57 protein-coding genes (1 of these 57 cut by a window edge) are annotated in these 55,951 nt (G+C 71.6%); 23 read left to right on the top strand and 34 right to left on the bottom strand.

All coding sequences use genetic code 11. The features are described from left to right. Positions 1 to 108, bottom strand: partial view of a phosphoenolpyruvate carboxykinase (GTP) gene (locus ACIPYW_RS12305; RefSeq protein ID WP_400414797.1) — the 5' portion only. 1,890 nt of this gene lie to the left of the window's left edge; 108 of the gene's 1,998 nt are visible here — the first part of the coding sequence; it begins with the start codon at positions 106 to 108; the stop codon falls past the left edge of the window. A gap of 129 nt (positions 109 to 237) precedes the next feature. Between ACIPYW_RS12305 and ACIPYW_RS12300 the strand changes: the two genes are divergently transcribed. The 6 genes from ACIPYW_RS12300 to ACIPYW_RS12275 all read left to right on the top strand — a co-directional run bounded on the left by ACIPYW_RS12300 (position 238) and on the right by ACIPYW_RS12275 (position 4,160). After that, positions 238 to 1,674 (top strand): helix-turn-helix domain-containing protein, encoded by a 1,437-nt coding sequence (locus ACIPYW_RS12300; RefSeq protein ID WP_400413916.1) that lies wholly within the window; start codon positions 238 to 240, stop codon positions 1,672 to 1,674. 66 nt (positions 1,675 to 1,740) lie between these two features. After that, positions 1,741 to 2,202 (top strand): HIT family protein, encoded by a 462-nt coding sequence (locus ACIPYW_RS12295; RefSeq protein WP_400413913.1) that lies wholly within the window; start codon positions 1,741 to 1,743, stop codon positions 2,200 to 2,202. Further along, a complete protein-coding gene (locus tag ACIPYW_RS12290; RefSeq protein ID WP_400413911.1) occupies positions 2,199 to 2,816 on the top strand; it encodes a GrpB family protein in 618 nt (205 codons plus the stop codon). Before ACIPYW_RS12295 ends, ACIPYW_RS12290 begins: the two co-directional genes overlap by 4 nt. Before the next feature lie 28 nt (positions 2,817 to 2,844). After that, the gene (locus ACIPYW_RS12285; protein WP_400413909.1) at positions 2,845 to 3,342 is read left to right on the top strand and encodes a hypothetical protein; all 498 of its coding nucleotides are present in this window, start codon (positions 2,845 to 2,847) and stop codon (positions 3,340 to 3,342) included. A gap of 39 nt (positions 3,343 to 3,381) precedes the next feature. After that, entirely contained in the window at positions 3,382 to 3,621 is a 240-nt protein-coding gene (locus tag ACIPYW_RS12280) for a hypothetical protein (RefSeq protein ID WP_400413907.1), read from the top strand. A gap of 110 nt (positions 3,622 to 3,731) precedes the next feature. Then, complete coding sequence (locus ACIPYW_RS12275; RefSeq protein ID WP_400413905.1) at positions 3,732 to 4,160, top strand: hypothetical protein; 429 nt, start codon at positions 3,732 to 3,734, stop codon at positions 4,158 to 4,160. 78 nt (positions 4,161 to 4,238) lie between these two features. Here the strand turns inward: ACIPYW_RS12275 and ACIPYW_RS12270 are convergent, their stop codons facing one another. From ACIPYW_RS12270 to ACIPYW_RS12190, 17 genes are all read right to left on the bottom strand, one after another. Further along, entirely contained in the window at positions 4,239 to 5,414 is a 1,176-nt protein-coding gene (locus ACIPYW_RS12270) for a flagellar hook protein FlgE (protein WP_400413902.1), read from the bottom strand. Positions 5,415 to 5,469: 55 nt separating this feature from the next. After that, a complete protein-coding gene (locus ACIPYW_RS12265) occupies positions 5,470 to 5,904 on the bottom strand; it encodes a flagellar hook assembly protein FlgD (RefSeq protein WP_400413899.1) in 435 nt (144 codons plus the stop codon). 24 nt (positions 5,905 to 5,928) lie between these two features. Beyond that, positions 5,929 to 7,464, bottom strand: a complete 1,536-nt coding sequence (locus ACIPYW_RS12260) for a flagellar hook-length control protein FliK (protein ID WP_400413896.1) — start codon at positions 7,462 to 7,464, stop codon at positions 5,929 to 5,931. Beyond that, entirely contained in the window at positions 7,461 to 8,228 is a 768-nt protein-coding gene (locus ACIPYW_RS12255) for a C40 family peptidase (protein WP_400413894.1), read from the bottom strand. The genes ACIPYW_RS12260 and ACIPYW_RS12255 overlap by 4 nt, the downstream gene beginning before the upstream one ends. After that, the gene (locus ACIPYW_RS12250) at positions 8,225 to 8,656 is read right to left on the bottom strand and encodes a flagellar FliJ family protein (RefSeq protein ID WP_400413892.1); all 432 of its coding nucleotides are present in this window, start codon (positions 8,654 to 8,656) and stop codon (positions 8,225 to 8,227) included. The genes ACIPYW_RS12255 and ACIPYW_RS12250 overlap by 4 nt, the downstream gene beginning before the upstream one ends. Further along, entirely contained in the window at positions 8,656 to 9,993 is a 1,338-nt protein-coding gene (locus ACIPYW_RS12245) for a FliI/YscN family ATPase (protein ID WP_400413890.1), read from the bottom strand. Before ACIPYW_RS12245 ends, ACIPYW_RS12250 begins: the two co-directional genes overlap by 1 nt. After that, entirely contained in the window at positions 9,990 to 10,625 is a 636-nt protein-coding gene (locus ACIPYW_RS12240; protein WP_400413888.1) for a hypothetical protein, read from the bottom strand. Before ACIPYW_RS12240 ends, ACIPYW_RS12245 begins: the two co-directional genes overlap by 4 nt. After that, complete coding sequence (gene fliG / locus ACIPYW_RS12235) at positions 10,618 to 11,685, bottom strand: flagellar motor switch protein FliG (RefSeq protein WP_400413886.1); 1,068 nt, start codon at positions 11,683 to 11,685, stop codon at positions 10,618 to 10,620. Before fliG ends, ACIPYW_RS12240 begins: the two co-directional genes overlap by 8 nt. Next, the gene (fliF, locus tag ACIPYW_RS12230; RefSeq protein ID WP_400413883.1) at positions 11,682 to 13,343 is read right to left on the bottom strand and encodes a flagellar basal-body MS-ring/collar protein FliF; all 1,662 of its coding nucleotides are present in this window, start codon (positions 13,341 to 13,343) and stop codon (positions 11,682 to 11,684) included. The genes fliG and fliF overlap by 4 nt, the downstream gene beginning before the upstream one ends. Next, positions 13,343 to 13,699, bottom strand: a complete 357-nt coding sequence (fliE, locus tag ACIPYW_RS12225) for a flagellar hook-basal body complex protein FliE (RefSeq protein ID WP_290131857.1) — start codon at positions 13,697 to 13,699, stop codon at positions 13,343 to 13,345. Before fliE ends, fliF begins: the two co-directional genes overlap by 1 nt. After that, entirely contained in the window at positions 13,699 to 14,094 is a 396-nt protein-coding gene (locus tag ACIPYW_RS12220; protein WP_096899330.1) for a flagellar basal body rod protein FlgC, read from the bottom strand. Before ACIPYW_RS12220 ends, fliE begins: the two co-directional genes overlap by 1 nt. Then, entirely contained in the window at positions 14,091 to 14,435 is a 345-nt protein-coding gene (locus ACIPYW_RS12215; RefSeq protein WP_400413880.1) for a flagellar basal body rod protein FlgB, read from the bottom strand. The genes ACIPYW_RS12220 and ACIPYW_RS12215 overlap by 4 nt, the downstream gene beginning before the upstream one ends. A 261-nt stretch (positions 14,436 to 14,696) precedes the next feature. Further along, positions 14,697 to 15,020 (bottom strand): hypothetical protein, encoded by a 324-nt coding sequence (locus ACIPYW_RS12210; RefSeq protein WP_400413878.1) that lies wholly within the window; start codon positions 15,018 to 15,020, stop codon positions 14,697 to 14,699. Further along, complete coding sequence (fliS, locus tag ACIPYW_RS12205; protein ID WP_400413876.1) at positions 15,010 to 15,492, bottom strand: flagellar export chaperone FliS; 483 nt, start codon at positions 15,490 to 15,492, stop codon at positions 15,010 to 15,012. The genes ACIPYW_RS12210 and fliS overlap by 11 nt, the downstream gene beginning before the upstream one ends. Before the next feature lie 11 nt (positions 15,493 to 15,503). Next, on the bottom strand, positions 15,504 to 16,910 hold the full coding sequence (gene fliD, locus ACIPYW_RS12200) for a flagellar filament capping protein FliD (RefSeq protein ID WP_400413873.1): 1,407 nt from the start codon (positions 16,908 to 16,910) through the stop codon (positions 15,504 to 15,506). An 81-nt stretch (positions 16,911 to 16,991) separates the two neighbouring features. Next, positions 16,992 to 18,119 (bottom strand): flagellin, encoded by a 1,128-nt coding sequence (locus tag ACIPYW_RS12195; RefSeq protein WP_400413871.1) that lies wholly within the window; start codon positions 18,117 to 18,119, stop codon positions 16,992 to 16,994. Between the two features lie 123 nt (positions 18,120 to 18,242). Beyond that, the gene (locus ACIPYW_RS12190) at positions 18,243 to 19,061 is read right to left on the bottom strand and encodes a sigma-70 family RNA polymerase sigma factor (protein WP_400413869.1); all 819 of its coding nucleotides are present in this window, start codon (positions 19,059 to 19,061) and stop codon (positions 18,243 to 18,245) included. A 436-nt stretch (positions 19,062 to 19,497) separates the two neighbouring features. Here ACIPYW_RS12190 and ACIPYW_RS12185 point away from each other — a divergent pair, with 436 nt between their 5' ends. The 5 genes from ACIPYW_RS12185 to ACIPYW_RS12165 all read left to right on the top strand — a co-directional run bounded on the left by ACIPYW_RS12185 (position 19,498) and on the right by ACIPYW_RS12165 (position 23,715). Then, entirely contained in the window at positions 19,498 to 20,016 is a 519-nt protein-coding gene (locus ACIPYW_RS12185) for a flagellar protein FlgN (RefSeq protein WP_400413866.1), read from the top strand. A 2-nt stretch (positions 20,017 to 20,018) separates the two neighbouring features. Beyond that, positions 20,019 to 21,440: a flagellar hook-associated protein FlgK gene (flgK, locus tag ACIPYW_RS12180; protein ID WP_400413864.1), complete on the top strand. Its 1,422-nt coding sequence runs from the start codon at positions 20,019 to 20,021 to the stop codon at positions 21,438 to 21,440. Between the two features lie 2 nt (positions 21,441 to 21,442). Next, the gene (gene flgL / locus ACIPYW_RS12175) at positions 21,443 to 22,324 is read left to right on the top strand and encodes a flagellar hook-associated protein FlgL (protein WP_400413862.1); all 882 of its coding nucleotides are present in this window, start codon (positions 21,443 to 21,445) and stop codon (positions 22,322 to 22,324) included. Next, on the top strand, positions 22,321 to 22,686 hold the full coding sequence (gene fliW, locus ACIPYW_RS12170) for a flagellar assembly protein FliW (protein WP_400413859.1): 366 nt from the start codon (positions 22,321 to 22,323) through the stop codon (positions 22,684 to 22,686). Before flgL ends, fliW begins: the two co-directional genes overlap by 4 nt. Before the next feature lie 129 nt (positions 22,687 to 22,815). Further along, positions 22,816 to 23,715 carry a hypothetical protein gene (locus ACIPYW_RS12165; protein WP_400413857.1) on the top strand — a complete coding sequence of 300 codons (900 nt, stop codon included), beginning with the start codon at positions 22,816 to 22,818 and terminating at the stop codon, positions 23,713 to 23,715. Between the two features lie 108 nt (positions 23,716 to 23,823). Here the strand turns inward: ACIPYW_RS12165 and ACIPYW_RS12160 are convergent, their stop codons facing one another. Beyond that, positions 23,824 to 24,792, bottom strand: coding sequence for a beta-ketoacyl-ACP synthase III (locus ACIPYW_RS12160; RefSeq protein WP_400413854.1), 969 nt, complete (start codon positions 24,790 to 24,792; stop codon positions 23,824 to 23,826). A gap of 141 nt (positions 24,793 to 24,933) precedes the next feature. Here ACIPYW_RS12160 and ACIPYW_RS12155 point away from each other — a divergent pair, with 141 nt between their 5' ends. Further along, the gene (locus tag ACIPYW_RS12155; RefSeq protein WP_290131870.1) at positions 24,934 to 25,905 is read left to right on the top strand and encodes an aldo/keto reductase; all 972 of its coding nucleotides are present in this window, start codon (positions 24,934 to 24,936) and stop codon (positions 25,903 to 25,905) included. A 241-nt stretch (positions 25,906 to 26,146) separates the two neighbouring features. On the opposite strand, the gene ACIPYW_RS12150 is transcribed toward ACIPYW_RS12155, so the two are convergent. The 3 genes from ACIPYW_RS12150 to zapE form a co-directional block, all read right to left on the bottom strand. Next, positions 26,147 to 26,797 carry a tyrosine-protein phosphatase gene (locus tag ACIPYW_RS12150; protein ID WP_400413851.1) on the bottom strand — a complete coding sequence of 217 codons (651 nt, stop codon included), beginning with the start codon at positions 26,795 to 26,797 and terminating at the stop codon, positions 26,147 to 26,149. Between the two features lie 119 nt (positions 26,798 to 26,916). After that, positions 26,917 to 28,191: an ammonium transporter gene (locus tag ACIPYW_RS12145; protein ID WP_400413849.1), complete on the bottom strand. Its 1,275-nt coding sequence runs from the start codon at positions 28,189 to 28,191 to the stop codon at positions 26,917 to 26,919. A 254-nt stretch (positions 28,192 to 28,445) separates the two neighbouring features. After that, positions 28,446 to 29,471 carry a cell division protein ZapE gene (gene zapE / locus ACIPYW_RS12140; RefSeq protein ID WP_400413846.1) on the bottom strand — a complete coding sequence of 342 codons (1,026 nt, stop codon included), beginning with the start codon at positions 29,469 to 29,471 and terminating at the stop codon, positions 28,446 to 28,448. 135 nt (positions 29,472 to 29,606) lie between these two features. On the opposite strand from zapE, the gene ACIPYW_RS12135 reads away from it, so the two are divergent. Together ACIPYW_RS12135 and ACIPYW_RS12130 are read left to right on the top strand one after the other, a co-directional pair. Continuing rightward, a complete protein-coding gene (locus tag ACIPYW_RS12135) occupies positions 29,607 to 30,518 on the top strand; it encodes a sulfurtransferase (RefSeq protein ID WP_400413844.1) in 912 nt (303 codons plus the stop codon). Beyond that, entirely contained in the window at positions 30,515 to 30,973 is a 459-nt protein-coding gene (locus tag ACIPYW_RS12130; protein WP_400413841.1) for a SufE family protein, read from the top strand. The genes ACIPYW_RS12135 and ACIPYW_RS12130 overlap by 4 nt, the downstream gene beginning before the upstream one ends. 129 nt (positions 30,974 to 31,102) lie before the next feature. On the opposite strand, the gene ACIPYW_RS12125 is transcribed toward ACIPYW_RS12130, so the two are convergent. Further along, positions 31,103 to 32,326 carry an alpha/beta hydrolase family protein gene (locus tag ACIPYW_RS12125; protein ID WP_400413840.1) on the bottom strand — a complete coding sequence of 408 codons (1,224 nt, stop codon included), beginning with the start codon at positions 32,324 to 32,326 and terminating at the stop codon, positions 31,103 to 31,105. A 23-nt stretch (positions 32,327 to 32,349) separates the two neighbouring features. On the opposite strand from ACIPYW_RS12125, the gene ACIPYW_RS12120 reads away from it, so the two are divergent. From ACIPYW_RS12120 to ACIPYW_RS12100, 5 genes are all read left to right on the top strand, one after another. Next, positions 32,350 to 32,934 carry a DUF3000 domain-containing protein gene (locus ACIPYW_RS12120; protein ID WP_290131877.1) on the top strand — a complete coding sequence of 195 codons (585 nt, stop codon included), beginning with the start codon at positions 32,350 to 32,352 and terminating at the stop codon, positions 32,932 to 32,934. After that, entirely contained in the window at positions 32,927 to 34,189 is a 1,263-nt protein-coding gene (locus ACIPYW_RS12115; RefSeq protein WP_400413838.1) for an HRDC domain-containing protein, read from the top strand. Before ACIPYW_RS12120 ends, ACIPYW_RS12115 begins: the two co-directional genes overlap by 8 nt. A 105-nt stretch (positions 34,190 to 34,294) precedes the next feature. After that, positions 34,295 to 35,536: a thiolase family protein gene (locus tag ACIPYW_RS12110; protein ID WP_400413835.1), complete on the top strand. Its 1,242-nt coding sequence runs from the start codon at positions 34,295 to 34,297 to the stop codon at positions 35,534 to 35,536. 2 nt (positions 35,537 to 35,538) lie between these two features. Further along, positions 35,539 to 37,677 carry a 3-hydroxyacyl-CoA dehydrogenase NAD-binding domain-containing protein gene (locus ACIPYW_RS12105; protein ID WP_400413832.1) on the top strand — a complete coding sequence of 713 codons (2,139 nt, stop codon included), beginning with the start codon at positions 35,539 to 35,541 and terminating at the stop codon, positions 37,675 to 37,677. 160 nt (positions 37,678 to 37,837) lie between these two features. Continuing rightward, positions 37,838 to 38,194: a hypothetical protein gene (locus ACIPYW_RS12100; RefSeq protein WP_400413829.1), complete on the top strand. Its 357-nt coding sequence runs from the start codon at positions 37,838 to 37,840 to the stop codon at positions 38,192 to 38,194. Between the two features lie 44 nt (positions 38,195 to 38,238). Here the strand turns inward: ACIPYW_RS12100 and ACIPYW_RS12095 are convergent, their stop codons facing one another. The 8 genes from ACIPYW_RS12095 to dut form a co-directional block, all read right to left on the bottom strand. Next, positions 38,239 to 39,306 (bottom strand): hypothetical protein, encoded by a 1,068-nt coding sequence (locus tag ACIPYW_RS12095; protein ID WP_400413828.1) that lies wholly within the window; start codon positions 39,304 to 39,306, stop codon positions 38,239 to 38,241. Beyond that, on the bottom strand, positions 39,303 to 39,563 hold the full coding sequence (locus ACIPYW_RS12090; RefSeq protein WP_400413825.1) for a type II toxin-antitoxin system RelE/ParE family toxin: 261 nt from the start codon (positions 39,561 to 39,563) through the stop codon (positions 39,303 to 39,305). The genes ACIPYW_RS12095 and ACIPYW_RS12090 overlap by 4 nt, the downstream gene beginning before the upstream one ends. Beyond that, complete coding sequence (locus ACIPYW_RS12085) at positions 39,560 to 39,817, bottom strand: type II toxin-antitoxin system prevent-host-death family antitoxin (protein WP_290131883.1); 258 nt, start codon at positions 39,815 to 39,817, stop codon at positions 39,560 to 39,562. The genes ACIPYW_RS12090 and ACIPYW_RS12085 overlap by 4 nt, the downstream gene beginning before the upstream one ends. 31 nt (positions 39,818 to 39,848) lie before the next feature. After that, on the bottom strand, positions 39,849 to 41,822 hold the full coding sequence (gene dxs / locus ACIPYW_RS12080; RefSeq protein ID WP_400413822.1) for a 1-deoxy-D-xylulose-5-phosphate synthase: 1,974 nt from the start codon (positions 41,820 to 41,822) through the stop codon (positions 39,849 to 39,851). A gap of 174 nt (positions 41,823 to 41,996) precedes the next feature. Beyond that, on the bottom strand, positions 41,997 to 44,828 hold the full coding sequence (locus ACIPYW_RS12075) for an aconitate hydratase (protein ID WP_400413819.1): 2,832 nt from the start codon (positions 44,826 to 44,828) through the stop codon (positions 41,997 to 41,999). A 129-nt stretch (positions 44,829 to 44,957) separates the two neighbouring features. After that, entirely contained in the window at positions 44,958 to 45,773 is an 816-nt protein-coding gene (locus tag ACIPYW_RS12070; RefSeq protein WP_400413816.1) for a DUF3159 domain-containing protein, read from the bottom strand. Positions 45,774 to 45,790: 17 nt separating this feature from the next. After that, a complete protein-coding gene (locus ACIPYW_RS12065; protein ID WP_290131887.1) occupies positions 45,791 to 46,510 on the bottom strand; it encodes a DUF3710 domain-containing protein in 720 nt (239 codons plus the stop codon). Beyond that, positions 46,507 to 46,998, bottom strand: coding sequence for a dUTP diphosphatase (dut, locus tag ACIPYW_RS12060; RefSeq protein ID WP_290131888.1), 492 nt, complete (start codon positions 46,996 to 46,998; stop codon positions 46,507 to 46,509). The genes ACIPYW_RS12065 and dut overlap by 4 nt, the downstream gene beginning before the upstream one ends. 78 nt (positions 46,999 to 47,076) lie before the next feature. On the opposite strand from dut, the gene ACIPYW_RS12055 reads away from it, so the two are divergent. Further along, complete coding sequence (locus tag ACIPYW_RS12055) at positions 47,077 to 47,508, top strand: DUF3093 domain-containing protein (protein WP_400413813.1); 432 nt, start codon at positions 47,077 to 47,079, stop codon at positions 47,506 to 47,508. Positions 47,509 to 47,754: 246 nt separating this feature from the next. Here the strand turns inward: ACIPYW_RS12055 and ACIPYW_RS12050 are convergent, their stop codons facing one another. Beyond that, positions 47,755 to 48,054: a DUF4193 domain-containing protein gene (locus tag ACIPYW_RS12050; protein ID WP_031272446.1), complete on the bottom strand. Its 300-nt coding sequence runs from the start codon at positions 48,052 to 48,054 to the stop codon at positions 47,755 to 47,757. 264 nt (positions 48,055 to 48,318) lie between these two features. Between ACIPYW_RS12050 and sepH the strand changes: the two genes are divergently transcribed. Continuing rightward, complete coding sequence (sepH, locus tag ACIPYW_RS12045) at positions 48,319 to 49,338, top strand: septation protein SepH (protein WP_400413810.1); 1,020 nt, start codon at positions 48,319 to 48,321, stop codon at positions 49,336 to 49,338. 99 nt (positions 49,339 to 49,437) lie between these two features. On the opposite strand, the gene ACIPYW_RS12040 is transcribed toward sepH, so the two are convergent. Beyond that, a complete protein-coding gene (locus ACIPYW_RS12040; RefSeq protein ID WP_400413808.1) occupies positions 49,438 to 50,604 on the bottom strand; it encodes an alkaline phosphatase family protein in 1,167 nt (388 codons plus the stop codon). Positions 50,605 to 50,630: 26 nt separating this feature from the next. On the opposite strand from ACIPYW_RS12040, the gene ACIPYW_RS12035 reads away from it, so the two are divergent. Continuing rightward, positions 50,631 to 53,111 carry a DNA topoisomerase (ATP-hydrolyzing) subunit A gene (locus tag ACIPYW_RS12035; RefSeq protein ID WP_400413806.1) on the top strand — a complete coding sequence of 827 codons (2,481 nt, stop codon included), beginning with the start codon at positions 50,631 to 50,633 and terminating at the stop codon, positions 53,109 to 53,111. Positions 53,112 to 53,268: 157 nt separating this feature from the next. Here ACIPYW_RS12035 and ACIPYW_RS12030 read toward each other — a convergent pair whose 3' ends face one another. After that, entirely contained in the window at positions 53,269 to 55,386 is a 2,118-nt protein-coding gene (locus ACIPYW_RS12030) for a type IIA DNA topoisomerase subunit B (protein ID WP_400413803.1), read from the bottom strand. Positions 55,387 to 55,576: 190 nt separating this feature from the next. On the opposite strand from ACIPYW_RS12030, the gene ACIPYW_RS12025 reads away from it, so the two are divergent. Then, complete coding sequence (locus ACIPYW_RS12025) at positions 55,577 to 55,801, top strand: hypothetical protein (protein WP_058725269.1); 225 nt, start codon at positions 55,577 to 55,579, stop codon at positions 55,799 to 55,801. The last annotated feature ends 150 nt before the right edge of the window (positions 55,802 to 55,951 follow it).

Raw genomic sequence — 55,951 nt, 5'->3', positions numbered from 1 at the left:
GCTGGGGCACGGCCCCACCGGCGGGTGGGTGTGCCGGTGCACGGTCGCAGTGGGGATCGGGCCGGTCTCGGCGTCGCCGAAGCGGCGGTCACGGGACGGAACGGTCATCGTCATGGTGGTCTCCTCGTCGAGCCCTACGGTGGTCGTGGTCCCCAGCATGCGGGGCTGTCCGCCCGCTAGGCTGTCGGCCAGACGGAGAAGAACAGCAGTTCTTCACACTCGAGGAAGAGTGACGACATGTCCCACGACGACCGCCCCCAGCGACTGCTCGGGCAGTGGATCCGCCACGTGCGCACGACCCGCGGGATGACCCTCGACGTCCTCGGTCGCGCCACCGACCTCGCGCCGAGCCGCCTCTCGATGATCGAGAACGGGCTTCGCGAGCCGAAGGTCTCCGTGCTCACGAAGATCGCGGCGGCGCTGGACGTCCCCGTGTCCACGCTGACCTCGTCGACCCCGCCGACCGAGCGTGCCCGACTCGAGCTCGAGCTCGCCGCCCACCAGGACGGCCCGCTCGCCGCTCGTCTCGACCTGCCGCGCATCGACGTCCGGAAGAGCCTGCCCGACGACGCCCTCGCGAGCGTCGTCGCCCTGCACGAGGCGTTGGAGCGACGGGTCCGCGAGTCGGCGGTCACCCAGGCCGCCGGACGGGAGGCGATGATCGCACTGCGGCTGCAGGGCCAGTCGTCCGACAACTACTACGAGGACATCGAGGACCAGGCCGCCGACCTGCTCGGGACGGTCGAGCGTCCGCCGGGGCCGCTCATGCACCACACCGTCGCGGCGCTGGCATCGAAGCTCGGGTACCGGCTCGTGCACGCCGACGACCTGCCCGCGTCGTCGCGCACGATCACCGACCGCGAGCACGGCGTGATCTACCTGCCGCCGGCCGCGACACCCGGTGGTCGGGGCTTGCGGAGCCTGGCGCTGCAGGCGCTCGCGCACGTGGTCCTCGGGCACCGGCCGCCCACCGACTACGCCGAGTTCCTGCGGCAGCGCATCGAGATCACGGCGTTCGCGGCGGCCTGCCTCGTCCCGCGGGACGCCGCCGTGCCGTTCCTGCAGCAGGCGAAGTCCCGACGCGACATCGCCCTCGAGGACTTCCGCGACGCGTTCGGGGTCACGCACGAGACGGCCGCGCACCGGTTCACCACGCTCGCGACCCGCTTCCTCGACCTCCCCGTGCACTTCGTCCGTGTGCGCCGGTCTGGTGCGATCGTGAAGGGCTACGAGAACGACGGCATCACGTTCCCGACCGACACCGACGGCGGGATCGTCGGGCAGGTCGTGTGTGCGAAGTGGGCGTCCCGGACGGCGTTCGAGGACCGGAACCGCTCACGCGAGCACTACCAGTACACGGACACGCCGAACGGCACGTACTGGTGCAGCGTGCAGACGGGCACCGACGACGACGAGTTCTCGATCACGCTCGGGACGCCGTTCGCGCACGCGCAGTGGTTCCGGGGACGCGACACCACCGTCCGGCGGCAGTCGAACTGCCCCGACCCGTCGTGCTGCCGACGCCCGCCCGCGCCACTCGAGGCGAAGTGGCGGGATGTCGCCTGGCCGAGCGCCAAGCTCGGCGAGCACGTCCTCGCTCCCCTGCCCACCGGTCGCTTCCCCGGGGTCGACGACGGCGAGGTCTACCGGTTCCTCGAGGCGCACGCCGACTGACGCAGTCCCGGACGCGAGCCGCGCGTCGGGGCCGAGCCGCGCCTCCCGGCCGCTACCGTCGCACGCATGGTCGGAGCCGACTGCACCTTCTGCCGCAACATCGCCGCTGACTCCTTCGACATCGTCGGAGGCGGCCCTCGGACCCTCGTCGTGCTCGACCGCCAGCCCATCAACCAAGGGCACGTCCTCGTCCTCCCCCGGCGGCATGCCGAGGACTTCGCCTCGCTCACCGAGGAGGAGGTCGTCGAGATGGCTCTCCTGGCGCAGCGGGCGGACCGGGCGGTCCGTGCGCTCTTCGGCGACGTGACGACGGGGACGAACCTGCTCATGTCCAACGGCGCCAGCGCCGACCAGGGTGTGCCGCACGCGCACCTGCACGTGATCCCGCGCCAGGACGACGACGGGTACGAGTTCCGCGAGGACCCGACCCGGTACCCCCTCGTACCGCTCGACGACGACGAACGCGAGGGTCTGCGTCGGCACATCGACACGGGGCACGCACCGGCGCCGGACCGTTCGGGGACGTGACCGTGCCCGAACACCCCCTCTGGCGCCCGTTCGCCGCCGGGAGCAACGCCACGCGGCAGTCCGAGCGTGTGGCGTTCCGACAGACCGAACCCGGTCCGCCGCAGCCGTACGACCCGCGGTGGCCGGATGCGTACACGCTCGTGCGGGACCTCGTCGTGGGGGCGCTCGGCGACCACCCTCGTGTCCAGCACGTCGGCTCCACGGCCGTGCCGGGCATGACGGCGAAGCCGGTCGTCGACGTCGACCTGCTCGTGCCCGATGTCCTCGACGAGGGCGCATGGCTGCCGCAGCTCGAGGCGGTCGGGTTCCGCCTCCTCTTCCGGGACGCGATCGCCGGGGACCCGCACCGGCAGCTCACCCTCGGCGACCCGAACACGAACCTCCACGTGTGGGGGCCGGGGGCGGTCGAGCCGCAGCGTCACCGTGTCTTCGTGAGGTGGTTGCGCGAGCACGCCGAGGACCGGCAGGTCTACGCCGATGCGAAGGCGCGTGCGGTTCGGGGTGAGGACGGACTCCGGTACAACGACGCGAAGGCCGCGGTCGTGTACGACATCTACGAGCGCGCGTTCGCGGCCGATCCGGAGCACGGCCACGACCCTCGACCCCGATCGTGAACGCTCGGGACCACGGAAGGACTCGCCCGTGCGACCACTGATCCTCACCGGAGGCCCTGCCGTCGGGAAGACGACGTGCGCGCGGGCGCTCGCCGCTGAACGGGAGCGTGCCGCGTACATCGACGGCGACGACGTCCGTCAGCTCGTCGTCGCCGGTGCTGCGACGCCGTGGTCCGGACCGGAGGGGACGGCGCAGCACGAGCTGGCTGCCCGGAACACCGCGGCGCTGGCGCGGAACCTCGAGGGCGCGGGCTTCGACGTCACCGCCTCCGACGTCGTCACTTCGGAGGTCCTGCCCGTGTACCGCGAACACCTGCCGAGGTGCTTCATCGTGCACCTGGCCGTCTCCGTCGACGGAGCTCGCGATCGAGCAGCGACCCGTCCGGTCTTCATCACGGACGAGGAGTTCGAGCTGCTCCACCGGATGACCGCCGTCCCGCCGGCCGTGGACCTCGTCCTCGACGTCACGGGCATGACGGTCGACGAGCAGATCGAGCGGGTGCGCGGCGCCTGGTTCCAGGCCTGAACGGACACGCCGAGGACGTCGCTGCGCTACCGTTCCCTCATGGAGACGAGCAATCCCCTGGTCCCGGCCCCGTACGACCTCGTGTGGTCCGTCTTGGCGGTCATCACGGTGGCGCTCACGGTCGTCGCGTTGGTGTCGCTGGGCCGGGCCGCTCGAGGCCTGTCACCGTGGCTGGCCCTCGCGTGGGCAGCGCTCATCATCGTGGTGCCCGTCCTGGGTGCGGTGGCCTGGCTCGGCGTGGGTCGACGAGCCGAGCCCGGTGTGCGTCCGCCTCGGTAGGCGAACGAGACGCGCCTGCCCTCGCCCCGCACTTGTGCAGCCCCTGGGCACGGCCCTCCACCCGGCAGGATGGACCGGACCACGCGAGGGCGTCGGTCGGAGAGGACACCGTGTCGGACGACACCAGCAACGCCGCACTGCGGACGATGATCGAGCGCGCAGGGCGGATCACTTCCGAGGAAGCAGAAGCGCTCGACGTCACCTGGAAGGCCGACGAGGGCATCGTGGTGCCCGAGCCGAGCGCGTCGCTCGCCATCCAGGGCGGCGCGGACGGACGGATGGTGACGAACGCCGACCTCCTCGCCGCCTGGCAGCACGCACTCGACGCCGCCGGCGCTGCGGGTCGTGTCGAGGAGATCGAGGCAGCCCAGCAGGCCGGACGGGCCGTCCGGCACTCGGACGCCCACCTCCGGGACCGCTCGGGCGCCGAGGAAGCGATCCGGTCCGCGGTCCTCGCGACCGGCGTCCGCGAGCTCATCACCGACGACGAGTACGCCACGTTGACGGCGGCACGGCGGAAGGTGCTCGGCGAGCTCTGACCCGCGCCGAGCGAACGAGGGGGTCCTGCCGACATCGGCAGGGCCCCCTCGTCACGACCTGGTGGGTGCTCGGGCGCGTCAGCGCTTCAGGTTCGTCAGCTCCTGCAGCACCTCGTCCGAGGTCGTGATGATGCGTGCGTTCGCCTGGAACCCGCGCTGCGCCACGATGAGGTTCGTGAACTCCTGCGACAGGTCGACGTTCGACATCTCGAGCGTGCCCGCCGCGAGCGAGCCGACGCCCGCCGAGCCGGGTCCGCCCACGGAGGCCTGGCCGGAGTTCGCCGTCGCACGGTAGCCCGAGGCGCCGGTCTTCTCGAGGCCGGCCGGGTTGGCGAAGGTCGCGAGGGCGATCCGGCCGAGGGCGAGCGACGCACCGTTCGAGAAGGTGCCCGTGACGGTGCCGTCCTTCGCGATCGAGTAGCCCTGGAGCGACCCGGCCTCGTGGCCGTTCTGCGACGAGATGGTCGCCGTGTTGAGCGTCGCGAACCCGGTGAGGCCGGACATGTCGACCGCGATCCCGCCGACGGTGAGCGCGCCGCCGGTGGCGACCGTGCCGTCGCCCTTGAACGTGATCGCCGACGCGGCCTTGTTGCCCTGCCCGTCGTCGGCCGCGACGTCCCAGCCGGCGGCGGTGCGCGTGTACGTGATCGACATCGTCTTCTTCGCACCGTTCGCGTCGTAGACGGTGGCGTCGCGCGTGACCTTGCCGTCGACCACGGTGTCCGACGGCAGGTTGCCGGTGAGGGCTGCGGTGGACGTGCGGACCGCGGGCGCGGCGGCCTCGAGCGGCAGGGTGATGTCGCCGAGCTGGCCGTTGTCGTTGACCACGCCGTTCACGGCCGGGTACCCCTGGACGATCTTGCCGTCCGAGGAGACCAGGCGGCCGTCGGCGTCGAAGTCGAACGCGCCGGCGCGGGTGTACACGGTGTCGGTGCCGAGGCGCGTGACGAAGAACCCGTCGCCGGAGATCATGAGGTCGGTCGCCTTGCCGGTGGCCTGCGCCGAGCCCTGGGCGAAGTTCGTGGAGACACCGGCGACCTGCACGCCGAGGCCGATCTGAGCGGGGTTCGTGCCGCCGATGCCGGTCTGCGGCCCACCGGCGCCCTGGGTCATCTGCGACAGGGTGTCCTGGAAGACGGTCGACGACGACTTGAAGCCGACGGTGTTGACGTTGGCGATGTTGTTGCCGGTGACGTCGAGCATCTCCTGGTGGGAGCGGAGACCGGAGATCCCGGAGTAGAGCGAGCGGAGCATGGTGCGTCCTTTCGTGGAGGTACCGAAGAAGAAGAAGAAGGTGGGTGGAGGGAGGTCAGGAGGCGGTCTTGATGCCGGAGATCACGTCGAGGTCGACCTCCTTCCCGCCCACCGTGACCGTGGGGACGCTTCCCGCGTACGACACCGCTGTCGCGGTCCCCTCGATCGACTTCCCCGTGGTGGCGTCGGTGTAGCTGACCTGCTTCCCGACGAGGTTCGCGGCGGCGATCCGCATCTGCAGCGAGAAGTTCTCGTTCGCCGTCGTGGTCTGGTTCGTGATCTGCTCCATCATCGCGAGCTGCGTCTGCTGGCTGATCATCTGGTTGGTGTCCATCGGCGAGGACGGGTCCTGGTTCCGGAGCTGCGTGACGAGCAGCTTCATGAACACCTCGGAGTCCATCGTCTGCGACCGCGAGGACGACTGGTTCGCGGCGAGGGCCGCGGCCTGCGTGGCCAGGTCGACCGACCCGGTGATGCCGTCGAGGGGCATGGTGTGGTCCTTTCGTGCCGTCGCTCAGGCGAGGACGTCGAGGCCCGCGGTGCGGACGGTGGTCGTGGTCGGGGTGCGGTGGGTGGCGGGGGCGGGTCGTGCCTCCCGGTCGTCGCGGACCGCCTGCGGACCGGGCGCCGGGCGATCGTCGCGCCGCGGGGCGGAGTCCGGGTGGTTCTGCGAGGACAGGTCGAGCGTCGTCGACAAACCGGTGCCGGCAGCGTCGCGGCGGAGGTCCGGCAGGACCTGGCGGACGGCCTCGCGTCCGGCGTCGGACGGCGCGTAGAGCTCGACGTGCATGCTGTGCGCGGTCACGTGGGCCCGCACGGTGACCGGCCCCAACGTGTCCGGCGTCACCTGCACGGTGACGACGTGCTCCCCCGGTCCGGCGTGGGCGAGGGAGAACACCGGTCGGGCGAGCTGCTGGGTGAAGGTCGCTGGCGCGGCGTTCGCGGTCGCGGCGCCGGACGGCGTCGCCGCGGCAGTGGGAGCGGTCGTCGACGGTGTCGGGAACGATGCGGGTGCGGCTCCGGCGCGTGCGCCGTCGACGGCCTGGAGGCTCGGCGCGGCTCCGGCGCTCGGCCGTCGGTCCGTCCCGGCGCCGGTCCCGTCGCCGCCCGTGCGGGTGCCCGCGGCCCCCGTCGGCTCAGCGGGGCTCGCGGTCCCCGCGCCGGTGGTGGCTGCCGTCGCCTCGGGCTGGGCCGTGGCGGGCTGCGTGGTCCTCGTGCCCGAGGGCACTGCCGCGGCGGCGGCCGTCGCACTGGCGTCCGTCGTGGCCGCCGGAGTGCTGAGCGGCTGCACGGGTGCGGCCGTCGTCGGGGACGGTGCCGTGACCGTGGCCGTCGTCGTGGACCGGGTTGCGCCCGAGGTGGTGGTCGGCTCCTGGGTCGTCGCGACCGTCTGGGTGCCGGCGAGTGCGGTCGAGGCGTGCACCGACGGGGCCGACGCCGTCGCGGGGACCTCGCTCGTGGTGGTCGCGGGGCGGGCGTCGGCGGGGGCGGCCCCGGGCGGGGGCGGAGCGGGGACGGGTGCCGGGGTGGTCAGGGCAGTGGTCGGGGCGGTGGTCGCGGCGGTCGGGGCGGCGGTCGCGGCGGCTGTCGCCACGGCACCGGCCGCGGTGCCAGCCACTGACGCTCCGGCCGTCCCGGTCACGCCGACGGGGTCCGTCCCGCTCGTGGTCGTGCCGGCGCTCGCGGGGAGTGCCCCGCCGAAGAGGGCGACCATCGGCACCGGCGTCCCGGCGGGCGTCCCGCCGGCGGTACCGTCCACGCTGCTGCCGATGACGGCGGTCGTCGTCGCGCCGCCCTGCTCGTCCGGCCGCTCCGTGCCCGGTGCGGCCGTGTCGGACGACGTCGTGCCGGCGCCGGTCGCCCGGGGAGCGGTGTCGCCCCCGGTGCCGGCCGCAGCATGGTCCTGTCGCGGACCGCGGGGCTGGGGGCCGGTGGGCGCCGCACCGGCGAGCACGTCGCCGAACGCTGCTCCCCCGTCGCCGGGACGCGTCGACGACGGCCGTCCGGTGGCGGCGGCCGTCGGCGGCGTGGTTGCGATCATCGTGCTCATGCGGCGCTCCCGGACTGCATCAGGGCCATCAGTGCGGCGGTCTGGAGGTCGGTCCCGGACCCGGCGGTCCCGGACCCGGCGGTGCCGGCCCCGGCGCTGCCGACGGCTGCGGTCCGGGCGGCGTCCTGTGCAGACGGCACGATGCGGCGGATCGTGGCGATGTCGGCGTCGGAGTACCAGTTGTCGACGATCCGGACGTCCTTGCCCGGTCGCGGCGCGTGCAGGACCTTGCCGTCGCCGACGTAGATGACGATGTGCTGCTCGCCCTTGGGGACGATGAGGTCCCCGGGCTGCGCGTCCTTGAGCGAGCCGACCGCGACCCCCATCTTCGCCTGGTCCGGCACGACCCGCGGCATGGTGACGCCGAGGTCCTTGAACACGGTCTGCACGAGCCCCGAGCAGTCCATGCCGGCGGTCGTGGTCCCGCCGAACACGTACGGGACGCCGAGGTACTTCTTCGCGTCGGCGACGACGTCGGCACCGGTCGCGCCGCTGCCCGTGGCGATGGTGCCCTTCCCGGCGTCGACCGACGTGGCGGGCGTCGTCCCGGCGAGCCCCGCGGCAGCCGTGAGGCCGGAGGCACCGGCAGCGCCGGTCGCCCCCGTCCCCGATCCGTTCGCCGTGGCGAGGGCATCGGCGAACGCCGTGGAGGACTCCGTCGACGCGGACCCGGCGGACGACGTCGTGTCGATGCTCCCCGTGCGCAGGGCGTCGATCTGGCCCTGGATCTCCGAGATCCGGGAGAGCACGGCGTCCACGCTCATCGGGCACCACCTTCCGCGCGGCTCCGTGCCGCGATCTCGTCGAGGGCGTTCTGTTCGGTGCGGAGTTCCTCCGCGGTGGCGGCGACGGTGTGCTGCTCCTCGAGCTTCTCGAGCCCGAGGGCCGCGCGTCGTGCGGTGTTGTACGTGTCCTGGGCCCGGTCGGCGTCGGCGCGGCGGCTCTGCACGACGGCGTCGAGCTCCTCGAGCATCCCGCGCGTGGCCGCCCGAGCGGCGGCGACGGCGCTGAGGGTCGCGGCGTCCTGGACGGGCTGCGCGTCGGCCTGGTCCGCGAGCGAACGGCGGGCAGCGACCCGGGCGTCGGCGGCGTCGCGGAGCCGCTCGTTCGCGGCTGCGAGCCCGGCGGCCGCACGGTCCTGTTCGGCGTGCCGGAGCCGGAGCAGGCCGGCGAGCGGGAACTTCCTGGCCATCAGGCACCACCCCCGACACCGAGCGTGCGCACGAGGGAGCCGAGGGCGTCCCACGAACCGGCCGCCGTCACGCGCTCGTCCATGCCCTGCCGGAGGAAGGCGTCGATCGCGTGTTGGTGGTCGACCGCGGCGTCGACGAGCGGGTTCGTCCCGCGCTGGTACGCGCCGACGTCGAGGAGGTCCTGCGCGGCACGGCGGGCGGCCATCACCGTCCGGAGTGCCGTCGCGGTGTCCCGCTGCTCACGGGTCGTCACCTTCGAGGCGACGCGCGACACCGACCCGAGCGCGTCGATCGACGGGAAGTGCCCGGTCACCGCGAGCTTCCGGTCGAGGACGACGTGCCCGTCGAGGATGCTCCGCGCGGCGTCGGCGATCGGCTCGTTGTGGTCGTCGCCGTCCACGAGCACCGTGTAGAGCCCCGTGACGCTGCCGACCCGGTCGGTCCCGGCCCGCTCAAGCAGTCCGGCGAGCACCGAGAACGTCGACGGCGGGTAGCCCCGGGTGGCCGGCGGCTCCCCGACCGACAGGCCGATCTCCCGCTGGGCCATGGCGACGCGGGTCAGCGAGTCCATCATGAGCACGACGTCCTGCCCGGCGTCGCGGAACGACTCGGCGATCCGGGTCGCGACGAACGCTGCACGGAGACGCATCAGGGCGGGCTCGTCCGAGGTCGACACGACGACGATCGACCGGGCGAGGCCCTCCGCGCCGAGGTCGTCCTCGAGGAACTCACGCACCTCGCGGCCGCGCTCCCCCACGAGCGCGATGACGTTGACGGCCGCGTCGCTCCCCCGCGCGATCATCGACAGCAGCGAGGACTTCCCCACGCCGGAGCCCGCGAAGAGGCCCATGCGCTGCCCCCGGCCGACGGTGGTCAGGGTGTCGAGCACACGGACACCGAGCTGCAGCGGCGTGTCGATGCGGGCGCGCCCCATGGCGTTCGGCGTCGGGTGGTCGAGCGGCACCAGGGCGTCGGGGTCGAGCGGTCCGCGGCCGTCGATCGGCCGTCCGAGCCCGTCGAGCACCCGCCCGAAGAGCCCGGTCCCGGTCGGGACGAGCACCGGGCGACCGGTGGGTCGGGCGGGCGTGCCGGCGGTGACGCCGACGAGCCGTCCGAGCGGCATGCACCGCACACCGGTCGGGTCGGTCGCGACGACCTCGACGGCCGTCTGCGGTGCCCCCTCGGCGCCGACGAGGACGACCTCGCCGACGTGCGCGTCGAGCCCCGCGACCGTGAGACCGAGCCCGACGGCGCTCGTCACGACGCCCTGGCGGACGGGCCGGGCATCGGCGACCGCGGCGTCGAGGCCGCGCGGACGCAGGAGGGTCGCGGTCACCGGGCGGCTCCCAGGGCCTCGCGTGCACGGTCGAGCGCCGCGCCGATGCGGGCGTCGAGCAGCCCGTCCGGCAGGTCGACGACGGCGTCGCCGTCGGACAGCGACGGGTCGCCCACGACCGGGACCGCCGTGTCGAGGTCGGCGACGCGCGCCGCATCGGCGACGCTGACGCGGACGCGCACCGCGACCGTCGGGTCGACCGAGGCGAGCGCCCGCAGGACGGTGGCCTCCGCGCCGGACGCACCCCGCGCCTCCGAGCCGTCGCTGGTGGCGGCCACCGGACGGGAGGCACGGATCGCGTACCCGACGACGGCCTCGGCCAGGTCCATGGCCGCGTCCGCGAGCGACGCCTCGGCGTCGCGGAGGACCGGCACCACCTGTGAGAGCAGCGCGTTCGTCGCGGCGTCGAGCACGGCGACGCGTCGGACGGTGTCGGCGGTGAGCGACGCGAGGCGCTGGTCGTGCTCGGCCTGCAAGCGCACCTGCAGTGCGGCGGTCTCGGCCTGCGCGGCACGGAGCCCCGCGGCGTAGCCGGCGGCGTGCCCACGGACCTCGGCCGCCGGGTCGGCGGTGGCGCCGGCGCCCGACCCGAGGACGGGGAACGTCATGCGCTGGACGGTCTGGTCAGTCAACGAGCTCGTCCTCCTCGGCGCGGTGGACGGTGATGACGCCCTGGGCCTCGAGTTCGCGGACCGAACGGACGACCTCGGCGCGGGCCTCCTCGACCTGGGACACGCGGATCGGCCCCATCGCCTGCAGCTCGTCGTCGAGGAGCTCGCGGTTGCGCTCGGACACGTTGGCGCGGATGGTCTCGACGACCGGCCCGGCAGCGCCCTTCATGGCGGTCGCGAGGATCTTCGAGTCGATGCCGCGGAGCACCTGCTGGATGTCGCGCGCCTCGAGCTTGACGATGTCCTCGAAGGTGAGCATCCGGGAGCGGATGTCCTCGGCGAGTTCGGGGTCCCGTGCCTCGAGTCCGTCGAGCACGGCCTTCTCGGTCGCGACGTCGGACCGGTTGATGATCTCGACCAGGGGTGCGATGCCGCCGACGACCTCGACGCTCTCGCGGGGCGACACCACGGCGCCGGCACGCTGCCGGAGCACCCCGGCGACGATCCCGACGGCCTCCGGGGTGGCGGAGCCCATCGTGGCGAACGCCTGCGCGACGTCGGTGCGGGCACGTTCGTCGACGCCCGCGAGCACCGCGCTCGCCTGCCCGGGCCCCAGGTGCGCCAGGACGAGTGCAATGGTCTGCGGGAGCTCGCCCTCGAGCAGGGTGACGACCTGGCCGGGCTCGGCGTCGTCGAGGAAGTCGAACGACTGCCCGGCGAGGTTCGACGCGAGCCGGTCCATGACACCCGCGGCGCGCTCGGCCCCGAAGGAGGCCTCGAGCAGCCCCATCGCGGTCTCCTTGCCGCCGCGCTTCTGCAGGCGGCCGCTCTGGGTCATGCGGTGGAACTCGGTCATCGTGCGGTCGACCACGGTGTCGTCGACACGGCGCATCCGGACGATCTCGGCGGAGATCTCCTCGGCCTCGAGCTCGGTGAACTGCTTCATCACCTCAGCGGCGCGGTCGGTCTCCATCTGCATGAGGATGAGCGCGACCTTCTGCGACCCGGTCAGGGGACGGTCGACGCCGCCGGACGAGCCGGGTCCGCCGAGACCGCCGCCGCTCGGGCTGAGGGCGCTCACACCGACGCCCGGTCGTCGAGGAGCCCGCGGAGGAGGTCGGCCGTGCGCTTCGGGTCGCGTTCGGCGAGTGCCTGGATGTCCTGGCGGCGGCGCTCGGCGCTGATGTCCTCGGTGGTGAGCAGCTCGGTCGGCGCGTCCTCGACGGGGAGCGTCGGCAGTGCGACGGTCGGGGCGTCGCCGGCGCGGAGCGCGTCGGGCTCGTCGACCGCGAGGGGCAGCTGGAACGTCTCGCCCGCGAACGCGTCGAGCTCGCCCAGGTCGACCGCCTCGCGCTCCTGGCGCCGGGCGCGTCGGGCGATCACCCACATGATCGCGATGAGCGCGAGGAGGCTGCCGATGACGATGCCGGCGGTCCGGATCGTCGCCCAGAGCGAGGCCTGCTGGTCGGCCTGCTGCTGCGCCTTGAGCGCGGCAGCGGCCTGGGAGGCGGCGGTCGTGTCGAAGTCCATCATCGCCACGGCGACCTTGTCCCCGCGGTTCGTGTCGACGCCGGCAGCCCGGGACACGAGGTCGTTGATGCTCTGCAGGTTCGCGTTCTGCACGCTCGCGGCCTTCGAGTTCAGCGCGACGGAGATCGACTGGTTCTCCAGCGCCCCGGCCGGGATCTGCGTCGTCTCGGTCGTGTGGTCGACGGCGTTGTTCTTCGTCGCGGACTCGTTCTTGTAGTCGTTCCCGGTGCCGCTGCTCGCGGCGCCGTTCGGGACCGCGATGTTGTCCGGGCCGAGGACGCCGGTGGCCCCGGCACCGCCCGCTCCCGAGCCGGCGCCGTACTGCTCGGTCGTGCTCGACTCGTTGAGGGCGACCGGGCCGCTCGTCGGCGCCGCGAACGACTCCGAGGTCTTCGTACCGGTGTTCTGGTTCATCGTGGCGGACACGACGACGGTCGCGTTGCCCGCGCCGAGGGTCGTGTCGAGGAGGTCCTGGATCTTCTTGCTGGTCGCCTGGTCGTAGTCGGCCGCCTGGTCGGTCCCGCTGCCCGCGGCGCCCGTGCCCACGGCCGAGAGGGTCTGCCCCTTCGAGTCGACGACGGACACGTCGGTCGGCTGCATGCCCTCGACCGCGGCGCTCGTCAGGTGCACGATCGCCTGCACCTGGTCGGAGCTGAGCTGCGCGCCGTTCTTCGTGGCGATGAACACCGACGCGGTCGGGTCCTTCTCCTCGGACACGAACACGGTCTTCTCCGGGATCGCGAGCTGCACGGACGCGGTCTGCACGCCGTCCATCGCCTGGATCGTCTTCGCGAGCTCGCCCTCGATCGCGCGCTTGTAGGTGACGTTCTGCTGGAACTCGGAGCTCGTCACGCCCATCTGGTCGAGGAGCGAGTAGCCGCCCTCGTTCGACGAGGGCAGGCCGTTCGCCGCGGCCTTGAGGCGCTCGGAATACACGGAGCCCTGCGGGACGAGGATCGTCGCACCGCCGTCGGTGAGCTGGTAGGGGACGCCGTCGGTGGTGAGCTGGTCGGTGACGCTCGCGGCGTCCGCGGCTGCGAGGCCGGTGAAGAGCGGCGCGTAGGACGCCTTGCCGAGCCAGCTGGCGAGGGCGATGCCGCCGAGCACGAGCGCGGCGACGACGAGGATCGCGATGGTGCGCTGGGCGGCGCTGAACCCCTTGACGTAGGCGGCGAGGCGCGCCCAGACGTTCTTGACGGCGACGGGCATCAGGCCTGCATCCTCATGATCTCGTTGAAGGCGTCGACGCCCTTGTTGCGGACGGCCGCGACGAGCTCGAGCGTGACCTGCGCGCGGGTGGCGGCGATGGTGGCGTCGTGGATGTCGTCGAGGTTGCCGGTGACGGCCTTGAGGGCGAGCGTCTTCGAGTCGCTCTGCAGCTGCTGGAGTCCGTCGACCGCGTTCCCGAGGCTCGCGGCGAAGCCGTCACCGGACGTGCCGGTCGCGGCGCTCGTCCCGACCCCGGTCGCGCCGACGGCACCGGCGCCGGTCGCGGCGTCGGTCGCGCCGGCGAAGGCGCGGGTCATCGCGTTGGTGGTCACACCGTTCACGGCGTCGATGGGCATCAGTTCTTCCCGATCTGCAGTGCCGCCTCGTAGGCGGTCTTGGCACGGTCGACCACGGCGGCGTTCGCCTGGTAGCCGCGCTGGGCCATGATGAGGTCCGCCATCTGCGTGCCGAGATCGATGTCCGGCATGCGGACGTAGCCCTCCGCGTTCGCGAGCGGGTTGTCCGGGTCGTACGTCACCCGTCCGGCGGCACTGCCGAACGCGGCACCCTTGACGTAGGCGCCTGAGACGCCGGCACCCTCCTGGACCTCGACGTAACGGGCCTGGAACGCGGAGTCGTCCATCGAGCGGACGGTGTTGACGTTCGCGATGTTGTCCGAGATCGCGTCGAGCCACTTCCGGTGTACGGTCATGCCGGTGCTCGCGATGCCGATCGCGTCGAACGTGGTCACGAGTTCGTCCGCATCGCCGCACGGACGCTGGTGAGCTCGGAGTTCATCGCCTGCGTCGCGAACTGGTAGCGGAGCACCGTGTCGACGTTCGAGAGGGTCTCCTCGTCGAGGTTCACGTTGTTGCCGTTGGTGTTCGTCGGCTCGAGGCTGCGCGCCACCGTGGGGGTCGTCGCACCGTTCCCGTCGACGATCGACTTCGCGAGGGCGTCCTCGAACTGCACCTTCTCGGCGTGGTAGTTCGGCGTGTTGATGTTCGCGACGTTGTTCGCGATCACCCGCTGGCGCATCGACAGGCCGTCGAGGGCACTCTGCAGTGCGGCGCTCGTCACGGAATCGAACACAGTTGGACCGTCCCCTCGGTCGACGCGCGTCCCCTGACGTCGTCGATGTGCGGTGGCCGATCCGTGGCCGGTTGGGCGAGCGATCCCTGCTCGTACGGGCCTGTCGGCCGCCGTGCGCGAGGGCGTAAGCCGTCGCCCCGAACGGGGGGCGGGGCAGGGCGGGTTCCGGGCTGGTTCACGAAACGCGCGTGTTTCGACAACCCGCTCGTCGTTCGACGCGTGCGACGTCGGAACGCGCGCGTTCCGTGCAGAGGGGCTGCGCTACGCGGAGGCGTCGAGGTAGACGGCCCCGCGCGGCTCGCGCGTCGCGTCGACGGCGCGCAGGGCACCGAGGTGCTCCAGGACCGCAGCGCGCTCGCCCTCCAGGGCACTCGCCCGGTCCCGCTGCGCGGCCAACAGCCGGGAGGCACGACCCACCAGGTCGCGCGGCACCGGTCCCAGCTCGGTCGGCTCGGTCCACGCCGCCGCGGCCGGCCCGGCAGCGGGTCCGGTCGCCGACCCGGCCACCTGCGCGGCGAGGTCCTGCTCCAGGGAGGTGAGCAGTGCCTCCCAGCCGGCCCGGAGGGCGCCGTCGTCAGGCGACACCGAGCGCCCCGCCCGCCACGTGTCCGACGACCGGTGCGGCGGATGCCGCCGGCAGCGACGCCGCGGCGTCGTGCCAGGCCTGCCGGAGCGGCTCGAGGATGCGGATGCAGTCGCGCGTCGCCTGGACGTCACGGTGCACGTTGGCCGTGATGAGCGACGTGCTCGCGTAGTTGTAGATCGCGAGGAGGCCCTCGCCGCCGTCCCACGCGTCGATGCGCAGGGTGGAGGAGAGTTCGCTGACGATGGCCTGCGCGTGCAGGAGCTGCTCGCGCGCGGCCTCCCAGTCGGAGCCGGTCTGCGCGGCCTCGGCGCGGTGCAGGTCGAGCAGGAGCCGGTCGTAGAGCATCGTCACGAGCTGGGCCGGCGTCGCGGAGAGCACGGCTTCGTTCGTGTACTGCGCGCGACGCTGGTCGGTCACGGTCCGGGGCTGCGCGGCCTGCCGGAAGGCGGCGGTCTGGAGGTCGTAGGTCATGGTCGTTCCCGTCAGGAGCTCGAGCTCGACAGTCCGGAGAGCTGGCCGGCGAGCCAACTCGACTGGGACTGGAGCTTGCTGAGGCTGGTCTCGAGCGCCGCGTACTGCGTCTGCAGGGTCGCACGGCGCATGGTGAGGCGGTCGGTCCAGCTGTCGATCTGGGTGGTGAGGTCCTTCGCGACCGACTGCTGGCCGGTGATCGAGGTGGTGATCGAGCCGGTGTACTTGTCCGACGCGGCGGTCGCGGCGGCCCCGACGTTCGCGGCGACGCCGGAGAGCATCGCCTGCGTGCCCTGGGGGTCCGCGGCCAGGGCCTTCTGGAACACGTCGGCGTCGAACGTGAAGTCGCCGTCCTTCGTGACGACGATGCCGATCGACGACGGGGACTTCCCGTTGACGGGCGCTGACATCGTGCTCGTCAGCCGCTGCATCGCGTCCCGCGTCGTGGCGTCCCCGGTGAGCACTCCTGCGGTCGTGGTCGCCGTCCCCGTGGTGGGGCTCGTGGTCGTCGTGACCGCGGTGTTCTGGCCGTAGTAGGACGTGATCGCGTTGATCGCGTCGACGAGTCCGGATGCGACCGCCTGGGCCTTCGAGGAGTCGCGGCCGATCGTGACCGTCACCGGGTCCGTCGTGGTCTGGCTGACCGTGACGTCGACACCCGGGAGCAGGTCGGTGAAGGTGTTCGAGGCGCTGGTGACGGTCTGCGCCGCAGCGGTGCCGGCCCAGAGCGTCACACTCGCGTCCTGCGCTGCCGTGACGACCGCGGCGCCGGTCCCGGTGAGGACGTTCGTCGCGGTGCCCGCCGTGACCTCGTCGCCGGTGCCCCGGTACACCTCGAACGCGCCGGCGGCACCGGTCTTCGTGGCGGTCAGCTGCAGGCGGTACTGCTTCGTGCCGTCCGCTGCGGTGCCGGCGGCGACCTTCGTCGCGGTGACACCCGCTCCGGCCTTGTTGATCGCCGAGACCGTGTCGTCGAGCGATCCGGACGCCGGGGTGACCGTCGTCTGCTTGCCGTCGGACCCGACGATCGTCAACGGGGCGGCATCGACGGACCACGTGGTCATCGCCGCGGTGACGCCGACCTGCGCGGTGGCCGTGGCCCCGACCGTGAACGACACGGATCCGGCGGCGGCCGAGGTGCCGGCGGCGACGGTGACGTTCGACGCCGAGCTCTTCGCCGTGAAGACGTCGAGTGACGCTGGCTTCGCGGCGTCGGTGGCCTTCGTGGCGAGGGACTGTACGAGCCCGTTGATCGTCTGGAGCGACGAGATGAACGAGTTCGTCGACGTGAGCTTGGTCTTCAGCAGGGTCTGCGGGACCTGCTCGATCGTCATGAGCGAGTTGATGAGGTCGGTGGTCTTGAGGCCACTGACCAGGCCGTCGATCGCGAGCGACGAACTCGAGGACACGGAGGACACGCGCGCTCCTTCAGACGGGACGAGAGGGGTGCGGCGCCCACCGGCACACCCGAACGGTGCCGGTGGACGCCGCGGGGTTCACTAGCGGAGGAGCGAGAGCACACCCTGCGTGCTCTGGTTCGCCTGCGCGAGCATCGAGGTGCCGGCCTGGCTGAGGATGTTGTCGCGCGTGTACTTGACCATCTCCTCTGCCATGTCGACATCGGTGATGCGCGAGCCTGCCGCGGTGAGGTTCTCCTTGGCCACGTTCGTCACGTTGATGGCGTGGTCGAAGCGGTTCTGGATGGCGCCGAGGTTCGAACGGGCGGACGAGACGGCGGCGATCTGCTCGTCGATGACCTTGATCGCGTTCTGGGCCGAGGTAGCCGAGTCGAACGAGATCTCGCCCGTGCCGGCGACACCGGTCTTGACCGCGCCATCGCCCGCCGCAGCACCGTCGACGGTGGCCTTCACCGCAGCACCGTCGGTGCCGAAGACCGTGACCTTGCCGTCCTTGAAGCTGGCGGTGAAGCCGTCGGCTGCACCCGCATCCAGCGCATTCTTCAGGGCGGTGTCGTCGTCGATGGTGTCGAAGTCGAGCGTCAGCGTCTTGCCGCCGGACTCGAAGGTGACCTTGCCGGTCGCCTTCGAAGAGTCGGCGATCGCGACCGACGTACCGGAGCCAGCCGCCACCTTGTCGGCGATCGACTTGATGTTGGCACCGGAGAGGTCGACCTCGATCTGGCTGCTCGTGTCACCGTTGGCGCCGACCTGGAAGGTCAGCTTGCCGTCACCGTTGGTGCCGGCGGATCCGTCGAGGAGGTTGATGCCGTTGAAGTTGGTCGACGCCGAGATGCGGGTCAGTTCCTTCTGGAGCTGGCCGACCTCGGTGCTGATCGCGGTGCGCGATGCATCGTTGTTCGAGTCGTTGCCCGCCTGGACGGCGAGGTCGCGCATGCGCTGGAGGATCGAGTGGGTCTCGGTGAGACCACCTTCAGCCGTCTGCACGACGGAGATGCCGTCCTGGGCGTTGCGGGCGGCAACCGTGAGGCCACCGACCTGGGACTTCAGCCCCTCGGAGATCGACAGACCGGCCGCGTCGTCGGCAGCACGGTTGATGCGGAGACCCGACGAGAGCTTCTCGAGGGACTTCGACAGGTCGTTCTGCGTCGAGTTGAGGTTCCGGTACGTGTTGAGTGCCGAGAGGTTGGTGTTGATGGACATACCCATGGTGGTTTCCTCCGTGAATCCTTGGGTTCGGTGTCTGCCCGTCCATGGGCTGACACGGGTGACTCTCGGCCGGCGGCGTCGAGTCGTTAGTGCCCGTTGCGGAAAAGTTCCGCAACGGGACGTCTACCCCGCCGCGGGCACCGGCGCCGCGGCGGCGTCGTGCACGGCGCGAGCCACCCCGGCGGCGGCGTTCGCGGCCACCTTCGCGAGGTAGGCGCTGCGGCGGGCGGCGGTGGTCCGGGACGCCGGCTCGGGCGTGGCCCCGCCGTCCCCGTAGTGCGTGGCGAGTCCGTCGCGGAGCAGGCGCATCGCCTCGGAGCGCTGCTGCGACACCGCGGAGTGCGTGATCCCGAGCTCGGCGGCGACGTCCGTGACGGACCGGTCGCCGAAGTAGACCTGCTCGACGATGAAACGCATCCGCTCCGGGAGCGCCTCGACCGCGGCGCGGAGGTAGCGGCGCTTCTCGGTCTCGAGGAGGTCGTCGCCCGGCAGCGCGATGTCCGCGGCGACGATGTCGTGCACCGTCTCGTCGATGGCGGTGACGGTGCGGCCGGCATCGCTCATGGCGTCCGCAGCGGTCTGGCGGTCGATGCCCATCGCGTCGGCGATCTCCTGCACGCCGACGGAGCGGCCGAGCCGGGCGGACAGCGCCTCCTGCGTGGCGAGGGTCTCGCGGATGCGTTTCCGGGTGCCGCGGGAGGCCCAGTCGGCGGAACGCATGTCGTCGGCGATCGCCCCGGTGATGCGGGTGCGGGCGTACGCACCGAACGGCACACCGAGGGTCGGGTCGAACGCGTCGGCGGCGGCGACCAGGGCGAGGGAACCGACGGCGGCGAGGTCGTCCCGGTCGAGGTGGGTGGCGCGTGCTCGGACGTCGGCGACGATGTAGCCGACGAGCGGGAGGTGCTCGACGATCATCGTGTTGCGTTCGGTGCGGTCCATGCTGCTGATCCCCTGATCGACCTGAAGCCCGTCCGTGGGTCGCCCGTCGGTGGGCACGACGGACACCGGCCTCGGCAGGCCGGAACGTACGTCGAAGACCGCCCGGGTCCCTCCGGGCGGGCACCTCCGCGTCCCTGCGACGCGTGCCGGGTCTGTCCCCCGGGGTGCGTTCTGAATGTATCGGCTGGGAAGGCTCTGAACAGGCCCTCATCCGTACCCAGTGCGGGGGTGACCCCCGTCGATCCGGGTCGGCATTTGGGAGGACACGAGGCTCGGAACAGCCGGTTCTGTCCCCCGATCGCCGTCCGGACGGGAGGCCCGGGGTACGCCCGCCCCGCCGGTCGCGCCGCATCGCGTCCCGTCGGTTCTGCGCGCACGTCAGCGCACGGCGCTTACGTCACCACCTCGCGGACCGATAGTCCACGGTGTCCGCAGGATGACGGACCGAACCACCACCCGGGAGGAGCTGATGAGCGTGAACGACCTGTCCGCCGTACTGTGGCGCGAACGTGAACTGCTCGAACTGCTCACGTTCAAGCTCGAGGAGGAGCAGCTGCTCCTCGCTGCCGGGCGTTCCCGCTGGGTGTCGCACGCCAGCCGTGAGGTCGAGCAGGTGCTCGAACGACTCCGGAGCACCGGGCTCGAGCGGGCCGCGTCGAGCGCCGAGGTCGCCGAGGAGTGGGGCGTCGCCGCCGACGCTCCCCTGCGTGACGTCGTCGCCGCCGCGCCGAACGGCCCGTGGGGCGAGATCCTCGGCGCGCACCTCACGGCCATGGTCGAGTTGACGACGCAGATCGGTGCGCTCCGCGACGAGAACGACCGCTTCCTCCGCGCCGCGGCCCACGCGACCGAGGAGACCCTCGCCGGCACGGTCGGGACTCCGGCGACGTACGACGCCAGCGGCACGAGCGGCTCCGGCGCCGACGGGGCGCGCTTGTTCGAGGGGAACCTCTAGTCGTGGTCAGCACCTTCGGTTCCCTCGCGACGGCGTACTCCGGCCTGGCCGCCGCCCGCGCCGGCATCGACGTCACCGGGCAGAACATCGCGAACGCCGGGACCGCCGGGTACACCCGGCAGCGGGTGACCCAGTCGTCGATCCCCGCCGCCCAGACCGGGTTCGTGCGCGGCACGGCGGCCCTCGCCGGGCAGGGCGTCTCGGTCGACGGCATCGCCCGGCTCGGGTCCCTGACGCTCGACGCCGGCGTGCGCGTCGCCGCGGGTTCCTCTGCGTACGCCGACGCCCGCGCCACCGCGCTGAGCGCCCTCGAGACCGGCCTGCAGGAGCCCGGCAAGGACGGCCTCTCCGCCAAGCTCGACGCGTTCTGGTCGGCGTGGGGCCAGGTCGCGGCACACCCCGACGACCCCGGTGCCGCGAGCACGCTCCTCGGCGCCGCGAACACCGTCGCGTCGACGTTGTCGAGCGGTTCGAAGGCGCTCGACCAGCAGTGGTCGCAGGTCCGCGCGACCGTCGCCGCCCAGGTGACGCAGCTGAACGACGCCGCGAAGCAGGTCGCCGACCTGAACGGGCAGATCCGGTCCGCGCTCGCTGCGGGCGGCAACGCGAACGAACTGCTCGACCAGCGCGACCAGCTCACCGAGCAGATCGCGACCCTGGCCGGCGGGACCGTCCGGACGAACGCGGACGGCACGGCCGACGTGCTCATCGGCGGGAACCCGATCGTGCAGGGCACCGACGCGCGCTCCCTGGCCCTCGGCGGCGCGACCGCGCTGCGCGACGGCGCCGCGGTGACCCTGACCTGGACGTCCGGGCAGGCCGGCGCGGTGTCGCTGTCCGGCGGGTCGATCGGCGGCGCGCTGTCGCTCCTGGCCCCCGCGGACGCCCAGGGCACCGGCGGTGCGCTCGCACAGGCGTCTGCCTCGTACGACGCCGTGGCGACGAAGCTCGCGGCCGTCGTGAACGCCGTGCACGAGTCCGGCTCCACGGCGGACGGCACCGCGGGCCACGCCTTCTTCGCCGTCGCGCCCGGGGTGCCCGCGGCACAGGGGCTGTCCGTCGTCCCCACGGACGCGAGCGGTCTGGCGACGCGGAACGCGGCGGGGGAACTCGACGACTCGTTCGCCGACGCGCTCGCGCGGCTCGGGGCGGCGTCCGACGGTCCGGACGCGGCCTGGGCGACGTTCGTGACGGGGGTGGGCAGTGCCTCCCGGTCGGCCGCGTCGGAATCGACGCTCACCGGACTCGCACTGACCAGCGCGCGCACCCAGCAGCAGTCGGGTGCCGGCGTCGACCTCGACGAGGAGAACGTCAACCTGCTGAGCTACCAGCATGCGTACCAGGGCGCCGCGCGCGTCTTGACCGCCGTCGACGAGATGCTCGACACCATCATCAACCGCGTCGGCCTCGTCGGCAGGAGCTGAACATGATCACCCGGGTGACCACCCAGATGTCGGTGGCCGCGGCCAGCGCACGCCTGCAGGCCGGCGCCGCGAAGGTCGCGCAGCTGACCGACCAGGCGACCACGCTCAAGAACATCTCGCGGCCGTCCGACGACCCGGTCGGGACCGGCACGTCGATGCAGGTGCGCAAGGAGCAGGCCGCGAACGCCCAGTACGCCCGGAACGCGGACGACGCGGTGGGCTGGCTCGCGACGACCGACAGCACGCTGACGTCGGTGTACTCGGTGCTCACGAACGTGCGCGACCTCACCGTCCAGGCCGCGAACTCCGGCACCATGAGCGACACCGACCGCGATGCGTTCATCACCGAGTTCCGGGCGCTGAAGTCGGACCTCGAGGCCCGGGCGAACACGACGTACGGCACCAGGAACGTCTTCGCGGGCTCGTCGACCGCCGCGACCGCGTACGACCCGGCAAGCGGGTTCGCCGCCTCGGGCACCGCGGTCTCGCGACGGGTCGGCGACGCCCAGTCCGTCCGGGTCGACACCCCCGGATCGGCCGTGTTCGGCTTCGGGTCGACGTCGGTGTTCTCGGTGATCGACTCGATCGTGTCCGACCTGCAGAACGGCGTGAACGTGAACCCGAGGCTCAACGACGTCGACGGTGCGATCGACACCGTGCGGAGCGCCCAGGCGGACGTCGGTGTCCGGCACGCGGCTGCGTTGACCGCGCAGGACTCGCTGAAGACCGCGTCCGTCGCGCTCGAGGGGCGCCGGTCGGACGTCGAGGACAAGGACCTCGCGAAGGCCGTCCTCGACCTCCAGGTGCAGCAGACCAACTACCAGGCAGCACTCGCCGTGACCGCGAAGGTGCTGCAGCCGACCCTGATGGACTACCTCCGATGAGCATCGACCTGACGTTCCCCGTCCCGCCGTTCGGCCTGAGCGGATCGGTCTTCACGCTGACACCGGTCGAGGGCTCCGAGGGGCTGTTCACCCTGGTCGGCGACGGTTCGCGCCTGTTCCTGCTCGACGCCGCGGTGCACCTGCCCGCGTACGAGCCGGTGCTCTCCACCGCACAGGTCGACGTGCTCGGGCTCACCGCGCCCGAGGACGCCATGCTCCTCGTCGTCGCGAACCCTGCAGCAGAGGGCACCACGGTGAACCTGCTCGCCCCTGTCGTCGTGAACGCCCGGACCTCGGTCGGCGCCCAGCTCATCCTCGAGGACCAGGACTTCCCGCTGCGCGCGGAGCTCGCCCGCCGCTAGGGGCGCGGCGGGTCGGGGGGCGGACCGGCGGGTCGGCCGGGCGGGTCGGTCGGTCGGGTCGGTCGGGTCCACGAGAGGCGCGCGTTTCCGTGGGGACCGCTCCCACCCCCGCGGCGTACGGTCTGCTCCATGGCCCGACAGCAGAAGGACCAGGCGATCATCCCGATGCCGGTCGCCCCGGTCGAAACCCCCGCACCCGATGCCGACGGCAAGCGTCTGGACACCGGCACCGGCTGGGTCAAGTGGTTGGACCGGGTGCTCAGCGTGCAGCGCCCCATCGTCGTCGCACACGTCAACCGGCTCCGTCGCCGCCACCCGGACGCCAGCCCTGCGGAGATCATCCAGATCCTCGAGCGGCAGTACCTCACGGCGGTCACGTCGGGCGGCGCGGCGGTCGGTGCGAGTGCCGTCATCCCGGGTGTCGGCATGGCTGCCGCGCTGGGGTTGAGCGGCGCGGAGACGGTCGGCTTCCTCGAGACCACAGCGCTGTTCGCGCAGTCGGTGACCGAGGTGCACGGGATCGCGCTGGACGATCCGGAGCGCGCACGCACGCTCGTGATGGCGCTCATCCTCGGCACTCCGGGGACCCAGCTCATCAAGCAGCTCGCCGGTCAGGCGGCCGGGGGGCAGGCGCGGACGGCGTTCTGGGGCGAGATGGTGACGGCCTCGCTGCCGAAACAGGTCGTGTCCGGCATCGGCGGTCAGGTCCGCGACCAGTTCGTCCGGCGCTTCGCGGCTCGGCAGGGATCGACGATCGTCGGGCGCGCCCTGCCGTTCGGGATCGGTGCTGCGGTGGGCGGGCTCGGCAACCACGCGCTCGGGCGCAAGGTGGTGAACGCGTCGCGGACCGGCTTCGGGACGCCGCCGGCGCAGTTCCCGATCGTGCTCGACGCGAAGCCGACCCGTGCGGCGAAGGAGCGTCGCGAGCCGACGTCCGAGGGCCGGAAGGCGCTGCCGTGGCGACGTCGCAAGGCGGACGAGGACCTCTGGGCGGAGACGCCCGACCCGGGTCCGGCCGACCGGCGCTGAGCTGACACCGGCCCGGCCGACCGGCGCTGAGCCGGTACCGGTCCGGCCGGCCAGCACCAGACCGGATCACCAGCACCAGCACCGGTCCGACACCGGCCCGGAGGCTCCTCAGCCCCGGCGCACCGGCGTCGTGACGACCTGCCCTGCGTGCGCGAAGCCTCCGCCGAAGCCGAACAACAGCGCCGGCACCCCTTCGGGCAGTTCGCCGCGCGACCACGCCTTCGACAGCCCCAGTGGCACGCTCGCCGCCGACGTGTTGCCCGACTCGACGACGTCACGGACGACGTAGCTCGGGGATCCGCCCAGCGCCTCGACGAGGGGCTCGATGATCCGCAGGTTCGCCTGATGGAACGCGAAGACCTCGATGTCGTCGATCGTCAGCCCGGCAGCGGCGACGACGGCACGCGCATGGTCGGCCGCCTCCGTGATGGCCCACCGGTAGATCGAGCGGCCCTCCTGGGAGAACCGCGCGGGGTCGCCGGACACCCGCACGGCCTGCTGCAGGTGCGGCACGCTCCCCCACGAGACCGGCCCGATCTGCGGCTCGTCGGAGGCCCCGACCACCGCTGCCCCGGCTCCGTCGCCCACGAGCACGCAGGTCGATCGGTCGGTCCAGTCGACGATGCCCGAGAGCTTCTCGGAACCGATCACGAGCGCGGTGTCGGCGGATCCGGTGCGCACGGCCTGGTCGGCGATGCCCATCGCGTACTCGAACCCGCTGCACGCGGTGTTGATGTCGATCGGTGCTGCCCGCGCGGACAGTCCGAGTTCCGCGACGACCCGACCGGCGGTGTACGGCGCGCGGTCCTCGTGCGTGGTGGAAGCCACGACGACGAGCCCGACGTCGGACGGACCGACCCCTGCGTCGGCGAGGGCAGCACGCCCGGCCTCGACCGCCATCGTGGTGACGGTGTCGTCCGGCCCGGCGATGCGGCGCGTCTCGATGCCGGTGCGGGTGGTGATCCACTCGTCGTTCGTGTCGACCATCGTCGAGAGCTCGTCGTTGGTCAGGATGCGCGAGGGCTGGTGGTGGCCGAACCCGATGATCCGGCTGCCTCGGAGTGCGGGGATGTTCACCCGCGGCACGCTACTCCCACCGACGACCGATGCATGCCCGCGAACGCATGCGCCCCGTACGAGCGCACACGCGCGACGAGAGCTCGCAACCGGTACCGCCAGGGCCTGGCTCCCCCAGCGCACCCCGCGTAGACCAGCTCCATGGACTACACACACCTCGGACGGACAGGGCTGTCGGTGTCGCGAGCGGTGCTCGGGACGATGAACTTCGGACCGGAGACCAGCGAGGACGACTCGCACGCCATCATGGACCGCGCACACGAGCTCGGCGTGAACTTCTTCGACACCGCGAACGGCTACGGCGGCTCGGTGGGCAAGGGCGCGACGGAGGAGATCATCGGCCGCTGGTTCGCGAAGGGCGGCGGTCGGCGCGAGAAGACCGTCCTCGCGACGAAGGTCTACGGCGACATGATCGACTGGCCGAACGGCGGGAAGCTCAGCGCGTACAACATCCGTCAGGCGCTCGACGCGAGCCTCCGGCGTCTCCAGACCGACCACATCGACCTCTACCAGTTCCACCACGTCGACCGCGCGACGCCGTGGGACGAGATCTGGCAGGCCCTCGAGGTCGCCGTCGCCCAGGGCAAGGTGCTCTACGTCGGCTCCTCGAACTTCGCCGGCTGGCACATCGCCCAGGCGCAGGAGGCCGCGGCCCGCCGGAACTTCCTCGGCCTCGTCAGCGAGCAGTCGATCTACAACCTGGTCGTCCGCGACGTCGAGCGCGACGTGCTGCCCGCCGCGGAGCACTACGGACTGGGCGTCATCCCGTGGTCGCCGTTGCAGGGCGGACTCCTCGGCGGTGTGATCGAGAAGACCGAGAACGGCTCACGCCGGCTGTCCGGCCGCAGTGCCGAGTACGTCGAGGGCCACCACGACCAGCTGTCGGCGTACGAGGCCTTCGCGAAGGAACTCGGCCACACGCCGGGCGAGCTCGCGCTGGCGTGGCTGCTGCACCAACCGGCCGTCACCGCGCCGATCACCGGGCCGCGCACGATGGAGCAGTGGGAGTCCGCGGTCCGCGCGGTCGACATCCGCCTCGACGACGCGGCGCTCGCGCGCCTCGACGAGATCTTCCCGGGGCACAAGACCTCCCCGGAGGACTACGCCTGGTGAGCCGACCCGACTGATCGGCGGTCACCCGATCCACGGATCCGGCGCCACCCGCAGGTCGGATCCGTGGGTCGCCGGACCGGCCTGGAGGCACGTGGCGCACCCGTCTCGACGGCTCGCCACGTGCCTCCAGGCCGTTCGCGCCCACCGCGTCGACCGTGCCGACCGCGCCCCGCACACGCTGCGTCGGCGCCCCGCACGCGCCATCCGCGCCGACCGCGCCGCGCACACGCCGGCCGCGCCGTCAGAGCGCCGCGAGCTCCTCCTCGCTCAGCCCGAGCCAGCGCAGGTAGCCGTCGATGCTCCCCCAGCGCACCTCGATCCGCTCCAGCACGGTCTGCATGATCTCCGGCACGCACCGCTGTGCGACCGCGGTCGCCTCCGGGTCCCCGCTCGCCGCCCGCTCGGCAGCGAACCGTTCCACGAGCCCGACCGCGCTGGCCGCGTAGTCCTCCGCGGCCGAGGCGATCGACGCACCCCAGTGCCGTGCCAGCAGTGCCGCGATGATGCCCGTGCGGTCCTTCCCCGCCGAGCAGCACACCAACACGTCGCCCCGCGTCCCGGCCACGGCCCGGAGTGCGGCGGCGATCCCGGCAGCGTGGCGCTCGGTCCAGTCGGTGTACTGGTCCTCCAACGCGACCGCTGAGGCACCGGACTCGGGCACGGACGGGTCGAACATCGGCACTTGCCGGTAGCCCGCGGTGTCGCGGAGGGGGTGCGGGACGCGGGCGACCTCGTCCTCTCGGCGCAGGTCCACCACGAGCGCGAGGTCCGCCGGGTACGCCGCTGGCGACACGGGCTCGGTGTTCGCCCGGTGGACGGTGCGCGAGCGGTCTGCCTGCAGGTCCGGGCCGCCGACGGGCCGGAGGTTGGTGAGCGTGGACGTCGTCGTCATGCCCCCAGCCTGCCAGCCCCGTGGCGCACCGAGCCGCCAGGGCCCACCCCGCACACGACGACGGGCCCCGCGCCTGCTGTGTGCGCGGGGCCCGTCGGACGGGGCGGAGAGAGCCGGAGCTACCGGACGGAGACCGGGGTCTCGTCGCGCTCCTCGTAGAGGACGTAGCCCTCTTCACCGTGGACCGCGGTGTCGATGCCGGCGACCTCGTCCTCGGTCTTCACGCGGAAGCCGATGGTCTTCTCGATGATCCAACCGATCGCGAAGGCCAGGACGAAGGAGTACAGGCCGACGGCGCCGGCGGCGGCCGCCTGCTTGCCGAGCTGGACGAACGAGCCGGAGTAGATCAGGCCGGTGTCGTTGGCGAAGAAGCCGAGGAACAGCGTGCCGAAGATGCCGCCGACGAGGTGGACGCCCACGACGTCGAGCGAGTCGTCGAAGCCGAGCTTGTACTTCCAGTCGATCGCGAAGCAGCAGACGATGCCGGCGAGGAACCCGAGGAGGATGCCCCAGCCCGGGGTGAGGGCGGCGCAGGCCGGGGTGATCGCGACGAGACCGGTGACGGCACCAGAGGCGGCACCGACGGACGTGGCCTTGCCGTCCTTGAGCTTCTCGACGAGCAGCCAGCCGAGGATGGCGGCGGCCGGGGCGGCGAGCGTGTTCACCCAGGCGATCGCGGCGATGCCGTCGGCCGCACCCTCGGAGCCGGCGTTGAAGCCGAACCAGCCGAACCAGAGGATCGCGGCACCGAGGAGCACGAAGGGCGGGTTGTGCGGCTTGTGCGCGCCCTTGGCGAAGCCGACGCGCTTGCCGAGCACGATCGCGAGGGCGAGCCCCGCGGCACCGGCGTTGATGTGCACCGCGGTGCCACCGGCGAAGTCGATGACGCCCCACGTGGCGGCCCAACCGGAGGTGAGGTTGAACACCCACGACGCGACCGGGAAGTACACGACGGTGACCCAGATGCCCGCGAAGAGCATCCAGGCGCCGAACTTGGCGCGGTCGGCGATGGCGCCGGAGATCAGGGCGACGGTGATGATCGCGAAGGTGGCCTGGAAGCCGACGAACGCCATCGACGGGTACGCGGCGTTGATCGTGGAGGCCTTGGCCTCCTCGAACGCCTGGCCGAGGCCGATGAGGTTCCAGTCGATGCTGAAGAACCCGACGACGCCGCTGACCGCGGTGTGCGGCCCGGTGTTCGCGAAGGCGATCGCGTAGCCGTACAGCACCCACAGGACGCTGACGAGCGCGATGGCTCCGAACGACATCATCATCATGCTGATGACGGACTTGGCCTTCACCAGACCGCCGTAGAAGAAGGCCAGGCCGGGTGTCATGAACAACACCAGCGCCGCCATGACCAACACGAAGGTCGTGTTGCCCTGATCAAGCATCTGTTCACCTCTCGATTGCACGAACGGCTCTTGGACCGCCTCGGGTGCTGTCGAGTTTGGCGAGGTGCTGTTTCACCGATGAGCACGATCTGTTTCGCGGATGTAACGCGACGTCGCGCCGTGTGAACGTTGTGTTTCGGCGGGCGGCGGGTCCCCTGCGACCGTCTGGACGGTCGCGTCACGAGGGCGGGCACCACCGGCCTTGAGGCGCGGTGCGGGCACGCCACGCGCCTCCCGGCCGTCGGGTGGTCGCCTCAGGCGGCGCGCGTCAGCGCGACCACGCGCGACGCCGCGCGCAGGTACTTCTTCCGGTACCCGCCGTCGAGCATCGTCTGCGGGTAGACCGCGTCGAGCGGCGTGCCCGACGCGACGATGCGCACCTGCGCGTCGTACAGCCGGTCGACGAGTGCGACCCAGCGGAGCGCGTCGGTCTGGTCCGTGAACGGCGTCGCGTCGGTGAGGCCGACCGCGTCGAGCCCCTCGACCAGCGCGACGTACTTCGAGGGGTGCACGGTGCCGAGGTGGGCGACGACGTCCGCGAAGGCGTCGAGCGTGACGGCACCGGCGGGCAGTGCCGCGGCGACGTCGGACACCACCGCGGCGGACTCGTCGACGGCGCGACGGCGGTAGTCGAGCCCGTCGATGCGGAGCGTGTCGAACCGATCGGACATCGCCTGGATCTCGCGGAGGAAGTCCTGTGCGGCGAAGCGACCCTCGCCGAGCGCCCCTGGTGGGGTGTTCGAGGTGGCGGCGAAGCGGGTGCCGGTCTCGGAGAGCTCCTTGATGAGCCGCGTCATCATCATCGTGTCGCCCGGGTCGTCGAGCTCGAACTCGTCGATGCACACGAGTGCCGTGCCGCGGAGGAGGTCGACCGTGCCCTGGAACCCGAGCGCGCCGACGAGCGCGGTGTACTCGATGAACGTGCCGAAGGTCTTCCGTCCCGAGGCCGCGTGGTACGCCGCGGCGAGCAGGTGGGTCTTGCCGACACCGAACCCGCCGTCGAGGTACACGCCCGACTTCGTGGCCGCCTCCGGTGCGGCGCTCCGGCGCCGGCCGAACAGCCCGCGGCGGGGCGCACCGGCGCCGGCACCGTTCGCGACGAACGCGGCGACGGTGTCGCGGACCTCGGCCTGGGACGGGTAGTCGGGGTCAGGTCGGTACGACTCGAACGACGCGTCGGTGAACTGCGGCGGCGGGACGAGGGCCGCGGCCATCTGCTGCGGGGACACCTGCGGGTCGCGGTCGACGAGGTGGCTCGGCACCGAGGCGTGTTCAGGCAAGGACGGCCCTTCCGGGAAGCATGTCGTGCGGTGCAACGTTGCGGCTGGAGCACGGTCCGCACGCGTACCGTTGCCCACAGGCACCGAGGACCGATCCTAGTCCGGCGCCCGATCACCACCTGGAGGTAGCACGCCATGACCGCACCGGTCGACCCGTCCGAGAAGTTCGCCGCCTACGCCCACCCGGAGCGCCTCGTCTCCACCGAGTGGCTGCAGGAGCAGCTCGACGCCGGGGTCGGCGCTCCGGACCTGGTCGTCGTCGAGTCCGACGAGGACGTCCTGCTCTACGAGACCGGGCACGTCCCCGGCTCGGTGAAGATCGACTGGCACACGGACCTCAACGACCCGGTGCAGCGCGACTACATCGACGGCGAGGCCTTCGCCCGGCTGCTCGGCGGCAAGGGCATCGCCCGCGACACCACGGTCGTGGTCTACGGCGACAAGAACAACTGGTGGGCTGCGTACGCCCTCTGGGTCTTCACGCTCTTCGGCCACGAGGACGTCCGACTGCTCGACGGCGGGCGGGCGAAGTGGATCGCCGAGGACCGCGCCCTCACGACCGACCGCATCGAGGTCACCCCGGTCGAGTACCCGGTCGTCGAGCGGAGCGACGAGCAGGTCCGCGCCTTCAAGGAGGACGTGCTCGCCCACCTCGGCAAGCCGCTCATCGACGTCCGGAGTGCCGCGGAGTACTCGGGCGAGCGGACCACCGCGCCGGACTACCCGGAGGAGGGCGCGCTGCGCGGCGGACACGTCCCGACCGCGGTGAACATCCCGTGGGCGACCGCGGCCGCGCCCGACGGCACCTTCAAGGACCGTGCCGAGCTCGACGCGATCTACCGCGACGGTGCGGGCATCGGCGACGCCGACGAGGTCATCGCCTACTGCCGCATCGGGGAACGGTCGAGCCACACCTGGTTCGTCCTGCAGCACCTCCTCGGGTACGAGAACGTCCGCAACTACGACGGCTCGTGGACCGAGTGGGGCAGCGCGGTCCGCGTCCCGATCGTCCAGGGCTCCGAGCCGGGCGAGGCCCCGACCCGATGACCGACGACACCACGGCGCTGCCGGCGACGCTCGCGGAGATCCGGGACGACTTCCTCGAGCTCTCCCAGCAGGACCGGCTCCAGCTGCTCCTCGAGTTCTCCGACGAACTCCCGGCGCTGCCCGAGCGGCTGCAGGGCCACGAGGACGAGCTCGAACGCGTCGAGGAGTGCCAGTCCCCCGTGTTCATCACCGTCACGGTCGGTGAGGACGGTGACGCCCCCGACGTCGTCCGGATGCACGCGACCGCACCGCGCGAGGCACCGACCACCCGTGGCTTCGCGTCGATCCTCGCGCAGGGGCTGTCCGGACTGACGGTCGACGAGGTCCTCGCCGTCCCGGCCGACTACCCGCTGACGATCGGGCTCTCCGAGGCGGTGAGCCCACTGCGCATCCGCGGCATGGTCGGGATGCTCGGCCGGGTGCAGCGGCAGGTGCACGCGCTGGCTTCCGCCTGAACCGACCCACCTGACGGGAGGCGCGGGGCGGGCGTGCACCGTCCTCCCTCGCAGGCTCGGTCGGCGCGCCCCGCGCAACGCTTCGCGTCGCTGCTGAGCGGGGCGCGCCCGTCCGTCAGTGGGTCGCGTCTACGACGCGCGGGTCGCCCCCTGGTGCTGCACCACCTCGGTGAGCCACGCGAGGATGCGGGCGTCGAACCAGTCGGCGTCGTGGTTCCAGAGCTTGGTGTGCCGTGCGGTGTGCTGCACCTCGAGCCGGACGATGTCGGGTCGGACGCGCGCGAGGTCGTGGGATGCCGACGACGGGACGAAGCCGTCGTCGTCGGAGTGCAGCAGCAGGATCGGGACGTGGAGCTCGTCGGCGCGGGCGACCATGTCGAGCTCCCGCAGGTCCACGGGCTCGCGCAGTCCGGCGACCCGGTGCAGCACGGGCGCCCGGAGGAGCCACTGTGCGACCTTCCGCACGGTCTTCGGGAACCGGAGCAGGCGGCTCTGCGACTTGAGGACCGCGTGCCAGTCGACCACCGGGGACTCGAGGACCACGCCGTCCACGAGGTGCGCCGACGACGACCGCAGGAGCGTCTGGAGCACGACCGCGCCGCCCATCGACCAGCCCATCAGGACCACGCTCGTCGCACCCTCGCCGGCGACCCAGCGCAGGGTGGCGTCGATGTCCTCCCACTCGGTGCTGCCGAGGCCGTACCGCCCGTCGACGCTCCGCGGGGCGACCCCGTCGTTGCGCCAGGACGCGAGGAGCACCGAGTAGCCAGCGGCCCGGAACACGGGCACGGCGCGGATGGTCTCGGCGCGGGTGACACCGCGGCCGTGCACGAGCACCGCCCAGGGCGCCTCGGGGTCGTCAGCACGGACCACCCACGCCGGCGCAGGGCCGTTCGGGGTGGGGACGTCGACGTCCTCGACGGGGACGTCGAGTTCGCCGGGCGTCAGGTAGAACCATCCGCCCCACCGACCACGGCGGGCGTTCGTCGGGTCACCGGCGTCGATCGCGATGATCCGGCGCGTGACGGTGGTGTCGGTCGTCCCGAGGACCTCGCCGACGCGCATGTGCCCGGTGCCGGCGCCGAACCAGAGGCTGTACCGCCCCTGCAGCTCCGTGTCCGCCGTGCGCTCGATCGTCACCGTGCGGGCACCGGGGTCGACCGCGTGGATCGGGACCCGCTCGGTGCGCTTGCGGTCCGGCGTGACGACGGCCCGGGCGACCGCCGCGACGAACCCGCCGACGACCGCCGCGCTGATCGTGGCGGCCGCGATCCCCGCCCCGAGCGCCACCACCCCGGCCGACCGGGCCGATCGCTGGAGGGCGTCCTCGGCGGGTCGTGCGGATCCGGGCATGCCCGGGAGCCTAGTCTGCATCCGTGTCCGAATCCCGAGAGCCCGACGCCTTCGCCAGGCTCCGCGCGTTCGTGGCGTCCGACCGGCCGCGCACCGAGACCACCGTCACCGAGATCCCCTCCCCGTCGCGGATCGCGCCGTGGTCCCTCGCCCTCGCGGCGGACGTCTCCGGCGCCGCCCACGGGGTCGACTCCGACCTCGGCACCGGCCGGTTCATCGCCCTGTACGACCCCGAAGAACCCGAGGGCTGGGACGGCGCGTTCCGCATCGTGACGTTCGCGCAGGCACCGCTCGAGCCGGAGATCGGTGTCGACGAGTTCGTCGCCGACGTGACGTGGAGCTGGCTCGTCGACGCCCTCGCAGCGCACGGCGCGACCTACGACCACGCGTCCGGGACGGCCACGAAGATCATCTCGCGCGGGTACGGTGACCTCGCGGCGCAGGGCGACGGCGCGCAGCTCGAGCTGCGCGCGTCGTGGACGCCGCGTGACGAGGACCTCACGGCGCACGTCCGCGCCTGGGAGGACATCGTCGCGATGCTCGCGGGCCTGCCGCCCACCTCGGACGGCGTGACCCTGTTGGCCCCGAGGAGGACCGCACGTGACTGACCCCGCTCCGTCGACCGGTGCTGCCGCGTCGGACTCGTCCCCGTTCGAGGAGGGGCACGCGACGGTCCACGTGATCGAGTCGCGCACCGAGTACCTCGCCGCGGTCGAGGCGCTCGCGGGTGGCGACGGACCGGTCGCCGTCGACGCCGAACGCGCCAGCGGGTACCGGTACTCACAGCGCGCCTACCTCATCCAGGTGTTCCGGCGAGGAGCGGGTTCGTTCCTGTTCGACCCGATCGCGATCGGTTCGTTCGCCGAGTTGCAGGACGCCATCGTCGACGAGGAGTGGCTGTTCCACGCCGCCTCGCAGGACCTCCCGTGCCTGCAGGAGGTCGGACTCGTCCCCACGAGGATCTTCGACACCGAGCTCGGTGCGCGCATCGCCGGCTTCCCCCGGGTCGGGCTCGGCGCCGTCGTCGAGCAGCTGCTCGGCATCACGCTCGCGAAGGCGCACTCCGCCGCCGACTGGTCGACCCGACCGCTCCCGCAGTCCTGGCTCGTGTACGCCGCGCTCGACGTCGAACTGCTCCCCGACCTCCGGGACGCCCTCGCGGCGGTCCTGGACGAGGCGGGCAAGACGCGGATCGCCGAGGAGGAGTTCGCCGCCGTGCTGGCGCGCGCGCCCAAGCCCCCGCGCGCCGAGCCCTGGCGTCGTCTCTCCGGCATGCACGCCCTGCGCGGTGCCCGTGCGCTCGCGATCGCCCGTGCGCTGTGGACGGCCCGGGACGAGTACGCGCGCGAGGCGGACATCGCCCCGGGTCGGACCATCCCCGACGCCGCGATCGTCGCAGCGGCGGCCGCGAACCCCGCGTCGAAGGGCGAGCTCGCCGGGCTCAAGGCCTTCACCGGACGTGCGAGCCGGAGCGAGATGGACCGCTGGTGGGCCGCCGTCGAGGCGGGTCGCACGACCGAGGACCTCCCCCGGCTCCGCGCCGTCGGCGACCCGTCGCTGCCGCCGCCCCGTGCGTGGGCCGATCGCAACCCCGAGGCCGACCGTCGCTACAAGGCGGCGCGTGCCGCGGTCGTCGCGCGTGCCGAGGCACTCGACCTGCCCGTCGAGAACCTCCTGACGCCGGAGACCCTCCGTGTCGTGTCGTGGGAGCCGCCCACGTCGATCGCGACCGAGACCGTGGGAGCCGCCCTCGCCGCGCACGACGCCCGGCCGTGGCAGGTCGAGGAGACGGCGTCGATCATCGCGCAGGCCTTTGTCGCTGCTGCACAGGAGCCTGCTGCTGAGAGCAACACCGGCTCGTAGGAACACCCCAACCGGCATGCGTCCGCCCAGGCGGCGGGCATAGCGTCGGTACCGTCGCCGGGTTCGACCCGGCCGGTCGGGGCGGAACGTGCCCCGACTCGATCGATGAGGATCTGGAGGCCCAGATTGCCCAAGGCAGCAGACGTCGTCTTCGTTGACGGCGTGCGGACACCGTTCGGACGTGCCGGAGAGAAGGGGGTGTTCTGGAAGACCCGCGCGGACGACCTCGCGGTCCACGCGATGCGCGGCCTGCTCGACCGCAACGCCTCCCTCGACGGAGCCGCCGTGGACGACGTCGCCGTCGCGGCCACGACGCAGCAGGGCGACCAGGGGCTCACCCTCGGACGAACCGTCGGGATGCTCGCGGGCCTGCCGAAGTCGGTGCCCGGTTACGCGATCGACCGCATGTGTGCCGGAGCCATGACGAGCGTCACGACCCTCGCCGGCGCGATCGCCTTCGGCGCGGCCGACGTCGCGATCGCCGGTGGCGTCGAGCACATGGGCCGTCACCCGATGGGCTTCGGTGCCGACGTCAACCCGCGCTTCGTCGCCGAGCGCATGGTCGCGACGGACGCGCTCGTGATGGGGTCCACCGCCGAGCGTCTCCACGACCGTTTCCCGGCCATCACCAAGGACCGCACCGACGCCTACGCCGTGCAGTCGCAGCAGCGGTACGCCGCCGCGTGGGCAGCCGGCAAGCTGCAGCCCGACGTCGTCCCGGTCGAGGTCAACACCGGCCAGGGTTGGGACATCGTCACGAAGGACGAGCCGCCGCGCCCGGGCACCACGCTCGAGGCACTCGCCGCGCTCAAGACGCCGTTCCGCCCGCACGGCCGCATCACCGCGGGCAACGCGGCCGGCCTGAACGACGGCGCCACGATGAGCCTCCTCGCCTCCGCCGACGCCGCGAAGGAGCACGGCCTGCCGCAGAAGATGCGCATGGTCTCCTTCGCCTTCGCCGGAGTGGACCCCGAGGTGATGGGCATCGGCCCCGTCCCCGCGACGGACAAGGCACTCGCCAAGGCCGGCCTCTCCATCGACGACATCGGCCTGTTCGAGATCAACGAGGCGTTCGCCGTGCAGGTGCTCGCGTTCCTCGACAACTACGGCATCGCCCAGGACTCCGCGAACGTGAACGCCTGGGGCGGCGCCATCGCCGTCGGTCATCCCCTCGCGTCCAGTGGTGTCCGTCTCATGACGCAGCTCGCCGCGCAGTTCGCCGAACGCCCGGACGTGCAGTACGGCATCACCACGATGTGCATCGGGCTCGGTCAGGGCGGCACCGTCATCTGGGAGAACCCGAACTACTCGAAGTCCGCCGCCCGTTCCGCCCGGAAGGACGCCTGATCATGACCACCACCCCGATCGACCAGCTGACCGAGCTCAGCGCCGACGAGGTCGTCACCCACTCGTACGTCAAGCACGTCCCGCTGCCGTCGGGCGGCACGCTCGCCCTCGTCACGCTCGACAACGGCAAGGACTACAAGCGGCCCTCGACCCTGGGCCCCCGGACGATGCGTGAGCTGTCCGACGTGCTGGACACCCTGCGGGCGGCAGCGTCTGCCGGGACCATCCAGGCGGTCGCGATCACCGGCAAGGAGTACTGCTTCGCCGCGGGTGCGGACCTGTCGCAGGCGGCAGCGCTCCCCTCGCGCGAGGTGGCGCACGAACTCGGCGTCCTCGGCCACGCCACGCTCCGCAAGCTGTCCGACCTCGGTGTGCCGTCGTTCGCGTTCGTGAACGGCATCGCCCTCGGCGGCGGACTCGAGATCGCGCTGCACTGCACCTACCGCGTGTTCTCGTCGGCCGCACAGGGCATCGGGTTGCCCGAGGTCTTCCTCGGCATCATCCCCGGCTGGGGCGGTGCCACGCTGCTCCCCCGGCTCATCGGCCCGGAGAAGGCGCTGCGGGTCATCGTCGAGAACCCGCTCAAGAACAACCGGCTCATGGACGGCAAGGCCGCGGTCGACCTCGGCATCGGAGACGCGCTCATCCCCTCGGTGACCTTCCTGCCGTCCGCCGTCGCCTGGGCAGACGGCGTCGTGTCCGGCCGGATCAAGGTCGTCCGGAAGAACGAGCCGGGCATGCTCGAGAAGGCAGCGTGGGGCACGGTCGTGAAGGTCGCGCGGGGCCAGGTCGCCGGCAAGATCGGCACCGTACCGAAGTCGCCGTCCCGTGCGCTCGACCTCGTCGCCGCTGCTCGCGGGGGTTCCCTCGACGAGCGGTTCGCCGACGAGGACGACGCCCTGGCCGACCTGCTGTCCGGGGACCAGTTCGCGGCGTCGATGTACGCGTTCGACCTCGTGCAGAAGCGTGCGAAGCGTCCCGTCGGTGCCCCCGAGGGTGTCGAGCCGCGGAAGATCACGAAGGTCGGCGTGCTCGGCGCCGGACTCATGGCCTCCCAGTTCGCCCTGCTCTTCGCCCGTCGTCTCAGCGTCCCCGTGGTCATCACGGACGTGTCGCAGGAGCGTGTGGACGCCGGCGTCGCCCGCATCCACGAGTCGGTCGACGAGATGCTCGGGAAGGGTCGTGTCTCCCCGGACGAGGCGAACCGCATCAAGGCGCTCGTCAGCGGCTCGGTGTCGTACGACGCCTTCGCGGACGCCGACTGGGTGATCGAGGCCGTCTTCGAGGAGATGAGCGTCAAGCAGGACGTGTTCCGCAAGATCGAGCAGGTCATCGCGCCGGACGCGATCCTCGCCACGAACACCTCGTCGCTCTCGGTCTCCGAGATGGGGTCGGTGCTGTCCGACCCGTCCCGCCTGGTCGGCTTCCACTTCTTCAACCCGGTCGCGGTGATGCCGCTGCTCGAGGTCGTCCGGACGGCGGACACGTCCGACGAGGTGCTCGCCACGGCGCTCTCGGTCGCGAAGACCCTCAAGAAGACGGCGATCATCACCGCCGACCAGCCGGGCTTCGTCGTGAACCGCGTGCTCGCGCGGGTCCTCGGTGAGGCGATGCGCGGCGTCGAGGAGGGCACCCCCTTCGAGACCGTCGCGGACGGCGCCGCTCCCCTGGGTCTGCCCATGTCACCGTTCGAGCTGCTCGAACTCGTCGGCCTGCCCGTCGGTGCGCACGTCCTCGACTCGCACCACGCCGCCTGGCCGGAGCGCTTCTACCCCGGTGACGGCCTGAGGCGCATCGCCGAGTGCGGGAAGATCCTCACGCGCGACAAGAAGGGCAACGCGACCGGGTACGACCCCGCTGCCGTGAAGCTCGTCGCACCGGCTCGACGTGATGCGACCCCGGTCGACGCCGCCACGATGCAGCAGCGGTTCGAGGACGCCCTCGCCGACGAGGTACACCGCATGCTCGAGGACGGCGTCGTGCAGCACGTCGAGGAGATCGACCTCGGGCTGATCCTCGGCGCGGGTTACCCGTTCCAGGCGGGCGGCATCAGCCCGTACCTCGACCGCTCCGGCGCGTCCGAGCGGGTGTTCGGCGGCCGGTTCCACGACCCCGCGATCGTCGGGCCCGCCTCGCGCTGACGCCCGGCGCTGCGGCCGCCGCCGCCGCCGCCCGACCAAAGTCACCCCGAACCAAGGTTCCCCGCGGTTCGGGGTGACTTCGGTTGTGCGAACGCGATCGGCACCACGCGCACCGCGCGGCCGTGTGCTTTGCCAGTGCCGCCCGGCGTAGCGTGCACGCATGCGGCAGGAGTGGTGGGCACCGAGGACGACGAACCGTCCGTCCGTCGTCGTGCCGGTCCCCCTCGCGGAGGTTCCCGCGCTGCTCCAGCGCGCGGTGGACGCCGTCCCCGGAGCCGCGGCGATGGAGATCCGTGAGGACGGCGCAGTGGTCGGACGTCGTACCTCGTTCGCCCTGCGCGCGGAGAACATCGTGTTCGCGTTCCACCGGGAGGGACCGTCGTCGTCACGCGTCGAGATCCTCCGCGAGGGTCGCGACGGGCTCGACTACGGACGCGTCCTGTTCGTCACCCCCGTGGCCCGCGCGATCCTCCGCGAGCTGGCCACCACTGCATCGTCCGGACGGCGCGAGCCGTGACGCAGACCCACTGGCAACCCCATCGAGACGTGCTCGATGTTGCCTCAGCTACGTCTGAGCCAATCGAGCAAAGCAGACTCATCGGAGGAGTCCTCGCCCTTGGCGAGAGCGACCGCTCGTCGCAGGGCCTTTCGACGAGATGCGAGCGCCTCGGCCAACTCGAGCCGAACAGCCAAGTGTCGAAGTGACAGCACCGACAGTGCCGGATGCCAAGCGCACAGCTCGACCAGCGCGACCATCAGGAACGAACTCAGGACAGCCGCTCCCGCCACCGGGCGGTCGACGGCGATCAACTGCAAGCCGCTGAGTACTACGAGGGACCCGAACACGGTCGGCAGGATCGGCAGTATCCAGGCCAACCACCGGAGACCCTCGGCGACCCGCGCGTAATGCACGAACAGGAATGCCCCATGGGCGCCGAGGACCAACCCGACCACCAACGGAGCGAAGAGCGGGCTCGCGCCGGGTGCCGCGACAGCCAGGCACAGCGATGGTGCAGCGCTGACGGCGATCGCACCGACGGAAGCAAGGACCGGACGCTTTCGCAAAGGGTCACGAAGCGGTTCCGCTGCTTGCCTGATACGCTCCCGCGAGCGTTCGAGCTCACGCTGGTTCTGCTCCAGCTGACGCCGCCGGCTGAGAAGCATCCACGAGCTCGTTTCGACCGCGAGAGCCACGACGAGGATGGTCTCGAGCACCGTGACGATCACGGATCCGACCGACCCGGCGGCGACGAGGAACACGATCCGGAGAACAACAACGCCACAGAAGCTCGCTGCGAGTACCTGAGCACCGCCGCTCAACCGGCGTCGGAGCGACACCACGTCGAGCCCCGGAGCAAGCTGGCCGCCGATGATCGCGATGTAGAAGCCCAAGATCACGGTGACGGTCATCCCGGAGAGAGCATCGAGAGCGTTCCCCGTCGATCGACCGAGCGCAACGATCGCACTCCCGAAGCTCTCGAACACAGCGTGCTGATCCGTGACTCCCGCTTCTGCGATGGACCACACGCCGAGGAGGAGCGTTCCCGTGCCGGCCACCGCGAGGAGTAATCCCGCGAATGCGCCCAGGCTGTTGCGGACGCCGAGTTGCTCGTACAACGCCGGGTTCACCGGTACACCTCTCGTCGATGGGTAGCACGGACCACAGTGACGAGGAGCAGGTCGTCCTCGATCTCGTAGATCATCCGGTGGTCACCGATCCGGATGCGCCAGGCGACATCAGTGCCGCTCAGTTTCCGCGATCCGTTCGGTCGAGGATCGTCGCCCAGTCCTTCGATGGCGTCGAGCAAGCGCGTCCGAACGTTCTTCGGGAGCTTCCGGATCGCTCTCGCTGCAGCTGCGGTGAACCCGACGCTGTAGCGACTCACGCCTCCCCGCGGAGATCGTCGAGGGAGACGCGAGTCCCGTCGTCTTCAGCTTTCGCATCGCGGTAGGCGCGGAGGTCTGCCGCGTCTTCGAGCTGCTCGAGGAGCTCGAGGTCATCGAGGCCGATCACGACGCCTGCGACCTTGCCGTTGCGGGTCACTGCGATGCGCTCGTGGCCGAACGTGGCCCGCCCCATCACGGCAGCGAGCTCAGCACGGAACTCTCTCGTCGTGAGCGATGCGGAAATGCTGTTCATGTGCACACTGTAACCAATGTGTACACACGTATCAACGCTCGGCGGAGCTCGTCTGCCGCGGCCGCGCGGGCTTCGCCTGCGGCACCTTCGTCCCGACGACCTGGTCGATCACGTCGCGGGCGATCGTCTGCGCCGTCAGCCCGACCTCCTGCAGGATCTGCGACCGCGACGCGTGATCGATGAACTCGTCCGGCAACCCGAGCTCGTTCACGCCCGTGTCCACCCCGGCCGCGCGGAGGTCCTGCCGCAACCGCGTCCCGACACCCCCGACGCGTACGCCGTCCTCGATCGTGATGACGAGCCGGTGGTCGCGCGAGAGGTCGATGAGCGACGCCGGGATCGGCACCACCCACCGCGGGTCGACGACGGTCGTCCCGATGCCCTGCGCCTCGAGCAGCGCCGCCGCCTCGAGCGCGACCGGGACCATCGACCCGACCGCGACGAACAGGACGTCGCGTTCCTGGTCTGACGACGGCGACCGCAGCACGTCGACGCCGTCGGACAGCCGACGGAGCGCCGGGATGTCCGGCCCGACCTGCCCCTTGGACCACCGCAGCACGGTGGGGGCGTCGTCCACGGCCACGGCCTCGCGGAACTCCTCACGGAGGGTCGCGGCGTCACGGGGTGCGGCGATCCGGATGCCCGGCACGACCTGCAGGAGCGCGAGGTCCCACATGCCGTGGTGCGACGGCCCGTCCGGCCCGGTGATCCCCGCCCGGTCGAGCACGAACGTGACGCCGGCCCGGTGCAGGGCGACGTCCATGAGCACCTGGTCGAACGCCCGGTTGAGGAACGTCGCGTACAGGGCGACCACGGGGTGCAGTCCGCCGTACGCGAGTCCGGCGGCGGTGGTCACCGCGTGCTGCTCGGCGATCCCGACGTCGATCACCCGGTCGGGGTGCTGCTCCTGGAACAGGTGGAGCCCCGTCGGCCGGAGCATGGCTGCGGTGATCGCGACGATGCGCTCGTCCGCACCACCGACCTCTGCGAGTGACGACGCGAACACCGACGTCCACGAGGGCCCCGACGAGACGTCGAGCGACTCCCCCGTCTCCGGATCGATGTGCCCGATCGCGTGGAACTGGTCGGCCTGGTCGCGGAGCGCCGGCTCGAACCCGTGCCCCTTCTCCGTGATGGCATGAACGATCGTGGGCGCCCCGTACGCCTTCGCCTGACGGAGCGCCGCCTCCATCGCCCGCTGGTCGTGCCCGTTCACCGGGCCGATGTACTTGATGTCGAGGTTCGAGTAGAGGGCCTCGTTGTTCGTGAACCGCGACAGGAACCCGTGCAGCCCGCCGCGCATCCCGCGGTAGAACGCACGACCGGGGGCACCGAAGCGCGAGGCGACGGCCTGCGACTTCTCGAACAGCGCCCGGTACTCGCGACGTGTCCGGACCGAGCTGAGGAACCGTGCCATGCCGCCGATCGTCGGCGCGTACGACCGCCCGTTGTCGTTCACGACGATGACGAGCCGACGGTCGTTGCTGTCGGAGATGTTGTTGAGCGCCTCCCAGGTCATCCCGCCCGTGAGCGCCCCGTCACCCACCACGGCGACGACGGTCCGATCAGCCTGTCCGGTGCGCTGGAACGCGCGCGAGATGCCGTCCGCCCACGACAGCGACGACGACGCGTGCGACGACTCGACGATGTCGTGCTCGGACTCGCTGCGCTGCGGGTACCCGGCGATGCCGCCCCGTTCCCGGAGGCGCGAGAAGTCCTGCCGCCCCGTCACGAGCTTGTGCACGTACGACTGGTGGCCCGTGTCGAAGACGATCGGGTCGTGCGGGGAGTCGAACACGCGGTGCATCGCGAGGGTCAGCTCCACGACCCCGAGGTTCGGTCCGAGGTGCCCACCGGTCTTCGCGACCTCCGCCACCAGGAACCGCCGGATCTCCGCGGCCAGGTCGGTCATCTGCGCGTCGGACAGACGCTTGAGGTCGCGCGGCGACGTGATCCTCGAGAGCAGACTCACGGGCGCTCCTTTCGTGGGGCTGTCGCCCACCATATCCGCGTGACCCGACAAAGGACGGGCGCGCCCCGCTGGGTGCAACGCGAAGCGTTGCGCGGGGCGCGCCGACCGAGCCTGCGAGGGAGGACGGTGCAGCTGGCACCGTCCTCCCGGTCGGTCCGTGGTCGCGTCCGCGACCCGTGTGCGGGCCGCTCGTGTCGTTCGACAGGCTCAGACGAGCGACCGGAGCACGTACTGCAGGATGCCGCCGTTGCGGTAGTAGTCGGCCTCGCCGGGGGTGTCGATGCGGACGACCGCGTCGAACTCGACCGTCTGCTTGCCCGCCGGCGAGTGCTCGCTCGGCTCGGCCGTGACGTGCACGGTCTTCGGCGTGCGGCCCTCGTTGAGCTCGGTCAGGCCCGAGATCGAGACGACCTCCGTACCGTCGAGGCCGAGCGACTCGACCGTCTCACCCGCGGGGAACTGGAGCGGGACGACGCCCATGCCGATGAGGTTCGAGCGGTGGATGCGCTCGAAGCTCTCGGTGATGACCGCCTTGACGCCGAGCAGGTTCGTGCCCTTCGCCGCCCAGTCACGGGACGACCCGGAACCGTACTCCTTGCCGCCGAAGATGACGAGCGGGATGCCCTGCTCCTGGTAGTGCTGCGAGGCGTCGTAGATGAACGACTGCGCGCCGTCGGGCGTCGTGAAGTCGCGGGTGTAGCCGCCCTCCACGCCGTCGAGCAGCTGGTTGCGCAGACGGATGTTCGCGAACGTGCCGCGGATCATCACCTCGTGGTTGCCGCGGCGCGAGCCGTAGGAGTTGAAGTCCTTGCGGTCGACGCCGTGCTCGGCGAGGTAGTGGCCCGCCGGGCTGTCGGCCTTGATCGACCCGGCCGGCGAGATGTGGTCGGTCGTGACCGAGTCGCCGAGCTTCGCGAGCACGCGGGCGCCGGAGATGTCCGAGACCGCGTCGGGCTGCATGGTCATGCCCTCGAAGTACGGGGGCTTCCGGACGTACGTCGACTCGCTGTCCCACTCGAAGGTGTCGCCCGTCGGGGTCGGCAGGTTCTTCCAGCGGTCGTCGCCCTCGAACACGGAGCCGTACTCGTGGGTGAACATCTCGGTGTCGATCGAGTCGTCGATGACCTGCTGGACCTCGCCGGCGTCGGGCCAGATGTCCTTGAGGAAGACGTCGTTGCCGTCCTGGTCCGTGCCGAGGGCGTCCTTGTCGAAGTCGAAGTGCATCGAGCCGGCGAGGGCGTACGCGATGACCAGTGGCGGCGAGGCCAGGTAGTTCATCTTCACGTCGGGGTTGATGCGGCCCTCGAAGTTGCGGTTGCCCGAGAGCACCGCGGTGACGGCGAGGTCGTTGTCCTGCACGGCCTGCGAGATCTCCTCGGGCAGCGGGCCCGAGTTGCCGATGCAGGTGGTGCAGCCGTAGCCGACCGTGTAGAAGCCGAGGTCCTCGAGGTAGCTGGTGAGACCGGCCTTCTCGTAGTAGTCGGTGACGACCTTCGAGCCGGGCGCGAGGGTGGTCTTCACCCACGGCTTCGCCTTGAGGCCCTTCTTCGCGGCGTTCCGCGCGAGGATGCCGGCGGCCATCATGACCGACGGGTTCGACGTGTTCGTGCACGACGTGATCGCGGCGATCGCGACGGCGCCGTGGTCGATCGTGAACGCGTCGCCGTCGCCCACCGTGACGCTCGTCGGCTTCGTGATCGTGGTCGGCGCGCTCGACACGTGCGTCTCGGACGGCTGGGCGTACTCGTCGTCCTGCACGGCGTGCTCGTCACCGGGGGCCGCGGCCACCGGGTCGGACGCCGGGAAGGTGTCGGCGACGGCCTTGTCCTGCTGTGAGTGGTCGGCCGTGGCGTAGTTCTCGAGGTCGACCTCGAACTGGTCCTTGGCCTTCGACAGCTCGATGCGGTCCTGCGGGCGCTTCGGGCCGGAGATCGACGGGACGACCGTCGAGAGGTCGAGCTCCATGTACTCGGAGTACGCGGGCTCCACCGACGGGTCGTGCCAGAGGCCCTGGGCCTTCGAGTACGCCTCGACCAGGGCGATCTGCTCCTCGGAGCGACCGGTCAGGCGCAGGTAGTCGAGCGTGACGGCGTCGACCGGGAAGATCGCGGCCGTGGAGCCGAACTCCGGGCTCATGTTGCCGATGGTCGCGCGGTTCGCGAGCGGGACCTCGGACACGCCCTCGCCGTAGAACTCGACGAACTTGCCGACGACGCCGTGCTTGCGGAGCTCCTGCGTGATCGTGAGCACCACGTCGGTCGCGGTGACACCGGCCGGGATCGACCCGGACAGCTTGAAGCCGACGACCTTCGGGATGAGCATCGACACGGGCTGACCGAGCATGGCCGCCTCGGCCTCGATGCCGCCGACGCCCCAGCCGAGCACGCCGAGGCCGTTCACCATCGTGGTGTGCGAGTCGGTGCCGACGAGGGTGTCCGGGTACGCGTACAGCTCGCCGTCGAACTCGCGCGTGTAGGTCACCTTCGCCAGGTACTCGATGTTCACCTGGTGCACGATGCCGGTGCCCGGCGGGACGACCTTGAAGTCCTCGAACGCGGTCTGTCCCCAGCGGAGGAACTGGTAGCGCTCACCGTTGCGCTCGTACTCGAGGTCGGTGTTGCGCTGCAGGGCGTCCTCGCGACCGAAGAGGTCCGCGACGACGGAGTGGTCGATGACCATCTCGGCCGGCGACAGCGGGTTGATCTTGTTCGGGTCGCCGCCGATCTGCGCCATCGCCTCACGCATGGTGGCGAGGTCGACGATGCACGGGACGCCCGTGAAGTCCTGCATGACCACGCGGGCCGGCGAGAACTGGATCTCGGTGTCGGGCTCGGCGTCGGGCTGCCACGACCCGAGGGCGCGGATCTGCTCCTCGGTGACGTTCGCACCGTCCTCGGTGCGGAGGAGGTTCTCGAGCAGCACCTTCAGGCTGTACGGGAGCTTCTCGTGCCCGGGCACCGTGTCGATCCGGTGGATCGCGTAGTCGACACCCCCAACCGACAGCGTGTCCTTCGAGCCGAAGCTGTTGACTGCAGCCACTGTGCCGCCTCCCTGGTTGATCGGTGTGCCCCCATCCAAGCGGGCCGCAGAACGTCCCACCAGCAAGGCAAACCTAAACCCGCCAGCCCGCGAGGGTCCGGCGGGAAGTATCTCGATGTCGAGACAACTCTACACCGTGGCGGTGTCGTCCTCGTCCTCGTGCCGGAACACCGTCCGGACGAGCAACCACGTCACCCAGAGCAGCGCGGCGTACAGCGGGACACCCGTGATGAGCTTGATGCCGGCGAGCAGCTCGACCTGCGCGGTGAGGTACAGCGGGATCTCGATGAGCAGCCGGAGCGCGAACAGCCCGACCCACATCCAGGTCGCGACGGTCAGGACGCGGCGCTTCCCCGGGTCGGCGCGCCAGTCGGTCCCGGTGCCGTCCTCGTCCTGCGGCAGCAGCAGTCCGACGATCAGCCCGATGAGCGGCCGCCGGATCGCGAGCGTCACGAGCAGCACGACGAGGCAGACCACGTTGATGACGATGCCCGGGATGAAGTTGCTCTCGGCCTTCCCGGTCAGCAGCGCCAGCCCCGCCGAGATCGCCACGCCGAGGATGCCCGCGAAGCTCATCGCGAGCGACTGCCGCTGCACGAGCCGGAGCACGACGAAGACGAGGCCGATGACGACGGGGATCACGACGCTCGGGACGAGCTCCTTCGTCACCGCGTACACGATGAGGAAACCGAAGCCGGGCAGCACCGACTCCGCGAGGCCCCGGACACCACCGACCGCCGTGAGCAGCGCACGGCCGGACGGCGCCTCGCCCGGGGCTACCTGGCCGATGCCGGCGTTGCGGACGGCGTCGCGGAGCTGGGCGTTCAGCGACAGCGGCTCGGCGCGCTCCGCCGCGAAGCGGTCGTCGACGGGCGCGACCCCGTCGGGCCCCACCCCGTCGGGCGCGACCCCGTCGGGTCGGGGGGTGTCGTCGTGGTCCGGCACCGTGCCTCCAGGCGGGGTCAGATCGCCGACTGCGTCGACTTCGGCATGTGCAGCGGGATGAGGTCGCGCGGCGGCATGGGCGTGGTGCCGCGCACGACGACCACGCTGCGGAACAGCTCCTCGATGTCGGCGGCGTCGTCCGGGGACTCGGCGGCCTTGCCGGCGATGACCCCGCGGAGGAACCAGCGCGGACCGTCCACGCCGACGAAGCGCGCCGGACGCGCCCCCTCGGTGACGCCGTCCTCGTTCGCGACCGGGACCTGGGCGCGGAGCTCGGGGCCGAACGGTCCGTCGACCTCGGTGACCTCGCCGCCCTGGCGTTCGATCTGCTCGGCGATCTGCGCGCGGATCTCGTGCCAGAGGCCGGTGGAACGGGGCGCGGCGAACGGCTGGACCTGGAGCGTCGACTCGTCGAAGTCGAGCCCGACGGCGACGACGCGCTGCGAGCCCTCCTCGACCTCGAGTCGCAGGTGCAGGCCCTCGCGCGGAAGCACCTTCACCCCGCCGAGGTCGACGTACGGACGGACCAGGTTCGCCTCGGTCTCGTCGTGAGGGCCGTTCTCGGCGCGGTCCTCGGGAGCGGACTTGTCGGTCGGTGCGACCGCGTCCACCTCGTCGAGGTCGGCGTCGGCGTCGGTGGCGATGTCCACCTCGGGGGTCGTCTCGGCGACCTCCACCTCGTCGGCGACGGCGTCCGCCACCTCGACCTCGTCACGCTTGCGGCGGCCGAACTTCATGCGCGGGATCCTTCCTGGACGTTCTCTGCGGCGCTGCTGACGGTACCGCTCCGGTCACCGTAGCCCGAGGAGCCGAACCCACCCTGGCCGCGGACGCTCTCGGGGAGTTCGTCGACGCGGGTGAACACGACCCGGGGCACGGGCATGACGACGACCTGCGCGATGCGGTCACCGACGTGGACCTCGTACGGTTCGGAGGCGTCCGTGTTGAGCAGCGCGACCTTCACCTCGCCGCGGTAGCCCGCGTCCACGGTGCCGGGCGAGTTCACGATCGTGATGCCGTGCTTCGCCGCGAGTCCGCTCCGCGGCACGACGAACGCCGCGTACCCCTCGGGCAGGGCGATCCGTAGGCCGGTGCCGACGAGTCGACGCTCCCCGGGCTGCAGCACGAAGGCCTCGGCGGAGACGAGGTCGCCGCCGGCGTCCCCGGGGTGGGCGTAGTGGGGCGGGTTCTCCCCGGTCCAGAGGACGTCGACTGGTTCGGTCACGTGACGAGGGTAGTGCAGACCGTGACCGTTCCGTGATGTGCGGTGAGGACGCAGCCCGACTCGTGGTGGGATGGTCTCGTGACCCTGTACCGCGAACGACTCTGGGCCCCGCCGGCGCTCTACCTGGCGACGGCCCTCGTGATCCCCGCCAGCCTGCTCGTCTTCCTCCCCATCAGCGTGCTCGCCGGGGTGCTCGTGGCGATCGGGATGGAGATCGGGGTGCTCGTGCTCCTCTGGGCGCTCGCCCCGACGGTCGAGGTCACGGAGACCGAGTTCCGGGCCGGCCGGGCACACCTGCCGCGGGAGCTCGTCGGCGACGTCGAGGGCTTCACCGGCGCCGACGCCACGGCCCAGCGCGGACCGCAGCTCGACGCCCGTGCGTGGACGCTCTTCCGCGGCTACGTCCGGGGCGTCGTCAAGGTCGAGGTCCGCGACGAGGCCGATCCGACCCCCTACTGGCTGGTGAGCGTCCGTCGTCCGGACGAGGTGGTGGCGGCGCTCCGCGCCTGAGCTGCGTCGTGACGGACGGGAGGCACGTGGCGGCGCCGCCACGGGCCTCCCGTCCGTCTGCTGGTCGCCAGCCGCAGGGCGCACGAGACTCGGCGTGGCGGACGACGCCCGTGCGCACGAGCACGCGACTCGTCCGCCCGCACGACACTCGGCATCCGGGCCACGAGACTCGGCAGCCGCGCCGCGCGGCCGCACACGCAGGAGACCCCGCCACCGGAGGGTGACGGGGTCTCGAGGATCGCGTGCTTACAGTGCCGCGCACTCCGCGCACACCGGGCCGAGCTTCGACTCGTGGTCGAGCTGCGAGCGGTGCTTCACGAGGAAGCACTCGACGCAGGTGAACTCGTCGACCTGGGGCGGGAGGACGACGACGTCGAGGTCGACGTCGGAGAGGTCCTGACCGGCGAGCTCGAACGAGCCCGGGTTGTCGGAATCATCGTCGACGACGCCCGACATCTTGTCGGGGACGCGCTCCTTCAGAGCCTCGATCGACTCCGAGTCCGAGGAGTCGTCGGTCTTCCGGGGGGCGTCGTAATCGGTGGCCATGCCCATCCATTTCTCGTATCGAGAGGTCGTCGCCGGTGATCGGCGGCGACAGTTTGCACCACGACCCGCCGGAGTGCAAACCGAACGTCCCGGCGGTTCGTTCTGGCGCTGCAACCCGTTGTCGAGCCCCGCCATTCCCGCACTGTCCGGAGCCGCGGACCGCACCTCGCGGCACGCCGTGCGCCTCCCCGGGATCGGGGTCCGCGCGCTGCATACTCACGGGGTACGACGCACGACCGTACGCACGCATCGGAAGGCGGAACCATGCAGGACCTGAGAGTCATCGGAGTGGAGTCGGGCGCACTCCTGCTCGCGACGGACGGCGGCACGGAGTACCGGCTGCCCGTCACCTCGTCCCTCCCGGGCCAGGTCCGGCAGGCGAACCCCGAGGGCGGACCGCAGAAGCGCGTGTCGCCGAAGGACGTGCAGGCGCGCATCCGCGGTGGTGCCGACGCCGCTGACGTCGCCGCCGCGCTCGACGTCGACGTCGACTACGTCCGCCGCTTCGAGGGCCCGGTGCTCGCCGAGCGCGCGTTCATCCTCGACGCCGCCCGCCGCGTGTCCGTGACCCCGGTCGACGACGAGGCGCCCGACACCTTCGGCGAGGCGATCACCGCCAAGCTCGAGGCCGGCGAGGCCACCGGCGTGCAGTGGGCGTCGTGGAAGCACGTCGACACCGGCTGGCAGGTCCGCGTCCGCTACGCCGTCGACGAGGTCGAGCACGACGCCCAGTGGCGCTTCGATCCGAAGACCTCGACGCTCGTGCCCGACAACGGCGACGCGCACCGGCTCTCGCACACCGACGACGAGGGCATCGCGCCCCGCCTCCGCGCAGTCGAGTTCGAGCACGAGGACGCCGACGGCACGCGCTTCGACTCCGGCGCCTTCCGCGTCGAGTCCGCCGACGACGAGCTCACGAACCCCGAGGTCGCCGAGCGTGCCCCGCTCCGAGCCCCGCTCCCCCGCATCGGGGCGGCCACTCCCGAGGAACGCGCTCCCGGCAACGAGACCGCCGACCTGCTGGAGGCCCTCCGTCGCCGCCGCGGTGAGCGTGAGGCCGCGTCGTTCACGGAGCACCAGGAGGAGCCCCGCCGGACCTCCATCAGCGTCGTCGACGTGCCGCTGCACGGCTTCGAGGACTCATCGGACACCGCCCCGCAGCCCGATGCCCGTCCGTCGTCGGCCCCGGAACCCGAGGCGCGCGACCGGAAGAAGCGGAGCCGCCGTTCGATGCCGAGCTGGGACGAGATCGTCTTCGGCACGCGCCCGGAGGACCCCGCCTGATCCCCGCCCTGGAGGCACGGCCCGGCCCCGTCACGCACCGCGCGTGACGGGGCCGGTCCCGTCCAGGGCGTCTGCGGGCGGCCGCGTTCGGTCGCGTGGTCAGCCCGCGAAGGCGCCGGCGAGGCGGAGCGGGACGAACGTCTCCTCGTCGGTCATCGCACCGTGCTGCCCGAGCATGCGCTTCGGGACCTCCCCGGGACGGAGCGCCCGGTCGTCGTTGAACGCCCACGAGCCGCGGGCCACGAGCACGACGTCGCCGATGCGGTCGACGACCTCGGGTGCCACGACACCGAACCACCCGGCCTCGATCGCCTCGGCACGGGCCGCGACGTATGCCTTCTTGCCGTAGCGGGCCCGGAAGCGGCCGACGAGGTCCCGCACGTCGGTGCCCGGCGCGACGGCGAGCTGCCGGCAGCGCGGGTCGCCGGCGACCCCGACGACGTCCGTCAGCAGCGCCGGGTCCATCGGCAGGTTCGCGTGCTCCGGGACGTCGAGCACGCCGTGGTCCGCCGTCACGACGACCCCCACGTCCGGGCGGAGCGCACGGTCGAAGCGGGCGAGCTCGCCGTCGAGCAGTTCGAGCGCCGCGGTCCACCGGTCGGACTGCCACCCGTGCTTGTGCCCGATCGAGTCGAGCTCGGGGACGTAGAGGTACACGAGGGAGCGGCCCGTCGCGGTCTCGGCGAGGGCGGCGTCGACGCGCTGCGCGATCGAGTCGGCGGACACGTACCGCGCGCCGCCGAGGACGCTCGCCGTCATGCCCGACGACCGGTACCGCCCGGGGCCGACGACGACCGGGTCGACGCCGAGCGCCGCGGCCTCGGTGAAGAGCGTCGGGCCGAGCAGCCAGTCCGCCGGCACCTCGTCGTCCCACCCGCTGAGCAGGTTCATCACGCGCTCGGTGTCCGGGTTCCACCCGCTGTAGCCGACGACCCCGTGCGAACCGGGTGGTCGACCGGTCGTGAGGGTGCTCAGCGCCGCGGCCGTCGTCGTGGGGAACCCGCTCCGCAGCTTCTTCGCGGAGCCGCTCGCGGGCGGGGCGACCAGCCATCGCGCGTGCCCAGCGCGCGCCGAGAGCGCCGCGGAGCCGAGGCCGTCGACCAGCACGACGACCGCCGAGCGGGCGGGGCGGAGGGCGATCCGTGCCTCCAGGCCGTGTGATCGCAACCACGCGTCGTCCGCGGCGCCGAGGGCCACGAGGCAACTCGGGAAGACGTCGGCGAGGTTCGCGGCGGCGTCGGGGGCCGTCGGTACGCTGGTTCCCATCCCCACCAGTCTCGCAGAAGGGTGCCATGGCACGCACGGAAGCAGTCGGCCTGCCCGACGGTGAACGCATCGAGGACGTCGACGTCTCCGAGGAGATGCAGGGCTCCTTCCTCGAGTACGCGTACTCCGTCATCTACTCCCGGGCGCTCCCCGACGCACGCGACGGCCTCAAGCCCGTGCAGCGCCGCATCCTCTACCAAATGGCCGAGATGGGCCTCCGGCCCGACCGCGGGCACGTCAAGAGCGCGCGCGTCACCGGCGAGGTGATGGGCAAGCTGCACCCGCACGGCGACAGCGCCATCTACGACGCCCTCGTCCGCATGGCGCAGCCGTTCACGATGCGGGTGCCGCTCGTCGACGGCCACGGCAACTTCGGCTCCCTCGACGACGGCCCCGCCGCGGCCCGCTACACCGAGGCGCGGCTCGCCGAACCCTCGATGGCGATGACCGAGGGCCTGGGTGAGGACGTCGTCGACTTCGTCCCGAACTACGACAACCAGATCATGCAGCCCGGTGTCCTGCCGGCGGCGTTCCCGAACCTCCTCGTCAACGGGGCGTCCGGCATCGCGGTCGGCATGGCCACGAACATGGCGCCGCACAACCTGGGCGAGGTCGTCGAGGCCGCGAAGCACCTCCTCATGAACCCGCAGGCCTCGCTCGAGGAGCTCATGGAGTTCGTGCCGGGCCCGGACCTGCCGGGTGGCGGCACGATCGTCGGGCTCTCCGGGGTCCGCGATGCCTACGCCACCGGCCGCGGCTCGTTCCGCACCCGCGCGAAGGTCAGTGTCGAGAACCTCACCCCGCGCAAGGCCGGGCTCGTCGTCACCGAGCTCCCCTACCTCGTCGGTCCCGAGCGCGTGATCGAGAAGATCAAGGACGGCGTCCAGTCGAAGAAGCTCGTCGGCATCTCCGACGTGAAGGACCTCACCGACCGGAACCACGGGCTGCGACTCGTCATCGAGATCAAGTCCGGCTTCAACCCCACCGCGGTGCTCGAGCAGCTCTACAAGCACACCCCGCTCGAGGACGGCTTCGGCATCAACAACGTCGCACTCGTCGACGGCTCCCCACGGACCCTGGGGCTGCGGGACCTGCTCGACGTCTACGTGCGGCACCGCATGTCCGTCGTCACCCGACGGTCGGAGTACCGGCTGGCCCGGCGCCGTGAGCGGCTCCACCTGGTCGAGGGCCTGCTCATCGCGATCCTCGACATCGATGAGGTCATCGAGGTCATCCGCTCGTCGGACGACTCCGAGGCCGCGCGCTCCCGACTGCAGACGGTGTTCGACCTGTCCGAGGTGCAGGCCGAGTACATCCTCGAGCTCCGGCTCCGCCGCCTGACGAAGTTCTCCCGCCTCGAGCTCGAGGGCGAGCGCGACCAGCTCCTCGCCGACATCGCCGCGCTCGAGGAGCTCCTCGGGTCCGACGAGCGGCTCCGCGCGCAGGTGTCGCTCGAGCTCACCGAGGTGTCCGACCGGTTCGCGACGCCACGCCGGACCCTCCTGACCGAGGCCGACGCCCCGGTCCGCGGTGGTCGCAAGGCCGCGGTCGACCCCGAGTCACTGCAGATCGCGGACTCGCCGTGCCGGGTGATCCTCTCCACCACCGGGCGGCTCGTCCGCGTCGACATCCCGGACACCGACCTGGGGATCGTGCGGGTGCCGAAGCGCTCGAAGCACGATGCCGTCCGGTCGTCCGTCGTCTCCACCGTCCGTGGTCAGCTCGGCGCGCTGACGTCGACCGGCCGGGTCGTGCGGTTCTCCCCCGTCGACGTCCCCGCGGTGCCGCCGGCGTCCGTCCGGCTCGACGCCGGCGTGCGTGTGTCGGAGTACCTCGGCGTGCCCCGGACCGAGACGGTCGTGGCGCTCCTCGCGCTCACCGGTGAGGACTCCGTCGCGATCGGCACCGCCCAGGGCGTCGTGAAGCGCGTCGTCGCCGGTGCGTGGCCGGACAAGCCCGAGGTCGTCGCGATCGGCCTCAAGCCGGGTGACTCGGTCGTCGGCGCAGTCCAGGCGCCCGAGGACGACGACCTCGTGTTCATCACCTCGAACGCCCAGCTGCTGCGGTTCTCGGCGTCCGGCGTCCGCCCGCAGGGACTGCCCGCCGGCGGCGTCGCCGGGGTCGCACTGGCTGCTGGGGCGTCCGTGATCTGGTTCGGATCGGTCCCCCGCTCCGACGACGCGGTGGTCGCCACGGTGTCCACCTCCTCGTCGGCGCTGCCCGGCACCGACAACGGCCGGGCCAAGGTGTCGGCGCTGTCCGAGTTCCCGGCGAAGGGCCGCGCGACCCAGGGTGTCCGGGCACACGCGTTCCTCAAGGGCGAGGACGGCTTGACCGTGGCGTGGGCGGGCATCGCGCCGCCGCACGCCGTGGGGACGGACGGCGCAGCGCGGACCCTGCCGGACTGGCTGTCGAAGCGCGACGGGTCGGGCAGTCCGCTCGACGCCGTGATCGGCACGATCGGCGGGAGCGCGGCCGCGCTCGACGGGACCGCAGGCGAGGCGTAGGCGCGCGGCGGGCGGCGCCGCGCCGCGCGCCGCCGGGCCGAGTCTCGGGATCAGCGACAGTTCTCGCGCGCGAGCCCACGAGAACTGTCGCCTGGCGCGAGTCTCGGCGCTGCCGCGCTGAGACACGGCAGCCCACGCACGTCCGCGTCGCAGCGCGCTACGCGTCGATACGGTCGCGATCGAGCCCCTCGCCGGCGAGGATGAACTCCTTGCGCGGCGCGACGTCGTTCCCCATCAGCAGCTCGAACACCTTCGCAGCGTTCTCGGCATCGGGCACGTTCACCCGTCGGAGGGTCCGGTGTGTGCGGTCCATCGTGGTCTCGGCGAGCTGGTCGGCGTCCATCTCCCCGAGGCCCTTGTACCGCTGGATCGGCTCCTGGTACTTCTTGCCCTGCTTCTCGAGCTTCTTCAGGACCGCCTGCAGCTCGGCCTCGGAGTAGGTGTACAGCGTGTCGTTCGCCTTGCCGCGGTTCACCACGACGACCCGGTGCAGCGGCGGCACGGCAGCGAAGACCCGACCCTGCTCGATCATCGGGCGCATGTACCGGAAGAAGAGCGTGAGCAGGAGCGTGCGGATGTGGGCGCCGTCGACGTCGGCGTCGGACATGATGATGATCTTGCCGTAGCGCGCCTGGTCGATCTCGAACGTCCGACCCGAGCCGGCGCCGATGACCTGGATGATCGACGCGCACTCGGCGTTCGACAGCATGTCCGAGACCGAGGCCTTCTGCACGTTGAGGATCTTGCCCCGGATCGGCAGCAGCGCCTGGTACTCGCTGTTCCGCGCGAGCTTCGCGGTGCCGAGCGCGGAGTCGCCCTCGACGATGAAGAGCTCCGTGCCCTCGGCATCCTGCTTGCGGCAGTCGGCGAGCTTGGTCGGCAGCGAGGAGTTCTCGAGCGCGTTCTTCCGCCGCTGGGTCTCCTTGTGCGCCCGGGCGGAGATGCGGGTCTTCATCTCCGCGACGACCTTCTCGAGCAACGTCGCGGCCTGTGCCTTCTCGGTGCGCTGCGTCGAGGTCAGGATCTCGGTGAGCCGCTTCGACACCACCTGGTCGACGATCTTCCGGACCGCCGGCGTGCCGAGGACCTCCTTCGTCTGGCCCTCGAACTGCGGCTCGGGCAGGCGCACGGTGAGCACAGCCGTGAGCCCCGCGAGGACGTCGTCCTTCTCGAGCTTGTCCTGCCCGACCTTGAGCTTGCGGGCGTTCGCCTCGACCTGGGCGCGGACCGCCTTGACGACACCAGACTCGAAGCCGGCCTGGTGCGTCCCGCCCTTCGGCGTCGCGATGATGTTCACGAAGCTGCGGAACACCGTCTCGTAGCCGCTGCCCCACCGCAGCGCCAGGTCGACCTCGCACTCGCGCGACACCGACGTCGACACCATGTGCCCCTTGTCGTCGAGCATCGGCACGGTCTCGGTGAAGGTGCCCGTGCCCTGGACGCGCCAGACGTCGGTCACGGCGCCGTCGACGGCGAGGTGCTCGACGAACTCGCTGATGCCCCCCTCGTACCGGAAGCGCTCGATCACCGGACCGTCCTCGAGCGGCGCACCCGTGGCGGCGGCACGCGACGCGGCCGCCTCGATCGACGACGGTCGGGCGTCCGTGATGGTGATCCCGAGCCCGGGGACCAGGAACGCCGTCTGGCGCGCACGGTTGACGAGGTCCTGCGTGCTGAAGCGGGCATCGGGCGTGAAGATCTGCCGGTCGGCCCAGTAGCGGATGCGCGACCCGGTGACGCCCTTCTTGACCTTGCCGACGACCCGGAGCTCGCTGCCGGACGTGAACGGTGTGAAGGGCGCATCGGGACCGTCACCGGCGAACGTCCCCGGCTCACCACGGTGGAACGACATCGCGTAGGTCTTGCCGCCGCGGTCGACCTCGACGTCGAGCCGCTCCGACAGCGCGTTGACGACCGACGCCCCGACACCGTGCAGACCACCGGACGCCGCGTACGAGCCCGAGCCGAACTTGCCGCCCGCGTGGAGCTTCGTGAACACGACCTCGACCCCGGTCAGGCCGGTCTTCGGCTCGACGTCGACGGGGATGCCACGAGCAGTGTCGCGGACCTCGACCGAGCCGTCCGGGTGCAGCACCACGCCGATCTCGTCACCGTGCCCGGCGAGGGCTTCGTCGACGGAGTTGTCGATGATCTCCCACAGGCAGTGCATGAGGCCGCGCGAGTCGGTCGAGCCGATGTACATGCCCGGCCGCTTGCGGACCGCCTCGAGCCCCTCGAGGACGGAGAGATGGCGCGCAGAGTAGTCGGAGCTCACCGTCCGATCGTACTGAGCACCACCGACGCCCAGCGCCCTGACACTCGGTCTGGGGCCAGTGGGTCCGCGCTGAGCGAAACGTGCCCCGATGATGCCGTACATCCAGGCACCACGTGTTCAAATGGTCAGCAACCGGCACCCGTTGGGTGGAAACCCGGCACCCGCCCTGCGATCCGTGAGGAGCACAGCAATGACCCAGACCGTGCAGGACCTCTCCATCGACGAATTCGGCAGCAACCAGCTCACCGCTGCTGACCGCTGCGACAGCTGCGGAGCGCAGGCCTACATCCGAGCGACCATGGCGAGCGGCGAGCTCCTCTTCTGCGCCCACCACGGCGCCGAGTTCAAGGACAAGCTCGCAGCCACCGCCATCGAGTGGCACGACGAGAGCAGCCGACTCTACGAGTCGAAGTAGCGTCCGGACGCGACAGCGTCCGCATGTGACTGACGGGAGGCGGGGGGGGGGCGGGGGGCCCCCCCCCCCCCCCGGGGGGGGGGGGGGGCCCCCCCCCCCCCCCGCCCCGCCCCGGCCGCCCCCGCCGGACCGAAGGGGGGGGGTTTGGAC

It is taken from the genome of Curtobacterium sp. NPDC089689, from assembly GCF_044749145.1.
In the GTDB taxonomy this organism is placed as follows: domain Bacteria; phylum Actinomycetota; class Actinomycetes; order Actinomycetales; family Microbacteriaceae; genus Curtobacterium.
Note: the sequence above shows the minus strand (reverse complement) of the source record. Positions and strands in the feature narration are given on the sequence as shown.

Excerpts from the sequence above, each read along its gene's own strand:
- dxs (WP_400413822.1), bottom strand. The coding sequence starts at position 41,822 with ATGGTGGGCGACAGCCCCACGAAAGGAGCGCCCGTGAGTCTGCTCTCG.
- ACIPYW_RS12165 (WP_400413857.1), top strand. The coding sequence starts at position 22,816 with ATGGCCCGACAGCAGAAGGACCAGGCGATCATCCCGATGCCGGTCGCC.
- ACIPYW_RS12135 (WP_400413844.1), top strand. The coding sequence starts at position 29,607 with ATGACCGCACCGGTCGACCCGTCCGAGAAGTTCGCCGCCTACGCCCAC.
- ACIPYW_RS12270 (WP_400413902.1), bottom strand. The coding sequence starts at position 5,414 with ATGCTCCGCTCGCTCTACTCCGGGATCTCCGGTCTCCGCTCCCACCAG.
- ACIPYW_RS12040 (WP_400413808.1), bottom strand. The coding sequence starts at position 50,604 with ATGGGAACCAGCGTACCGACGGCCCCCGACGCCGCCGCGAACCTCGCC.
- sepH (WP_400413810.1), top strand. The coding sequence starts at position 48,319 with ATGCAGGACCTGAGAGTCATCGGAGTGGAGTCGGGCGCACTCCTGCTC.
- ACIPYW_RS12110 (WP_400413835.1), top strand. The coding sequence starts at position 34,295 with ATGAGGATCTGGAGGCCCAGATTGCCCAAGGCAGCAGACGTCGTCTTC.
- ACIPYW_RS12250 (WP_400413892.1), bottom strand. The coding sequence starts at position 8,656 with ATGGCCAGGAAGTTCCCGCTCGCCGGCCTGCTCCGGCTCCGGCACGCC.
- ACIPYW_RS12150 (WP_400413851.1), bottom strand. The coding sequence starts at position 26,797 with ATGACGACGACGTCCACGCTCACCAACCTCCGGCCCGTCGGCGGCCCG.
- fliS (WP_400413876.1), bottom strand. The coding sequence starts at position 15,492 with ATGACCTACGACCTCCAGACCGCCGCCTTCCGGCAGGCCGCGCAGCCC.
- ACIPYW_RS12105 (WP_400413832.1), top strand. The coding sequence starts at position 35,539 with ATGACCACCACCCCGATCGACCAGCTGACCGAGCTCAGCGCCGACGAG.
- ACIPYW_RS12035 (WP_400413806.1), top strand. The coding sequence starts at position 50,631 with ATGGCACGCACGGAAGCAGTCGGCCTGCCCGACGGTGAACGCATCGAG.
- ACIPYW_RS12280 (WP_400413907.1), top strand. The coding sequence starts at position 3,382 with ATGGAGACGAGCAATCCCCTGGTCCCGGCCCCGTACGACCTCGTGTGG.
- ACIPYW_RS12130 (WP_400413841.1), top strand. The coding sequence starts at position 30,515 with ATGACCGACGACACCACGGCGCTGCCGGCGACGCTCGCGGAGATCCGG.
- ACIPYW_RS12145 (WP_400413849.1), bottom strand. The coding sequence starts at position 28,191 with ATGCTTGATCAGGGCAACACGACCTTCGTGTTGGTCATGGCGGCGCTG.
- ACIPYW_RS12190 (WP_400413869.1), bottom strand. The coding sequence starts at position 19,061 with ATGGACCGCACCGAACGCAACACGATGATCGTCGAGCACCTCCCGCTC.
- ACIPYW_RS12155 (WP_290131870.1), top strand. The coding sequence starts at position 24,934 with ATGGACTACACACACCTCGGACGGACAGGGCTGTCGGTGTCGCGAGCG.
- ACIPYW_RS12025 (WP_058725269.1), top strand. The coding sequence starts at position 55,577 with ATGACCCAGACCGTGCAGGACCTCTCCATCGACGAATTCGGCAGCAAC.
- ACIPYW_RS12065 (WP_290131887.1), bottom strand. The coding sequence starts at position 46,510 with ATGAAGTTCGGCCGCCGCAAGCGTGACGAGGTCGAGGTGGCGGACGCC.
- flgL (WP_400413862.1), top strand. The coding sequence starts at position 21,443 with ATGATCACCCGGGTGACCACCCAGATGTCGGTGGCCGCGGCCAGCGCA.
- ACIPYW_RS12260 (WP_400413896.1), bottom strand. The coding sequence starts at position 7,464 with ATGAGCACGATGATCGCAACCACGCCGCCGACGGCCGCCGCCACCGGA.
- ACIPYW_RS12265 (WP_400413899.1), bottom strand. The coding sequence starts at position 5,904 with ATGCCCCTCGACGGCATCACCGGGTCGGTCGACCTGGCCACGCAGGCC.
- ACIPYW_RS12125 (WP_400413840.1), bottom strand. The coding sequence starts at position 32,326 with ATGCCCGGATCCGCACGACCCGCCGAGGACGCCCTCCAGCGATCGGCC.
- ACIPYW_RS12295 (WP_400413913.1), top strand. The coding sequence starts at position 1,741 with ATGGTCGGAGCCGACTGCACCTTCTGCCGCAACATCGCCGCTGACTCC.
- fliW (WP_400413859.1), top strand. The coding sequence starts at position 22,321 with ATGAGCATCGACCTGACGTTCCCCGTCCCGCCGTTCGGCCTGAGCGGA.
- ACIPYW_RS12185 (WP_400413866.1), top strand. The coding sequence starts at position 19,498 with ATGACGGACCGAACCACCACCCGGGAGGAGCTGATGAGCGTGAACGAC.
- ACIPYW_RS12100 (WP_400413829.1), top strand. The coding sequence starts at position 37,838 with ATGCGGCAGGAGTGGTGGGCACCGAGGACGACGAACCGTCCGTCCGTC.
- fliF (WP_400413883.1), bottom strand. The coding sequence starts at position 13,343 with ATGCCCGTCGCCGTCAAGAACGTCTGGGCGCGCCTCGCCGCCTACGTC.
- ACIPYW_RS12195 (WP_400413871.1), bottom strand. The coding sequence starts at position 18,119 with ATGGGTATGTCCATCAACACCAACCTCTCGGCACTCAACACGTACCGG.
- fliE (WP_290131857.1), bottom strand. The coding sequence starts at position 13,699 with ATGCCCATCGACGCCGTGAACGGTGTGACCACCAACGCGATGACCCGC.
- ACIPYW_RS12255 (WP_400413894.1), bottom strand. The coding sequence starts at position 8,228 with ATGAGCGTGGACGCCGTGCTCTCCCGGATCTCGGAGATCCAGGGCCAG.
- ACIPYW_RS12050 (WP_031272446.1), bottom strand. The coding sequence starts at position 48,054 with ATGGCCACCGATTACGACGCCCCCCGGAAGACCGACGACTCCTCGGAC.
- ACIPYW_RS12085 (WP_290131883.1), bottom strand. The coding sequence starts at position 39,817 with ATGAACAGCATTTCCGCATCGCTCACGACGAGAGAGTTCCGTGCTGAG.
- ACIPYW_RS12300 (WP_400413916.1), top strand. The coding sequence starts at position 238 with ATGTCCCACGACGACCGCCCCCAGCGACTGCTCGGGCAGTGGATCCGC.